The organism is Streptomyces sp. NPDC048295 (assembly GCF_040652135.1).
Classification (GTDB): Bacteria; Actinomycetota; Actinomycetes; order Streptomycetales; family Streptomycetaceae; genus Streptomyces.
Genome location: NZ_JBEZLL010000027.1, coordinates 1 through 56,840 on the forward strand (window position 1 = coordinate 1; position 56,840 = coordinate 56,840).

Below are 56,840 nucleotides of genomic sequence, written 5' to 3' on the forward strand. Positions count from 1 at the left end.
TTGCCGCCCCCCTGCTCGCGCTTGATGAGCGCCATCTTGTCCTCGGGGGTGGCCTCGGCGAGGAAGTCGTCGACGCCGGCCTCCTGGGCGATGGCCTTCGCGGTCAGCGGGTTGTCGCCGGTGATCATGACCGTACGGATCCCCATCCGGCGCAGCTCGTCGAACCGCTCCCGCATGCCCTCCTTGACGACGTCCTTGAGGTGGATGACGCCGAGGACCCGGGCGCCGTGCTCGTCCTCCAGGGCCACCAGCAGCGGCGTGCCGCCCGCCCCGGAGATCGTGTCGGTGAGCGCCTGCGCGTCCTGCGAGACGGTGCCGCCGCGCTCCTTCACCCAGGCGACGACCGAACCGGTGGCCCCCTTGCGGACCCTGCGTCCGTCCACGTCGACGCCGGACATGCGGGTCTGGGCGGTGAACGCGACCCACTCGGCCTGCCGCAGCTCGCCCTGGTGGCGCTCGCGCAGCCCGTACTTCTCCTTGGCGAGCACGACGATCGAGCGGCCCTCCGGCGTCTCGTCGGCCAGCGAGGAGAGCTGTGCCGCGTCCGCCAGTTCGGCCTCGGTCGTGCCCTTCACGGGTACGAACTCGGCGGCCTGCCGGTTGCCGAGCGTGATCGTGCCGGTCTTGTCGAGCAGCAGGGTCGACACATCGCCGGCGGCCTCCACGGCACGCCCGGACATGGCGAGGACATTGCGCTGGACCAGCCGGTCCATGCCGGCGATGCCGATCGCGGAGAGCAGTGCGCCGATGGTCGTCGGGATCAGGCAGACCAGCAGCGCGGTCAGCACGATCATCGACTGCGGCTGCCCGGCGTAGATCGCGAAGGGCTGGAGGGTGACGACGGCGAGCAGGAAGACGACGGTGAGGGACGCGAGGAGGATGTTCAGCGCGATCTCGTTGGGCGTCTTCTGCCGGGCGGCACCCTCGACCAGGGCGATCATCCGGTCGATGAACGTCTCGCCGGGCTTGGTGGTGACCTTGACGACGATGCGGTCGGAGAGCACCTTCGTGCCCCCGGTGACGGCGCTCCGGTCGCCGCCGGACTCCCGGATGACCGGGGCGGACTCGCCCGTGATCGCGGACTCGTCGACGCTCGCGACGCCCTCGACGACATCGCCGTCGCCGGGTATGACGTCACCGGCCTCGCAGACCACCAGATCACCGATGCGCAGCTCGGTGCCGGGCACCTGCTCCTCGCTCCCGCCGGCCAGCCGCCGCGCGACGGTGTCGGTCTTGGCCTTGCGCAGCGTGTCGGCCTGCGCCTTGCCGCGTCCCTCGGCGACCGCCTCCGCCAGGTTGGCGAAGACCGTGGTCAGCCACAGCCAGGCCGCGATCGCCCAGCCGAACCACTCGCCCGGGTCCAGGCACGCCAGCACGGTCGTGAACACCGAGCCGATCAGCACCACGAACATCACCGGGGACTTGACCATCACCCGTGGGTCGAGCTTGCGTACGGCGTCGGGGAAGGAGCGGATCAGCTGCGCGGGGTCGAACAGGCCCCCGCCGACGCGTCCTTCGCTCTGGTGACCCGTGGGCGCGTCCTGGTGCGGTGCCCGGGTGGGGGTGACAGTGGACATCGCGTCCTCTTGCTCCGTACGAGTGGTCATGACGCCAGCCCTTCGGCCAGCGGCCCCAGCGCCAGGGCCGGGAAGAAGGTCAGCCCGGTGATGATCAGGATCGTGCCGACCAGCAGTCCGCTGAAGAGCGGCTTGTGCGTGCCCAGGGTGCCCACGGTCGCCGGTACGGGCTTCTGCTCGGCGAGCGAGCCGGCCAGGGCGAGGATGAACACCATCGGCAGGAAGCGGCCGAGCAGCATCGCGAGACCGATCGTGGTGTTGAACCACTGCGTGTCCGCGTTGAGCCCGGCGAACGCCGAACCGTTGTTGTTGGCGCCCGAGGTGTAGGCGTAGAGGATCTCGGAGAATCCGTGGGCGCCGGTGTTGGTCATCGAGTGGGGCGGGGTGGGCAGTGCCATCGCCGCGGCGGTGAAGCAGAGCACCAGTGCCGGGGTGATCAGGATGTAGCAGGCCGCGAGCTTGATCTCGCGGGTGCCGATCTTCTTGCCGAGGTACTCCGGCGTCCGGCCGACCATCAGCCCGGCGATGAACACCGCGATGATCGCCATGACGAGCATGCCGTAGAGGCCGGAACCCACGCCTCCGGGCGCGATCTCGCCGAGCTGCATGCCCAGCATGGTGATCCCGCCGCCGAAGCCCGTGTACGAGGAGTGGAAGGAGTTCACCGCACCGGTGGAGGTGAGGGTCGTGGCCACGGCGAAGATCGAGGAGCCGGCGATCCCGAACCGGGTCTCCTTGCCCTCCATCGCCCCGCCCGCGATCTCGAACGCGGGCCCGTGGTGGCTGAATTCGGTCCACATCATCAGGGTGGTGAAGCCCAGCCAGATGACGCCCATCGCCGCGAGGATCGCGTATCCCTGCTTGAGCGAGCCGACCATCCGGCCGAACGTCCTGGTCAGCGCGAACGGAATGACCAGGATCAGGAAGATCTCGAGAAGGTTGGACAGCCCGTTGGGGTTCTCGAACGGGTGGGACGAGTTGGCGTTGAAGTAGCCGCCGCCGTTGGTGCCCAGCTCCTTGATGGCCTCCTGGGAGGCCACGGCGCCGCCGTTCCACTGCTGCGAGCCGCCCATGAACTGCCCGACCTCGTGGATGCCGGCGAAGTTCTGGATCGCACCGCAGGCCACCAGCAGCAGCGCGCCGACGGCGGCGATCGGCAGCAGGATCCGTACGGTGCCGCGCACCAGGTCGGACCAGAAGTTGCCGAGCTCACCGGTGCGGGAGCGGGCGAAGCCGCGTACGAGGGCCACCGCGACGGCCATCCCGACGGCGGCCGAGACGAAGTTCTGCACCGCGAGGCCGCCGGTCTGCACGACGTGGCCCATGGCCTGTTCGCCGTAGTACGACTGCCAGTTGGTGTTGGCGACGAAGGACGCCGCCGTGTTGAACGCCTGGTCCGGGTCGATCGAGGCGAAGCCCAGCGAACCGGGCAGCGCGCCCTGGAGCCGCTGCAGCAGATAGAGGAAGAGGACGCTCACCGCGGAGAAGGCGAGCACCCCCCGCAGATACGCGGGCCAGCGCATCTGCGTGTTCGGGTCGGCGCCGACGGCCTTGTACATCCACTTCTCGACGCGCAGGTGCTTGGTCGAGGAGTAGACGCCGGCCATGTAGTCGCCGAGCGGACGGTACACCAGCCCCAGCGCCACGACGAGCGCGAGAACCTGGAGCACACCAGCGAGGACGGGGCTCATATCGCGCTCAGAACCTCTCCGGGTACAGAAGGGCGAGGACGAGGTAGCCCAGCAGGGCGACGGCCACGATCAGGCCGACGATGTTCTCGGCAGTCACAGCTTCGCCACCCCCTTGGCGACGAGAGCCACCAGCGCGAAGACCGCGATCGTGGTGACGACGAAGGCCACATCGGCCATCGTGTGCTCCTAGATGAGGTACGGATTCTCGGACCTCTTGAGCAAACCTCCCGCCACAGGTGTCCTGGCCTGCGTTGATGTCTTCCTTACGGGGAACGGCGGGCCTTTTACGGCGCACATACGTGCCCGATACGCGCCCCATACGCGCCCCCTCTGCGCGCTGTCCGGAACCTGTCTTGCGCACGGCCCGGTGCCTTCTTCCGGACGCGGAACGGCCGGTGGGCCGCACCCCCTCGAAAGGGGATACGGCCCACCGGCCGAAGCTGTGCCGGGCGGTTGCCCGTGCCCGCTCAGCGCACCTCGGTGATCTCGGGTCCGCGCTGGAGCTGGCCCATGCCACCGGAGAACTTCGAACTCTCCTGGCTCTCCTGCTGGACCCCTTCGGGGACCATCTGGGCGTCATCGGGCAGCTTGAGGACGATCGGGTCGCGCGGCGCCATCGGGCCCTCGCCGCGGACGACCACGGTGTCCCGGAAGATCGTCTCCAGCAGCCCGGCGGCCTCCGGCTGCACGGCGCCCTGGCCGGAGATCACTCCGCGGAGGAACCAGCGCGGCCCGTCGACGCCGACGAAGCGCACCAGCTGCACGCCGTTCGTCCCGTCCGGGAGCTGTACGGGGACCTGGGCACGCAGCTCCCAGCCCAGCGGGCCCTCGACCTCGTCGATGATCCCGCCCTGCTGGGTGATGCCGGACGCGATCTCCTCGCGGACCTCGCCCCAGATGCCTTCCTTCTTCGGCGCGGCGAAGGCCTGCAGCTGGATGGCGCTGTCGCGCAGCACCACGGTCGCGGCGACGATCGCGTCACCGGCCACCTCGACGCGCAGCTCCATGCCCTCGACGCCCGGCACGAAGACGCCACCCAGGTCGACGCGTCCCTCGCCGGGCTGGGAGACCTCGGAGACGTCCCACGGGCCGTCCGGCCGGGGTGCCGGCGGGAGGTTCACCCGACGCGGGCCGCTCGCGGCGCCGTCGGTGTCATCGAGCTCGTCGACGACCTGCTCGGCCTCGCGCGCTTCGTCCGCCGCGTCCTCGGCGGAACCACTCTTCTTGCGACGTCCGAACACGTCACTGTCCTTCCCGGTCGGGTACGACCGAAGCGTAGCTGTTCCCGCCCTGGGTAATCCCGCCCCTGACGCCATCAACATCACCGGAAGCATGCCCTCCGGTGGATCCGAAGCCTCCCTCGCCGCGGGCCGAGCCGGGCAGCTCCGCCACCTCGTGGAAGCGCACCTTCTCGACCTGCTGGACGACCAGTTGGGCAATCCGGTCGAACCGCTCGAACCGCACGGGCTCACGCGGGTCGAGGTTGATGACGATCACCTTGATCTCTCCACGGTACCCGGCATCAACCGTCCCCGGGGCATTCACGAGGGCGACTCCGCAGCGTGCGGCGAGGCCGGAGCGCGGGTGCACGAACGCGGCGTATCCGTCGGGCAGCGCGATCGACACCCCGGTGGGCAGCACCGCCCGCTCGCCCGGGGCGAGCACGACGGCCTCGGTGGTCACCAGGTCGGCTCCGGCGTCGCCCGGGTGCCCATAGGCCGGAATCGGCACGTCCGGGTCGATCCGACGGATCAGTACGTCCACGGGCCGGCGCATCAGGGGTTCACCTCGAAGGCCCGGGCGCGCCTGACCTGGTCCGGGTCGGCCATCGCCGCCCGGATCTCGGCCGGGCGGCCGTTCTCGATGAAGTGGTCGACCTTCACCTCGACGAAGAGCGCCTCGGCCCGGACCGCGACGGGCCCGTCCGGGCCGCCGATCCGGCCGGTCGCCCGGGAGTAGATCTTCCGGCCGTGCACCGCGGTGATCTCCGCGTCGAGGTGCAGCACGGTATCCACCGGAACCGGCCGCACGAAGTCGGTCTCCAGCCGTCCGGTCACGGCGATCACCCGCAGGAGCCAGTTCAGCGAACCGAGCGTCTCGTCCAGCGCGGTGGTCAGGATGCCTCCGTGCGCCAGCCCCGGGGCGCCCTGGTGGGCGGCCTTCACGGTGAACTCGGCGGTGACACTGACGCCGTCACCGGCCCGCGCCTGGAGGTGCAGCCCGTGCTGCTGTCCTCCGCCGCAGCCGAAACAGTGTTCGTAGTGCGCGCCGAGGAGTTCGCCGGGGGCCGGGGCTTCGGGGTGCCGGACCGGTTTCACCGCGTCGGCCGGGGGCTTCAGAGCCGCAGATGTTCCACTCACAGGCGCAGACCTTACCCGCGCGGCTACCCGCGGGTCGCACCGTGCCAAGCTTGGGTCCATGCAGCCTTCCACCCCGCCTTTCGACGAACGACTGACCGCGCCCCGTTCGTGGTGGCTCATCGCCCTCCTGGTCGGCATCGCCTGCGCGCTGATGCTGCTGCCGCTCGGCACCCTGCCCCTGCTGGCCGGCCTGGTGGGCGGCACGGCCCTGTCCGCGGTCGCGGTGAGCTCCTACGGCTCGGCCAGGATCCGGGTCGTGGCGGGCGCGCTGGTCGCCGGCGACGCACGGATTCCGGTGACGGCGCTCGGCGAGGCCGAGGTGCTGGACGGGGAGGAGGCGCGCGCGTGGCGCACGTACAAGGCGGACACCCGCGCGTTCATGCTGCTGCGCAGCTACATCCCGACGGCGGTCCGGGTGGAGGTCACCGACCCGCAGGACCCGACTCCGTACCTCTATCTGTCGACGCGCGAGCCGCAGGCCCTGGTGGCGGCCCTCATGGCCGTACGCGCCTAGTTCCCTTTTCCGCTCCCGCGGCGGCCCCGGCGCCTCTGGGCGTCCGGCTCGCCCGGCAGGGCCTTGCGGGGGCCCACCTGCCGCTCCAGCGGAGGCAGCTCGGGGAGCCTGTCCCAGGGGATCTGGTGCTTGCGCAGGTCCTTCCTGACCCGTTCGGCGAGTTTTCTGGTGTCGCGGCGGTTCATCGCCGCGCCGACGGCGGCGCCGACCATGAACGGGACCAGACTCGGCAGATCGCGCGCCATGCGCTTCATGATCTGCTGGCGCAGCTCGCGCTTCATCTGACCGCCCAGCGCGGCGTTGACCGTCGTGGGGTGGGCGACGTCGATTCCGCGCTCCTCCGTCCAGGACGTGAGGTAGGCCGTGGAACGCTGGCCGAGCCCGCCCGGCGGGCGCTGTCCGTAGACCTCGTGCAGCTCCGCGACGAGCTTCATCTCGATCGCGGCCACACCCGTGATCTCCGCCGCCAGCTCGGCGAGCATGGCGGGCGGTACGGGCATCATCGCCGCCGCGCCGATTCCGGCGCCGACGGTGGCGCTGCCCCTGCTCGCGCCCGCGACCAGCTTGTCGGCGAGCTCCTCCGGGCCGAGGCCGGGGAACTGCTTGCGCAGGGTGGCGAGATCGCGCACAGGGATGCGGGGAGCGTTCTCGATGATCAGGTCGGCGATATGACCGATCGCTGCCTTGGCACTCTCCCCGCTCTTGCGTACGCCCCGTTTCACTGAACCCAGACGGCCTGCCCCGGTCACGGGCTCCGTCCTGTCGACCTGTCCGGCCCCATCGGCCGTGTCGACTCCTTCGGCCGCCGCGACAACCGCTTCGAGCGAGGCCGGCCGGCCCCGCTCGTCGTCCCGCTCGCCCGGGGAGGGTGGCAGGGCGGATGGCTCGGCAGGCGCTGCTACGCCTTCTGCCGGGCCCGTGCCGCCCTGATACGCCTCCGACGACCTCTTGCGCCGCAAGCGCCGCTTCCGGAACGGTGTGTCGCCTGCCACGGTCGGCGCGACCTAGTCGCAGTCGCGGCAGATCGGCTGGCCGTTCTTCTCGCGTGCCAGCTGGCTCCTGTGGTGCACGAGGAAGCAGCTCATGCACGTGAACTCGTCGGCCTGCTTGGGCAGGACCCTGACGGCCAGCTCCTCGTTGGACAGGTCTGCGCCGGGCAGCTCCAGTCCTTCGGCCGCGTCGAATTCGTCGACGTCGACGGCGGACGCCGTCTTGTCGCTCCGGCGAGCCTTGAGTTCTTCAAGACTGTCCTGGTCGACGTCGTCATCGGTCTTGCGTGGGGTGTCGTAATCCGTTGCCATGTCGCTCTCCCCCTCTGGGTGTCTGCGGTGTCTCAGCGCACGTAACGCGTGAGAGGCCGGACTTGTGCCCGACCCGAGGCGGAGATTTTGCCTCACATCAAGGTCTGTTACTCAATCGACACCCAATAGGACCGCTCAGGAGCGGCCGGCTTGGGTGGCGATGGGGACCGTACACGGTCCCGGTGTCGCGCTCCACGGGCGCCACCCCGTGTACTTCCCGTGATATCGGGCTCCGAAAACCCCGAGTTTTGCGGGTTTTCGGGGGGAGTCCCTGATCACGGAGCGTTGACGGTCACATATTCGCTCCTGTGATCGATCACACACGGACGATCCGGGCGCAGGTCCCGAAAATTCCGCTCAAAGCGAACAAACCAATTCATGCGCGGATCCCTCCGCCCGGCCCCTCAGACCGGAAGTGAGACACGCATCACAAGACCACCGCCTTCACGGGGCTCCGCGATGATACGGCCACCGTGTGCGCGCGCCACGGAGCGCGCGATCGACAGGCCGAGCCCGACCCCCTTGTCGCTGCCCGTTCGCTCCGTACGGAGCCGTCTGAAGGGCTCGAAGAGGTTGTCGATCTCGTACGCCGGCACCACCGGGCCGGTGTTCGAGACCACCAGCACGGCCTGGCCGCCCTGGAGCTCGGTGGTGACCTCCACCCAGCCCCCCTCGGGGACGTTGTAGCGCACGGCGTTCTGTACGAGGTTCAGCGCGATCCGCTCCAGCAGGACGCCGTTGCCCTGCACGACGGCGGGGGCCCGCTCGCCGCGGATCTCCACACCGCGCTCCTCGGCCTCGCCGCGCGTCTGGTCGAGCGCGCGCGAGGCGACCTCCGCGAGGTCGACCGGTTTGCGCTCGACGATCTGGTTGTCGCTGCGGGCCAGCAGCAGCAGGCCCTCGACCAGCTGCTCGCTGCGCTCGTTGGTGGCCAGCAGGGTCTTGCCGAGCTGCTTCAGCTCCGGCGGGGCCTGGGGGTCGGAGAGATGGACCTCCAGCAGCGTGCGGTTGATCGCCAGCGGTGTGCGCAGCTCGTGCGAGGCGTTGCCGACGAACCGCTGCTGGGCGGTGAAGGCCCGCTCCAGTCGGTCGAGCATCTCGTCGAAGGTGTCGGCGAGCTCCTTCAGCTCGTCGTCCGGGCCGTCCAGCTCGATCCGGCGGGACAGATCCGTTCCGGCCACCCGGCGGGCGGTGCGGGTGATCCTGCCCAGTGGCGAGAGCACCCGCCCGGCCATCGCGTAACCGAAGGCGAAGGCGATGACGCTGAGGCCCACCAGGGCCAGCAGCGACCGGTTCAGGAGCGTGTCGAGCGCCTGCTGCCGCTGGTGGTTGACGCAGGAGTTCATCGCCGCGTTGAAGGTCTCCGGCGAGGCCTTCTCGGGCAGGTTGCAGACATCGCTGGTGACCTGCCCGTTGACGATCTTGAATGGCAGCTCACTGCCCACGTGCAGGGCCTGCGCCGCCAGCATGTAGATGATCGACAGCAGCAGGATGCCGGCGATCAGGAACATGCCGCCGTAGAGCAGCGTGAGCCGTATCCGGATGGTCGGACGCAGCCAGTAGGGGGGCTCCTGCTGTTTGGGCTCCCAGGTGGGCTTCGGGGGCGCCGTCGGCGGCGCGGGGACGGTGGGCATCGGCCGTCAGATCCGGTAGCCGGAACCGGGCACGGTGACGATGACCGGCGGCTCGCCGAGTTTCCGGCGCAGCGTCATGACGGTCACCCGGACGACATTGGTGAACGGGTCGGTGTTCTCGTCCCAGGCCTTCTCCAGCAGCTGCTCGGCCGAGACGACCGCACCCTCGCTGCGCATCAGGACCTCCAGCACGGCGAACTCCTTCGGCGCGAGCTGGACCTCCGTCTCGCCCCGGAAGACCTCGCGCCGGTTGGGGTCGAGCTTGATGCCGGCCCGCTCCAGGACGGGCGGCAGGGCCACCGTCGTACGCCGGCCGAGCGCCCGCACCCGTGCGGTGAGCTCGCTGAAGGCGAACGGCTTGGGCAGATAGTCGTCGGCCCCGAGCTCCAGGCCCTCGACCCGGTCGCTGACGTCCCCGGACGCGGTGAGCATCAGCACCCGGGTGGGCATGCCCAGCTCGACGATCCGCCGGCAGACGTCGTCGCCGTGCACCAGGGGGAGGTCCCGGTCCAGCACCACGACGTCGTAGTCGTTGACCTCGATGCGCTCCAGGGCCGCCGCACCGTCGTACACGACATCGACGGCCATGGCCTCCCGGCGCAATCCTGTGGCCACCGCATCGGCGAGCAGCTGCTCGTCCTCCACGACGAGTACGCGCACGGCGCTGTCCTTCCTTAGAAACTTCAGAACGTGTCGAAGCACCCACGGTCCGTGATCCGGGCATCCGTCGGCACTGGTCTGTGCGGCTCCATCCTGCCCGCAACGCGCATAAACCGGCGGTAAGGCGGCGCTGCCCCACCTGGGGCCCAGCGGAATTCACCGGATTTTCCGCCCAGTTGAGGTTTCTCCCGCCCCGGGCCCGGGGAGGACGAATTCACACCCGCGATCACGCCTTGAATGTGGCGTCCCACAGGCCACTCCGTCCCCGGAGAGCGCGTGATCACCCGCCCTACCGCCTCCGTGCGGAGGGAAACCCCGGGCACACCCCCGTGCCACCGACCCACGATGAGGGGGCGCATTATGGACGCTTTCACCGCAGGTCTGCTGCAGCGGATCAGGACCACCGAGCACGACCTCACGAGAGCCCGGGAGACGGGCGACGACTTCCTCGCGGATGTCGAGCAGAGCGAGCTGGAGGACCTTCACCGCCTCGCCGCCGAGCACGGCGTCGAGATCGGCGCCACCAGCGTCTGAGTACGCACATGTGAAGGGCCCCTGACGCCATGACCGGCGTCAGGGGCCCTTCACATGTGCCCGAAGGCCTCTCGTTCGGATCATGCCGGGCCCACGTGGCCCGGTGCCGCCCCGATCCGCCCCGATCCGCCCTGATCCGAACGGAAGTCCCTAGTCGTGCCAGGCGCCGAACTCCTCCAGGAGGACCTGCAGCGGCTCGAAGACGCCCGGCGTCGCGGCGATCGTCAGATCACCGTCGGCGGGCTGTCCGGGGCGCCCACCGGTGTACGCGCCCGCCTCACGGGCGATGAGGTCGCCGGCCGCCAGGTCCCAGGCATGGAGCCCGCGCTCGTAGTAGCCGTCGAGACGGCCGGAGGCCACGTCGCAGAGGTCCACCGCGGCGGAACCGCTACGCCGGATGTCGCGAAGCCGCGGGATCAGCTGCTGAGCCACGTCCGCCTGGTGCGCACGGACGTCGCTGACGTAGTTGAAACCGGTCGAGACGAGCGCCTGGTCGAGCGGCGGCGCGGGCCGGCAGCGCAGAGCGGTGCCCTCGCCGTACGCGCCACCCGTGGCGTACGCCCCGCCGCCGAGCACCGCACGGTAGGTCTCGCGGCGCATCGGGGCCTCCACGACACCCACGACGCGCACGCCGTCCCGTTCGGCGGCGATGGAGACGGCCCAGGTGGGCAGTCCGTACAGGTAGTTCACGGTGCCGTCGAGCGGGTCGATGACCCAGCGGACGCCGCTGCTGCCCTCGGTGCTGGTCCCTTCCTCGCCGAGGAAGCCGTCCTGCGGGCGGCGTTCGCTCAGGAAGCCGGTGATCAGCTTCTCGGCGGCGAGGTCCATCTCGGTGACGACGTCGATCGGGCTGGACTTGGTCGCGGCCACTCCCAGATCGGCCGGGCGGCCGTCACGGAGCAGCGCGCCCGCGCGGCCGGCGGCCTCCAGGGCGAGGTCGAGCAGTTCGGACAGGTTCGGGTCGGTCACGACTCTCCAGGGGATCTGTGGGCGTACGGCGGGGCGCTCACGCGTAGGGGCTGTCGGCACCCGCGGCGGCGGGCTTGGGGGCCCGGGCCGGGCAGCAGCCGACCGGGCAGAGGTCGTGGCCCGGGCCGAGCGCGCCCAGTGCGCACCGCTCCTTGCCCTGCCCCCGCTCGGTGGCGGCGCGCTCCAGCACCAGTTCGCGCACGGCCGCGGCGAACCGCGGGTCGGCTCCCACGGTCGCCGACCTGCGCACCGGCAGTCCGAGCTCGGCGGCCTTCGCGGTGGCCTCGGTGTCGAGGTCGTACAGGACCTCCATGTGGTCCGAGACGAATCCGATGGGGGCCATCACCACGGCGGGCACCCCCTGCGCGTGCAGCGTCTCCAGGTGGTCGCAGATGTCGGGCTCCAGCCAGGGGATGTGCGGGGCGCCGCTGCGCGACTGGTAGACGAGCTGCCAGGGGTACTCGACGCCGGTCTCCTCGCGCACCGCGTCGATGATCAGCCGGGCGACGTCGAGGTGCTCGGCGACGTAGGCGCCGCCGTCGCCGTGCGCCTCGACGGGGCCGGAGGTGTCGGCGGCCGAGGTGGGGATGGAGTGCGTGGTGAAGGCGAGATGCGCCCCGGCGCGTGCGTCCTCGGGGAGGTCGGCCAGGGAGGCGAGGACGCCGTCCACCATGGGCGTCACGAAGCCGGGATGGTTGAAGTAGTGCCGCAGCTTGTCCACCCGGGGCACCGGCAGCCCCTCCGCCTCCAGGGCGGCCAGTGACCCGGCGAGGTTCTCGCGGTACTGACGGCAGCCGGAGTACGAGGCGTAGGCGCTGGTGGCGAGGACGGCGATGCGGCGGTGCCCGTCGGCGGTCATTTCGCGCAGGGTGTCGGTGAGGTACGGCGCCCAGTTGCGGTTGCCCCAGTACACCGGCAGGTCCAGTCCGTGCTCGGCGAAGTCCTTGCGCAGGGCGTCCAGCAGGGCTCTGTTCTGGGCGTTGATCGGGCTGACGCCGCCGAACAGGAAGTAGTGCTTGCCGACCTCCTTCAGCCGCTCCTCGGGGATGCCTCGGCCACGGGTCACGTTCGCCAGGAACGGGACCACGTCGTCCGGGCCTTCGGGGCCGCCGAAGGAGAGCAGCAGCAGGGCGTCGTAGGGGGCGGGATCGCGCAGATCGGACATGACACCGATCCTGCCACCCGCCTCGGACAGCCCTCCCACCGACATCGGCTCGGGGACCCACCCCACTGTCGGACCGTCCGCCCCGACCGTAAGCTGTATCGGTTACCTTCACGTATTACAGGCGCGTGCGATCACGCTGTTCCGGAGCTCTCCTTGCCCAGTCCCTACCGCGCGATATTCGCCGTCCCCGGCACCAAGGGGTTCTCGGCGGCCGGATTCCTCGGCCGGATGCCGCTGTCCATGATGGGCATCGGTGTGGTGACCATGATTTCCCAGCTCACCGGCCGTTACGGCCTCGCCGGCGCGCTCTCCGCGACGCTCGCGATGTCGGCGGCGGTGCTCGGTCCGCTGATCTCCCGGCTCGTGGACCGGCACGGGCAGCGCCGTGTGCTGCGTCCCGCCACCCTCGTCGCGCTGGCGGCGGTGGCCGGGCTCCTGATCTGCGCGCAGCAGCGGTTGGCCGACTGGACGCTCTTCGTCTTCGCGGCGGGCGCCGGCTGCGTGCCCAGCGTGGGATCGATGATCCGGGCCCGCTGGGCGGAGATCTACCGCGGTTCGCCGCGCGAGCTGCACACCGCGTACTCGTGGGAGTCGATCGTCGACGAGGTGTGCTTCATCTTCGGGCCGATCATCTCGATCGGGCTGTCCACGGCCTGGTTCCCGGAGGCGGGGCCGCTGCTGGCCGCCGGGTTCCTGCTGGTCGGCGTCCTCTGGCTGACCGCGCAGCGGGCCACCGAGCCGGTTCCGCATCCGCGCCGGGAGCACACCGGCGGCTCCGCGCTGCGCTCCCGGGGCCTCCAGGTGCTCGTGGTGACCTTCGTGGCCACCGGTGCGATCTTCGGGTCCGTGGACGTGGTGACGGTGGCCTTCGCCGAGGAGCGTGGCCACAAGGCCGCGGCGAGCCTCGTACTGGCGGTGTACGCGCTGGGGTCCTGCCTGGCCGGCGCGGTCTTCGGCCTGCTGCACCTCAAGGGGAAGGCGTCCACCCGGTGGCTGGTGGGCGTGTGCGCGATGGCCGTGAGTATGATCCCCCTCCAACTGGCCGGGAGCCTGCCGTTCCTGGCCGTGGCGCTCTTTGTCGCGGGTCTCGCCATCGCACCGACGATGGTCAGCACCATGGCCCTCGTCGAACAGCACGTATCGCGCACCGAACTGACCGAGGGCATGACCTGGACCAGCACCGGGCTCGCCGTCGGGGTGGCGCTCGGCTCATCGGCCGCCGGCTGGGTGGTCGACGCGTCGGGGGCCGGGGCGGGGTACGCGGTGTCCGTCGTGTCGGGAGCGCTCGCGGCCGCGGTGGCGTTCCTGGGGTATCGCCGGCTCAGCGGGCCGGTTCCTACGGAAGGGCGCGCGGAAGATGACCGACACCGACGCACGGACGACGACGAACGCGTGGCGTAACTGGGCGGGGAACGTCACCGCCCGGCCGGTACGGGCCGTGTCCCCCGCCTCCGTTCCGGAGCTGGCCGAGGTGCTGCGCCGGGCGTCCGAGGACGGTCTGCGGGTCAAGCCGGCCGGCACCGGGCACTCCTTCACCGCGGCGGCGGCCACCGACGGCGTGCTGATCCGCCCGGACCTGCTCACCGGCATCCGGAACATCGACCGCGAGGCGATGACGGTGACCGTCGAGGCCGGCACCCCGCTGAAGCGGCTGAACACCGCCCTGGCCCGCGAGGGTCTCTCGCTCACCAACATGGGCGACATCATGGAGCAGACGGTCGCGGGCGCCACCTCGACCGGCACCCACGGCACCGGCCGCGACTCGGCCTCCATATCCGCGCAGATCCGCGCCCTCGAACTGGTCACCGCCGACGGCACGGTGCTGACCTGTTCCGAGAAGGAGAACGCCGACGTCTTCGCCGTCGCCCGGATCGGGCTCGGCGCACTGGGTGTCGTCACGGCGATCACCTTCGCCGTGGAGCCCGTCTTCCTGCTGACCGCCCGCGAGGAGCCGATGGCCTTCGACCGGGTCATGACCGACTTCGACGAGCTCGTCGCCGGGAACGAGCACTTCGAGTTCTACTGGTTCCCGCACACCGGGAACTGCAACACCAAGCGCAACAACCGCAGCGCGGGCCCCGCCGCCCCGCCCGGAAAGCTCAGCGGCTGGATCGAGGACGAGCTCCTCTCCAACGGGATCTTCCAGGTGGCCTGTTCGCTCGGCCGGGCGGTCCCCGCCACCATCCCGTCCATCGCCAAGCTCTCCAGCCGCGCCCTGTCGGCCCGTACGTACACCGACATCCCGTACAAGGTCTTCACCAGCCCGCGCCGGGTCCGCTTCGTGGAGATGGAGTACGCGGTGCCGCGTGAGGCGGCCGTGGAGGCGCTGCGCGAGGTGAAGGCGATGGTCGAGCGTTCGCCGCTGCGGATCAGCTTCCCGGTGGAGGTCCGTACCGCCCCCGCGGACGACATCGCGCTCTCCACGGCCTCGGGCCGCGAGAGCGCGTACATCGCCGTCCATCTCTACAGGGGCACGCCCTACCAGGCGTACTTCACGGCGGTCGAGCGCATCATGACCGCCCATGCCGGGCGTCCGCACTGGGGCAAGGTCAACACCCGCGACGCCGAGTACCTCGCCGGGGTGTACCCGCGGTTCGGCGAGTTCACCGCCGTGCGCGACCGGCTGGACCCGGACCGGCTCTTCGGCAACGACTACCTGCGCCGGGTGCTGGGCGAGTAGCGCCCGCCGGCCGTGAGCTCCGCGCGCCCGGGGCGCGCGGAGCCGCTCACTGTCCGGTGTCCGTGCCGGCCGTGGCACCGTTGCCCTGTGCCGGGGCCTCGCCGCCGCCCGCGGGGGCCGTGCCGGGGGAGGCACCGTCGTCGGGTGCCGACGGGGAGGGAGTGGCCGCCGGGGACGGGCTCGTACGGTCACCGGTGCCGCCCGACCGGGTGGGGCCGGGCGTCGGGTCGGCCGAGGAGCTGTCGCCCCCGCCGGAGTCCGGGTTCCGGCTCGCGCCGCCCTGCTGGTCCGTACCGGGCGTCGTGCCGCTCTCCTGGCCCGGCGTCCGCCCCTGACCGGGGTCGGTGGTCGTCGACGGCGCCGGATCGTCCGACCCCGAACCCCGCTCCCCGCCGCGCACGACGGAGCCGACGGTCGTGCCCTGACCACCGCTCAGGTCGTTGCCGGAGATCAGCTCGTACGTGGTGATCCCCGCCATCGTGAGGACGAAGACCACGGCCGCCCCGAGCGCCGACCGCTTCCAGCCGCGGAGCCGGGTGCCGTGCGTGGTGGCTTCGGAGAACTCCTCGTCCGGCTCCGGCCGCCCGGTGGTGAGGAGCTGGGTCGCGTCGAGGGGGCGCAGCATCCGCGTACGGTCCGGATCGCCGGCCGGGTCGCGCGGCGCGGCCGTGGCGTCCGCCCTGCGCAGCACGGTCGTGGCGTCCATGGCCGGCAGCGCCGTGGTGGCGTCCGTGGCTCCGCCGGGAGTGCCGGAGGCGGCGCGGGAGGGCGTTGTGCCCGTCGGCCCTCGCGTTGCCTTCTTCGTCGCACGCGCACCGGTGGTCTCACGCGTATGCACGGTCACCTCGCGGCCCGGGTGCTTCACCTGGACCGTGACCTCGCGGATCTGCTCCCCCGTGCGCCGGAAGAAATGCTGGAAGACCGAACCGCCGCAGGTGGCGACGACGCTCATCACTCCGGCGCCGAGGATCGTTCCGTACACACCCAGCTGGGAGGCCGCCACCGCTGCCGCGACCGCCGCCACAGCGCTGCCCGCCACCTGTGGCAGGCTCAGATCTATACGCCTTTCCTTGGGTTCTATGTCACTTTCCGGCTTCTGCACCATTTCCAGCCCTTGATTGACATCTCTCCCACCATGCAACAGGAAGGGACATTTGAGCGAAGTGATTAGTTCCGCTTCGGGGGATTCTGTGAAGCAGGACACGCGCGGAGGATGCGCCGCCTTCGGCCGGGTAGCCCAACTCCCGCACCTCAGGAGAACTTCGACGGCGCGGCGGTCCACCCCGGTGGCCCGAATGGAGTACTGTGGCGAGCCCTGGGGCCGGACTCCCGTACGGGTGTCCGGGATCTTCGGGAGGGGGCCGAAGGAGGCACTCGATCCGGCGGCGCCACGGCATCGCACGGGGACTGGCTACACGAAGTGACCGAAGGTCACTTTATGTTGCAGAATAGGTCACCGTGTCATACCGGCGATCAAGGGCTCACGCCCGACACGCCGGGCAACACGGCAATGTTGTGGCAGGCTGCACCCGGGCAGGCCACACTCGACTAGCGGAAGCAGCGACGCACGTGACGTCGGCAGGCACCACCCGGGAGGTCCCCATGCCCGAACTGCGTGTCGTGGCCGTCTCCAACGACGGCACACGACTGGTGCTCAAGGCTGCGGACAGCACGGAGTACACGCTTCCCATCGACGAGCGGCTGCGAGCCGCCGTGCGCAACGACCGCGCGCGGCTCGGCCAGATCGAGATCGAGGTGGAGAGCCACCTCCGCCCCCGCGACATCCAGGCACGGATACGAGCCGGTGCCTCCGCCGAGGAGGTCGCCCAGTTCGCCGGGATCCCCGTCGACCGTGTCCGCCGCTTCGAGGGCCCCGTGCTCGCCGAGCGCGCCTTCATGGCCGAGCGGGCCCGGAAGACCCCCGTGCGCCGTCCCGGTGAGAACGCCGGCCCCCAGCTGGGCGAGGCGGTGCAGGAGCGGCTGCTGCTGCGCGGCGCCGACAAGGAGACCGCCCAGTGGGACTCCTGGCGCCGGGACGACGGCACCTGGGAGGTCCTGCTGGTCTACCGGGTCGCCGGCGAGCCGCACTCCGCGAGCTGGACGTACGACCCGCCGCGCCGGCTGGTGCAGGCCGTGGACGACGAGGCGCGCTCGCTGATCGGCGAGACCGACGACGTCGCCGCGCCCGAGCCGAGCTTCCCGTTCGTGCCCCGGATCGCCCGGCTGCCGCGCGACCGGCCGCTGGACCGCGCCCTGGACCGTCAGATGGAGCGGCCCACGGCCCCGCCGCCCCCGCCCGAGCCCGAGGAGCAGATCTCGGCCGGTGAGCGCGATTCGCTTACCAGCCTGCTGGAGGCGGTGCCGAGCTTCCGCGGCGACATGGTGGTGCCGGAGCGTCCGGCGCCGCCGGAGCCGCCCGCGATCGACCCCGCCGCCCAGGAGCCGGACGTGGACGAGCCGCCGGCCGCGGCGGCCTCCGCGGGCGCCGGTTCCGCCTACGCGGATGTGCTGATGCCACGAGCGGTGGCCGGTCACCGTGACCGGCTGACCGGGACGACGGACCGCCAGGCAGAGGCGGACGGCGTCCGGCCGGGCCGCCGGGCCGCCGTACCGACCTGGGACGAGATCGTCTTCGGTACGCGCCGCAAGAAGCAGGACTGAGCGGAGCGACCACAGGATGACGAGGGCCCGTACGCCACTGCGTGCGGGCCCTCGTGCCGTGTGCGTCCGCCGCACCCGGCGCCTGCGGGGCCGGGTGCGGCGGGTCCGGCCGGTCGGGTCGGCGCCCGTCCCGTTACTGCGGCTCGGGCCCCGTGGCGACCGGGCGGGACTCGTCAGCGGACCACTCGGACCAGGAACCCGCGTACAGCGCCGCGGGGATGCCCGCCACGGCCAGGGCCAGTACTTCATGGGCCCCGGAGACCCCGGAGCCGCAGTAGACGCCGATCTCCTGCGCCCGGTCGGCGCCGAGCCCCCTGAAGCGCACCGCCAGCGCCTGAGCGGCCAGGAACCGGCCGTCCTCCCCCGTGTTCTCGGAGGTCGGAGCCGAGACGGCGCCCGGGATGTGGCCGCCCACCCGGTCGATCGGCTCCACGTCGCCCCGGTAGCGCTCGGCGGCCCTGGCGTCCAGCAGCAGACCCGAGCGCGCCAGCGCCGCCGCCCCGTCCGCGTCCAGCAGAGGCAGCGCACCGGGCGCGGGCCGGAAGTCGCCCTCGGCCGGGACCGGGGTCTCCTGCTGGAGTTCACCCGTCCAGGCGGCGAGCCCGCCGTCCAGCACCCGGACGTCCGGGTGCCCCGTCCAGCGCAGCAGCCACCAGGCACGTGCCGCCGCCCAGCCCTGGCCGCCGTCGTACACGACCACCGGGGTGTCCCGGGAGACACCGGCCCGGCGCATCACCGCCCCGAATTCCTCCGGGTCGGGCAGTGGATGACGGCCGCCGCGGCCTGCCGGTCCGGCGAGTTCCGCGTCCAGATCGACAAAGACCGCACCGGGAATGTGCCCGGCCTCGTAGTCGGGCCGCCCGTGCGGGCCACCCAGTTGCCAACGTACGTCGAGGAGCACCGGCGGACGTGGCCCCGCCGACTCGCTCGCGTATTCGGATGCGGTGATGATGGGCTTCATGGGTGCCATCCTCGCGCAGGAGTCACCCCATCCGTGACACCGCTGAAACGGACGCACCGCATCAAATCGGCCTTCCTCCGTCGAGATCCCGGAAAGTGCGGCGCGGCCGGAGCGCTTCGTGCGCCGGGTGGTGCAAGCATCTGCACGGGGCGTACACATCCCGTACCGCGCGACGGCACGCCGGCCCCGATCCCCCTGTACGGCCACCCCGATGGTCCGAGAAGAGAGTGACGATGATCGAGGCTGCCGCTCCGCGTACGCCCGGAACACCCTGCTGGGTGAGTCTGATCGTGCACGGCCTGAGCACGACCCAGGACTTCTACGCCGATCTGTTCGGCTGGGAATTCGTGCCGGGTCCGGACCAGCTGGGTCCGTACGTCCGGGCGACGATCGACGGGAAGGTGGTGGCGGGTGTCGGCCAGCTGCCGCCCGAGCGGCATCTGCCGGTCGCCTGGACGACCTATCTGGCCAGCGACGACGTGGATCTCACGGCGGAGACCATCCGGTCCTGCGGTGGCACGGTCGCCGTGGGGCCGCTCGACGCGGGCGAGGCGGGCAGGCTCGCCATCGCCTCCGACCCCAGCGGCGCGGTCTTCGGGGTCTGGCAGGCCGCCGCGCACATCGGCACAGCGCTCGCCGGGGCTCCCGGCACCCCGGTCTGGAACGAGCTGGTGACCCGCGAGACCGCGACGGTCTGCAAGTTCTACCAGACGGTTTTCGGCTACGAGGCGGAGGCGGTCGTCTCGGCCGACTTCGACTACCAGACCCTGCATCTGAAGGGCCGGCCGGTGGCCTCGCTGCACGGCGTCGGCCACGCACTGCCGCGCGACCGGGGCCCGCACTGGATGACGTACTTCGAGGTCGCCGACACCGATGAGGCGGCCCGGCGCGTGGTCGAGCTCGGCGGCTACATCCTGCAGCCGCCCCGGGAGGGGTCGAGCGGCCGGGTGGCGACCGTGGCGGACCCGGAGGGTGCGGCGTTCACGATCATCCGCTCGGACGCCCGCTGAGCCGTCCGGCAGAGGCGTCAGCGCGCTCGGACCCGCTCGACATGCCGATGAGCGGGTCCGGCCAGCCGTGTGTGCATCTCGTCGAAGAGCTCGGAGGCGTGGGTTCCGCTCCACTCCCCGGGCAGTAGTTCACGCGCGACCCCGGGGTCGAGGTAGACCAGCCGGCGCCAGTCGGTGAGGACCCCGATGTACGTCGTGAACGCCTGGCGGTCCGTCACCGGGGCTCCGCGCGCGATCCGTTCGGCCTCCGGACGGTGCGCGGCGAGGAATTCGACGTACAGCCGCTGCAGCCGGTCGGTGTCCCACCAGGAGCGGACCTTCGCGGCGAGTTCGTCCGCATCGCCGCCGCCGGCCGAAAGGTAGTCGGCCCGGAAGAGGTCGGCGTACGAGCGCAGTCCGTGCCTGGCGAGCATGGACTCCGCCTCGTCGTGCACATGTCCCGGAGCGATCCACACCCCGGCGGACACGGAACCGAAACCGAGCCGGGTGAGCTGGGTGCGCAGGGTGTGCCGCCTGGCGCGTTCGGACTCGGGCACCGAGAAGACGACCAGTACCCAGCCCTCGTCCACGGTGGCCCGCCGGGCCGCGAAGATGCGCGGATCGCCGTCGCGCAGTATCCGCTCGGTCTCGGGCGAGATCCGGTATCCGGCCGCTCCGGACACCGACTGGGCCTCCAGCAGTCCGGCCCGCTTCAGCCGGGAGACGCAGGAGCGCACGGTCGGCGCCTCGACGTCGAGGTCGGCCAGGAGCTGGATCAGTGAGGCCACCGACATCCAGCCGTCGGTGTCGCGCGCGTACAGCCCGTAGACGGTCACGATCAGCTGCCTGGGCTGCACCTTGCCCAGCGGGCCCGGCCCGGCCCCGGACTCTTCTGCGCTCACCGTGTTCACAGGCGTCATCCTAAGCAGCCGCGCACGGCGCCGACCGGGCGGCTCAGACGGAGGTGACGGGCAGCACGTCCGGCGACAGCGCGCCCGCGCGGGCGCTCGCGCTGGTCGTCCTGCGCTGGTGGTGGCGCCGGCACAGCACCTCGTAACCGACCTCGCCCGCCTGCTGGTTGACATCGCCCACGACGACCTGCGCGCCTTCGACGACCATTTCGCCGCCGACCGTCCGGGCGTTGTGCGTGGCCCGCGCGCCGCACCAGCAGAGCGCTTCGACCTGGAGCGTCTCGACCCGGTCGGCGAGCTCGATCAGCCGCTGGGACCCGGGGAACAGCTTGGTCCGGAAGTCGGTGGTGATACCGAACGCGAAGACGTCCATGTCGAGGTCGTCGACGATGCGCGCGAGCTGGTCGATCTGGACGGGCGCCAGGAACTGCGCCTCGTCCACGATCACGTAGTCCGCCCGGCCGCCCCGGCTTATCCGGTCGACGAGATGGGCGTACAGATCCATGCCCTCATCCGCCTCGACGGCCTCGGTGACCAGCCCCAGGCGAGAGGAGAGCTTGCCCTCCCCCGCCCGGTCGTCACGGGTGAAGATCACACCCTGCAGACCGCGTGCCGAACGGTTGTGGCCGATCTGCAGCGCCAGCGTGCTCTTTCCGCAGTCCATCGTTCCGGAGAAGAACACAAGCTCGGGCATGAGGGGCTGAGCACCTTTCGGGCGGGAGGAGAAGCAGTGGTCGGTCGGGAAAACGCGGTTACGAGCGTACTTCGAGGAGCGGGACGAGCTGCTCGACGGGGGTCATCGAGCCGTGCATGCCCACCATCGCGGACTCGTGCGGCTCATTGACCGAGGCGGTGATCACCACGTCGTCGTGGGCCGCCGCGACGACGTCGCCGATCCTGCCGTGCACCCGCTCGTCGATCTTCGGGCCGAACCAGCCGGCCGCGATCGCCTCGTCCCTGCTCGCCACCCAGAACTGCTCGCCGAGCACTTCCCGCCAGACGGTCAGCACATCGTTCTCGGCTCCCGGGACGGCGTACACATGACGGGCCCGGCCCTCGCCGCCGAGCAGGGCGACGCCCGCGCGCAGCTCCCAGTCCTCGTCGAAGTCGATCCGGGACTGCTCGTCGAACGGGATGTCGATCATGCCGTGGTCGGCGGTGATGTACAGCGCCGAGCGGGGCGGGAGCTGTTCGGCCAGGCGCCGGGCGAGTCCGTCCACGTACATCAGCTGTCCGCGCCAGGCGTCGGAGTCGACACCGAAGCGATGCCCCTTGCCGTCGACCTCGCTGTAGTACGTGTAGACGAGCGACCGGTCGCCCGCGGCGAGCCGTTCGGCGGCGGTGTCCATCCGCTCCTCGCCGGACAGCCGGCCCAGGAACGAGCCGCCGCTGAGCGCGACCTTGGTGAGCGGGGTCTGCTCGAAGGCGGGGGCGGAGACCTGGGCGGTGCGCACGCCCGCGGCGTCGGCGAGCTTGAAGACCGTGGGGTACGGCTGCCAGGCCTTCGGCGGGGTCCAGGGGTTCCAGCGGAGCTGGTTCATCAGCTCGCCGGTCTCCGGATTACGGGCGGTGTAGCCGGGCAGACCGTGCTCCCCGGGCGGGAGCCCGGTACCCACCGAGGCCAGCGAGGTGGCCGTGGTGGCCGGGAAGCCCGCCGTTATCGGGCGGCCGGTGCCGCCGCGCGAGGTGGGGAGCAGCGAGTGCAGAAACGGTGCCTCGTCGGGGTGGGCCTTGATCTGCTCCCAGCCCAGGCCGTCGATCAGGAACACGCAGTTCCGGTCGGCGGGGGTGAGTTCGGGGATCGCCGCGGTGAAGCCGGGCACGCCCTGTCCGGCGACGAGCGTGGGCAGCAGGTCGGAGAGCGATCCGCTGCCGTACTCCGGGACCGGGGCGCTCTCGACAGTGAGCGGGTCGTACTCCTGCCAGGCCGGCTGTGCCATCAGCGGCCGGTCGCCGCGGTCGCCGCCGTGGCCTCGGAGAGCGCCTGGGCGAAGGCGAGGGTCTGGCGCACCGTGTCCGGGCCGTCGCCGGCCTCGCTGACCCGCAGGCTCAGGTCGTCGGCGGTGGAGTTGCCGGTGTAGCCGTGGTCGGCCTCGCAGTTGGGGTCGCCGCAGGCGGCCGGCTCCAGGTCGATCCGGGAGACCGCGCCCCAGCCGATGGTGAGGACGACCTCGCGGGGCAGCGTGCCCGGCACGTACTTCTCCGGGTTGGCCACGACCCGGCTGACCACGACCGAGGAGATCCGGTCGAGCTTGACCGACTCCGTGGACGTGGTGGCGTACGGGGACGGGGAGCTGGTGTCGGCGTTCTGCTCGTCGGTGTGGCTGACGATGAAACGGTTGTCCGTCAGGACCAGGACCGTGACATGGCGGCGCACCTCGTTGGAGTCGAACGTGGTCTCCTGGTGCACCAGGTACGAAGCGACCGGCTCACCGCCCACAGCGGCCTCCACCGCCTCGGCCACGAGGGCCGGGTAGTAGCCGCTGCGCTCGATCGCCGCGCGCAGCCCCTGGGTCGTCGTACCGGTCTTTGCCATGAGGACCATCCTACGGGGGCCGGATGACTGCCGGGGACGTTGTGCGGCAGGGCGCAGGGGCCCCTCGGACCTGACGGCGCCCCGGTCAGTAGTTGGGCAGGCGGCGGGGGCCGAGATCGGTGCGGGGCGGGGGCGGCGAGAGGCGGACGCTCGCGCCGAGCACGGTCAGCCCCTGGGGGGCGACCACCACGGGTTCCAGGGCGATGGAGACCACCTCGGGGTGGTCGTCGACCAGCCGGGAGACCCGTAGCAGCAGCTCTTCGAGGGCCGCGGTGTCCACGGGCGCCGCGCCTCGCCAGCCGAACAGCACCGGGGCCGCCCGGATGGACCGGATCAGCTCGGCGGCGTCGCGGTCGGTGGCCGGGACGAGGCGGTGGGCGGTGTCGCCGAGGAGTTCGGAGGGCGCGCCCGCGAGCCCGAAGGACAGGACGGCTCCCGCCGCAGGGTCGATCGTGGCCCGTACGACGGTGTCGACGCCGCGCGGGGCCATGGCCTGGACGACGGGCCTGAGCTCGGCCGGCTTGCCGAGCAGGTCGGTCAGTTCGCCGTACGCCCGGCGCAGCGCGGCCTCGTTGGAGAGGTCGAGCCGGACTCCGCCGAGATCGGCCCGGTGGCGCAGATGCGGCGCGGTGGTCTTGAGCGCCACGGGATAGCCGAGCAGAGCCGCCGCGGCGACTGCGCTGTCCGGGTCGGGCGCCGGGAGCGTCGGCCGTACGGTGATGCCGTAGCGGCCCAGGAGTTCGCGGGCCTCCTCGTGGGCGAGCGGCCGGCCCCGCGGGTCGGGGTCGGGGCCGAGGAGGGTGTCGATGAGCTCGGCGGCGCCCGTCTCGTCGATGGTGTCGTCGAGGAACTCGGGCACCTTGCCGGGCGCGGCGGCCTGGCGTCGCCACTGGGCGTACCGCACCGCTTCGGCCAGGGCGCGCACCGCGCGTTCGGCGGCGGGGTAGGCGGGGATCCGGCCGGCGCGGGTGCCGGGGGCACCGGTGAGCGGGGCGGCCGGTCCCGGGCCGGGGTCGGGCGGGGTGGTGGCTCCGGTACGCGCTTCCGGGGTGATGGCTCCGGTACGCGCTTCCGGGGCGGACGGGGCCGCAGGGCGCGGCTGCGCGACCGTGCTGGTGGCCGCGGCGAGGGCCTCCGCCAGCCCGCCGATCTCGACGTGGACGACGGCGACCGGCTTGGCCGGCCCCGCGGCGGCGGCCGTGTGCAGCGCGTCCGCGAGCACCTCTCCGTCGCCCGCCTCCGCCTCGCCGTCCTCGCCGACCCACGGGATGGCCGTCACGATCACGGAGTCGCAGCCGTCGTCGGCGAGGGCCTCGGCCAGGGCGTTCCGGAAGTCCTGCGGGGTGGCGGCGGTGGTGAGGTCGAGGGGCGGGCGCGGGCGCAGTCCCTCGGCGAGGCAGGCGTCGTACGTGAGGAGGCCGAGCGATTCGGAGTTGCCGAGGATCGCGACCCGGGGGCCGGCCGGCAGCGGCTGGTCGGCGAGGAGGAGGCCCGCGTCGACCATCTCCGTCACGGTGTCGACCCGGATCACACCGGCCTGGCGCATGAGCGCCGAGACCGTCGCGTCCGGGATACGGCTGATCGGCACCGCGTGGCCGGGCGGGGTGGAGCCGCTGTGCCGGGCGCCCTTCACCACGACGACCGGCTTGACCGCCGCGGTGCGCCGCGCGAGGCGGGTGAACTTGCGGGGGTTGCCGAGCGATTCGAGGTACAGCAGGGCAACGTCGGTGTCGGGGTCCTCGTACCAGTACTGGAGGAAGTCGTTGCCGGAGATGTCGGCGCGGTTGCCCGCGGAGATGAAGGTGGACAGGCCCGCGCCGCGCCGGTAGAGCCCGGAGAGCAGCGCGATGCCGATCGCGCCGGACTGCGTGAAGAGGCCGATGCGGCCGGGGGCGGGCGGCTCGGGGGCGAGCGAGGCGTTCAGCCGAACCGTTTCCGCGTTGTTGATCAGGCCGAAGGCGTTCGGGCCGATGATCCGCATTCCGTACGAGCGGGCCTGCCGGACCAGTTCGCGCTGCCGGTCCCGGCCCTCGGCGCCCCATTCGGCGTATCCGGCGGAGAGGACGACCAGGCCCTGGACGCCGTGTTCGCCGCAGTCCTCGACGGCTTCCGGTACCCGGTCGGCGGGGACGGCGACGACCGCGAGGTCGACCGGTTCGCCGATCTCGCCGATCGAGCGGTGGGCGGGCACGCCGTCGACCGTGGCCAGGTCGGCGGCGAAGGCGCGGTTCACGGCGTACGTACGGCCGGTGAAGCCGGCGCCGAGGAGGTTGCGCAGGACCGTGCGGCCGACGCCTCCGGGGGTCCGGCCGGCCCCGATGACAGCGACGGAGCCGGGGGCCAGCAGGCGTTGCACGGACCGCGCTTCCGCCCGCTGCTCACGGCCGCGCTGGACGGCGAGGGACTCGGCGGTCGGTTCGAGGTCCAGGGTGAGGTGGACGGAGCCGTCCTCGAAGCTGCGCTGCTGGGTGTATCCGGCGTCCCGGAACACCTTGATCATCTTGGTGTTGGCGGGCAGCACCTCGGCGGCGAAACGGCGGATCCCGCGCTCGCGGGCGACGGCCGCGATGTGTTCGAGGAGCGCCGAGGCCACGCCGCGGCCCTGGTGCGCGTCCTGGACGAGGAAGGCCACCTCGGCCTCGTCGGCGGGTGCCGAGGCGGGCCTGCCGCGCTCGTCGATCCGGTCGTAGCGGACGGTCGCGATGAACTCGCCGCCGACCGTGACCGCGAGCCCCACCCGGTCGACGTAGTCGTGGTGGGTGAAGCGGTGCACGTCCCGGTCGGACAGCCGGGGGTACGGGGCGAAGAACCGGTAGTACTTCGACTCGTCGGAGACCTGTTCGTAGAAGCTGACCAGCCGTTCGGCGTCGTCCGCGGTGATGGGCCGGATGCGCGCGGTACCTCCGTCGCGGAGCACCACGTCCGCTTCCCAGTGGTCGGGATAAACGTGATGCGGACTCTGCTCCTGCGCGGGCTGCATGGGCAAAGACTACGGCTCGGCCAGCGGTCGCGTACGGATCGGGGCCGGGGCAGTCTGGGAGGGCCGATCGGCGGCACCCCGGGCATCACGGGCGTTCCCGGGGGTCGGCCGGAGCACTGCGCACCGCGTGAGAGACTGGTCTAGACAACTTTTGATTCGTGAAGGGCAGAACCATGGCTGAGCGCCGCGTCAACGTCGGTTGGGCCGAGGGCCTGCACGCCCGTCCCGCTTCCATCTTCGTCCGTGCCGCCACGGCCTCCGGCGTCCCCGTGACGATCTCCAAGGCCGACGGCAACCCGGTGAACGCCGCCTCCATGCTCGCGGTCCTCGGCCTCGGCGCCCAGGGTGGCGAGGAGATCGTGCTCGCCTCCGAGGCCGACGACTCCGAGGCCGCCCTGGACCGTCTGGCGAAGCTGGTCGCCGAGGGGCTCGAGGAGCTCCCGGAGACCGTCTAAAACATTTTTCCCGAGAGCGCCGCGGCACCCTGAACCGGAGCCGCGGCTCTTTCTTTTCCCGGAACAGGACTCCCGGACGGCGTGCGGAATTCCGGCGCGCGAACAAGCCAAATTACCGCATGCCGATGCGAGGCAGGGCGGAATACAACCCCTCGAAATCGCACCTCTTTGTATACGGGGCGATTATTAATTCCGGATTCCCGCGGTGTTTACGGGATGTTGCGAGGCCCTCACCCGGCCCGCGCGGGGAGCGGCGGGCGGCCGGCCCGGCCGGTCGGTGCGACGCAGGCGGTGCGCGGCCGCGGCCCGCTCCGCGTGATGGGCGGCCAGCGCCCTGGCCCGCTCCGCGTCGCCGCGTGCCACCGCGTCCACGATGGCCCCGTGCTCGGCCCAGGAATCCACCGGGCGGGCGGGCCGGTCGACCGCGTACATCCACGCGGTCTTGTGCCGCAGCTGGGTGAGCAGCGCGATCAGGCCGGGGCTGCCGGAGGCCTGCGCCAGCGTCTCGTGGAACCAGTCGCCCAGTGGGCGCAGGTCCTCGCTCTCGCCCCGCCTGGCCCGGTCCTGGCCGAGCCGCACGAGGCCGCGCAGCACCTTGAGGTGGGCCTCGGTGCGGCGTTGCGCGGCGCGAGCGGCGCCCAGCGGCTCCAGCAGCGTCCTGACCTCCAGGAGGTCGGCCGCCTCCAGTTCGGTGGGCTCTGCGACGCAGGCGCCGGCGTGCCGGCGGGTGACCACGAAGCCCTCGGACTCCAGGGTGCGCAGCGCCTCCCGCACCGGGACACGGGAGACCCCGTAACGGCGGGCCAGCAACTCCTCCGTGAGACGGCTGCCGCATTCGAAGACACCGGAGACGATGTCGTCGCGGATTGCCGTGCATACCGAATGCGCTGGAATGCGCATGTCCGAACCTCCGCCTCAATCCCCGCGAATCGCGGCCGGCCGACGCCTGTTCCGTGACTCTATTGCAATGCGGCCGCATTTCCGATGCCGGGCGGAAATTCATGAATATCTTTTGGTCACGGGGCGGTCCGCCGGACGGCCGTCGCCCATGGCCGCCCGGCGGGTACGTCGAAGGCCCCGGCATGCTGCCGGGGCCTTCGACGGGGTGCTGCGACGGTGCGTCGGTCAGACGTTGACGCCGTGGGCGCGCAGATACGCGACCGGGTCCATGTCGGAGCCGTACGACGGTGTCGTCCGGGCCTCGAAGTGGAGGTGCGGCCCGGTGGAGTTGCCGGTCGAGCCGGAGAGGCCGATCCGCTGGCCCGCACCGACGCTCTGGCCGACGGAGACGCCGATCGAGGAGAGGTGGCCGTACTGGGTGTACGTGCCGTCCGTCATCCGGAGCACGATGTTGTTGCCGTACGCGCCGCCCCAGCCGGCCTCGACGACCGTACCGGCGCCGACGGCGACCACGGAGCTGCCGGAGGCGGCGTGGAAGTCGATGCCGGAGTGGCTGCCGGAGGACCAGAGCGAGCCGCTGGACTTGTAACCGGTGGTGACGTACGAACCGGCGACCGGGAGCTGGAAGGCGCCGAGCCGGGCGCGCTCGGCGGACCGGGCGGCGCGCGCCTTCTCGGCACGGGCCTCGGCGGCACGCTCGGCGTCCGCCTTGGCCTTCGCTTCGGCCTTCTTCTCGGCCTCGGCCTTCCGCCGGGCCTCCGCCTTCGCCTTCGCCGCCGCGTCGGCCTGGTGCTGCTGCGCGTCGGCCTGGGCGTCGATCCGGTCGGCGAGGGTCTTGTCGATGGCGATGACCTGGCCGAGGCCGGTGTCGCTCACGGAGTCCGCGGCAAGGGCGGGAGCGGCCAGGCCGCCGACGACGCCGGTGGTGGCCAGAGCCGCGACACCGACCGCCTTCGCGCTCGTGCGCGTCAGTCGGCTCGGGGCACGGTGCTTCCCGGTGGCACGGGTGAACGCCATGAAGTGGCTGATCCTTTCCTTCCTTCTCGCCTACCGGGTTAGCTGACGGGTTCGGAGCAGGAAGGTCTCCTACGGACGCCCCGGCCCCATCCGGGCTCAGGCATCCGATTCACCCCAGGGACTGCGTGGGTCCCCGGCTCCCCGGGCTCGCGCCTGACGGGGACTCGGCGATGACTGCCCGGTACGTCGCGGATGCGGCATACGAGTGACGGACAGCCGAGCCGACGCTAAGCGGGGCCACTTTCATTCACCAAACGGACAGGCCGTTTTGTAGCGCATCCCACAGGGCAGACAGGCAACCTCCGTACCAGAACGGACAAAAGGGAAGGTCTCAGCGAGATCCTGCTCGCTGAGACCTTCCCTTTTGTCCAGATGTGAGGCGATACGCTCGTTACCTCGGTGCGGGGCGGTGTGTCGGATCGCTCCGATCGGGCAATGCCCGTCGGACGGTGCCGGTCGTCAGCCGGTGACCACCGACACCTCTCCGATGCCCAGGGCCCGGACGGGCTCCTCGATCCGTGCCGCGTCGCCGACCAGGATCGTCACCAGCCGGTCACCCGGGAAGGCGTTGACGACGGCCGCGGTCGCCTCGACCGTGCCGGTCTCCGCGAGCCGGGCGTACAGGTGCGCCTGGTAGTCGTCGGGGAGGTGCTGCTCGACCTGGTCGGCGAGGGTGCCCGCGACGGAGGCCGCCGTCTCGAACTTCAGCGGCGCGACCCCCACGAGGTTCTGCACCGCCGTCTCGCGCTCCTCGTCGGTCAGGCCCTCGGCCGCCAGCGTCCGCAGAACCGTCCACAGGTCCTTGAGCGCGGGCTCGGTGGACTCCGTGTCGACCGAGCCGCTGATGGCCATCATCGCGGCGCCGGTCGCGCCCGATGCGGAGTCCGGGGCCGAGGACCGCAGCACCTGGGCGAAGGCCCGTACGCCGTAGGTGTAACCCTTCTCCTCGCGCAGCACCCGGTCGAGGCGGGAGGTGAGCGTGCCGCCCAGGCAGTACGTGCCGAGCACCTGGGCCGGCCACACGCTGTCGTGCCGGTCGGCGCCGATCCGGCCGATGAGCAGCTGCGTCTGCACCGCGCCCGGACGGTCGACGATCACCACCCGGCCGGTGTCGTCGGCGGTGATCGGCGGGGCGGGACGCGGCTCGGCGGCCTCTCCCGACCAGTCGCCGAGGGTGTCGGCGAGCAGGGCGTCCAGGTCGATCCCGGTGAGGTCGCCGACGACCACGGCGGTCGCCGCGGACGGCCGGACGTGGGCGTCGAAGAAGGCGCGCACGGCCGCCGAGTCGATCCGCTCCACCGTCTCCTCGGTGCCCTGACGCGGGCGCGACATCCGCGCCGAGGCCGGGAAGAGTTCCTTGGAGAGCTGCTTGGCGGCGCGGCGGGCCGGGTTGGCCTGCTCGTGCGGGATCTCGTCGAGCCGGTTGCGCACCAGCCGCTCGATCTCGCTGTCGGCGAAGGCCGGCGCCCGCAGCGCCTCGGCGACCAGCGCGAGCGCCTTGGCCAGCCGGGAGGCCGGGACCTCCAGGGAGACCCGGACGCCGGGGTGGTCGGCGTGCGCGTCGAGGGTGGCGCCGCAGCGCTCCAGCTCGGCGGCGAACTCCTCGGCGGTGTGCTTGTCGGTGCCCTCGGACAGCGCCCGCGACATGATCGTGGCCACACCGTCGAGGCCCTCGGGCTCGGCGTCCAGCGGGGCGTCGAGGAAGATCTCGACCGCCACGACCTGCTGGCCGGGGCGGTGGCAGCGCAGCACCGTGAGGCCGTTGGGCAGGGCACCCCGCTCCGGCGCGGGGAAGGCCCAGGGCCGGGCCACGCCGGGGGCCGGCTGCGGGTGGTACTGCATCGAAACTCCAGTCGCGGCAGCGTCGGTCACTTGCCCGCTCCTTCGTGCGCGTCGGTGTCGTCGGCGTCGGTGTCTGCGGGCTCGGCCGATTCGACCGGCTCGTAGACCAGCACCGCCCGGTTGTCGGGGTGCAGCTGGGCCTTGGCGGCCGCCTGGACCTCCTCCGCAGTGACGTCGAGCACCCGCTGCACGGCGGTCAGGGCCAGCTGCGGGTCGCCGAACAGCACGGCGAACCGGCACAGTTCGTCGGCGCGGCCGGCGACCGTACCGAGCCGGTCCAGCCATTCGCGCTCCAACTGGGCCTGCGCGCGCTCCATTTCCTCGGGCGTGGGACCCTCGGCGGCGAACCGGGCGAGCTCCTCGTCGACCGCGGCCTCGATCTGCGGCACCTCGACGCCGCCGGACGTCTTGACGTCCAGCCAGCCCAGCGAGGGCGCACCGGCCAGCCGCAGCAGCCCGAACCCGGCCGCCACGGCCGTACGGTCACGGCGGACCAGGCGGTTGTGCAGCCGCGACGACTCGCCGCCGCCGAGCACGGTCAGCGCGAGGTCCGCCGCGTCGCACTCGCGGGTGCCGTCGTGCGGCAGCCGGTAGGCGGCCATCAGTGCCCGCGCCGGGACCTCCTCGCGCACCTCCTCGCGCAGCTGCTCGCCGATGATCTCCGGGAGCGAGCCGTCGCGCGGCGGCTGCTTGCCGTCGTGGGAGGGGATGGAGCCGAAGTACTTCTCGACCCAGGCGAGGGTCTGCTCGGGGTCGATGTCGCCGACGACCGAGAGCACCGCGTTGTTGGGCGCGTAGTACGTACGGAAGAAGGTGCGGGCGTCCTCGAGGGTCGCGGCGTCCAGGTCGGCCATCGAGCCGATCGGGGTGTGGTGGTAGGGGTGGCCCTCGGGGTAGGCCAGTGCCGTCAGCTTCTCGAACGCCGTGCCGTAGGGGACGTTGTCGTAACGCTGGCGGCGCTCGTTCTTGACGACGTCGCGCTGGTTCTCCATCGACTCCTCGTCGAGCGCGGCGAGCAGCGAGCCCATGCGGTCGGCTTCGAGCCACAGGGCCAGCTCCAGCTGGTGCGTGGGCATGGTCTCGAAGTAGTTGGTGCGCTCGAAGCTGGTGGTCCCGTTGAGCGAACCGCCGGCCCCCTGCACCAGCTCGAAGTGGCCGTTCCCCTTGACCTGGCCGGACCCCTGGAACATCAGGTGCTCGAAGAGGTGGGCCAGACCGGTGCGCCCCTCGACCTCGTGGCGCGAACCGACGTCGTACCAGAGGCAGACCGCGGCGACCGGGGTCAGATGGTCCTCGGAGAGCACCACGCGCAGGCCGTTGGCCAGGCGGTGCTCGGTCGCTGTCAAGCCGCCGGAGCCGGCCTGAGCGGTGGCCGTGTGACCCATGGGCATGTACGTCCCTTCGATCGCGATACTGGATTTCCTGCGAGACCTGCCACCTTAAGCAAGCGCACGGACACCTGGCGAAGTTCCCATACCGCGGAAGTTCGCGTGAAAGGGGGGCGCATCCCCCGCGCGACGGGCCGGAAAAGCGCCCCGTCCGGGGTCGGGAACACCCCTTGGGACGGGTCGAGGTCGGCGATGTCAGTGCGGCGGTCCACAATGGTCCGCGTCAGAACCTGAGGTTGCCCGAACAGAATCCGTGAAGGAGTCGCAGCAGCGATGGCCCGCCGCAGCACGAAGACCCCGCCGCCGGACGACTTCGAGGAGAAGATCCTCGACATCGACGTCGTCGACGAAATGCAGGGCTCCTTCCTCGAGTACGCGTACTCGGTGATCTACTCGCGGGCCCTGCCCGACGCCCGCGACGGCATGAAGCCGGTGCACCGCCGCATCGTGTACCAGATGAACGAGATGGGCCTGCGCCCCGATCGCGGCTTCGTGAAGTGCGCCCGCGTCGTCGGCGAGGTCATGGGTAAGTTGCACCCGCACGGGGACGCATCGATCTACGACGCGCTGGTCCGTCTGGCGCAGCCGTTCTCGATGCGGCTCCCCCTGGTCGACGGCCACGGCAACTTCGGCTCGCTCGGAAACGACGACCCGCCGGCCGCCATGCGGTACACCGAGTGCCGGATGGCCGACGCGACGTCACTGATGACGGAGTCGATCGACGAGGACACCGTCGATTTCCAGTCGAACTACGACGGCCAGGAGACGGAACCGACCGTTCTCCCCGCCGCGTACCCGAACCTCCTGGTCAACGGTTCGTCCGGGATCGCGGTCGGCATGGCGACCAACATGCCGCCGCACAACCTGGGCGAGGTCATCGCCGCCGCCCGCCATCTGATCAAGCATCCGGGCGCGGACCTGGAAACCTTGATGCGGTTCGTGCCGGGTCCCGATCTGCCCACCGGTGGCCGCATCGTGGGCCTGGGCGGCATCAAGGACGCGTATGCCCGCGGCCGCGGCACGTTCAAGATCCGTGCGACCGTCTCGGTGGAGAACGTGACGGCCCGCCGCAAGGGTCTGGTCGTCACCGAACTGCCCTTCGCCGTGGGCCCGGAGAAGGTGATCGCCAAGATCAAGGACCTGGTCTCGGCGAAGAAGCTCCAGGGCATCGCGGACGTGAAGGACCTGACCGACCGCGAGCACGGCCTGCGCCTGGTCATCGAGGTGAAGAACGGCTTCGTACCGGAAGCCGTGCTGGAGCAGCTCTACAAGCTGACGCCGATGGAGGAGTCCTTCGGCATCAACAATGTGGCGCTGGTCGACGGGCAGCCGCTCACGCTGGGGCTCAAGGAGCTCCTGGAGGTCTATCTCGACCACCGCTTCGACGTGGTGCGCCGGCGCAGCGAGTTCCGCCGGAGCAAGCGGCGCGACCGGCTGCATCTGGTCGAGGGTCTGCTCGTCGCGCTGATCGACATCGACGAGGTCATCCGGATCATCCGGTCCAGTGACAATTCGGCGCAGGCGAAGGAGCGGCTCATCGAGCACTTCTCGCTGAGCGAGATCCAGACGCAGTACATCCTGGACACCCCGCTGCGCCGGCTCACCCGGTTCGACCGGATCGAGCTGGAGAGCGAGCGGGACCGGCTCAGCGGCGAGATCGCCGAGCTGACCAGGATCCTCGAATCGGACACCGAGCTGCGCAAGCTGGTCTCCGCCGAGCTGGCGGCGGTCGCCAAGAAGTTCGGCACCGACCGGCGTACGGTGCTGCTGGAGTCGGCCGGTTCGCAGGTGGCCTCGGTTCCGCTGGAGGTCGCGGACGACCCGTGCCGGGTGCTGCTGTCCTCGACCGGTCTGCTGGCCCGTACCGCCAACGACGAGCCGATCGTTCTCGCCGCGGACGCCAAGCGCTCCAAGCACGACGTGATCGTGTCGGCCGTGCCGGCGACGGCCCGCGGCGATGTGGGCGTGGTGACGTCGGGGGGGAGGCTGCTGCGGCTCCCGGTGATCGATCTGCCCCAGCTGCCGGACACCCACGCGGCGCCCAGTCTGTCCGGCGGGGCGATGGTCGCCGAGTTCCTCACGCTGGAGAGCGACGAGTCCGTCGTCTGCCTCACCACGCTCGACGAGGCCTCCCCCGGCCTGGCGATCGGCACCCTGCAAGGGGTCGTCAAGCGCGTGGTGCCGGACTACCCGGCCAACAAGGAAGAGCTGGAGGTCATCACCCTCAAGGACGGTGACCGGATCGTCGGCGCCGCCGAGCTGCGGACCGGCGAGGAGGATCTGGTCTTCATCGCCTCCGACGCCCAGCTGCTGCGCTACCCGGCGGCCCAGGTGCGGCCGCAGGGCCGGGCCGCCGGCGGCATGGCGGGGATCAAGCTCGCGGCGGACGCCGAGGTGATCTCGTTCACCGTGGTGGACCCGGCGGTGGACGCGGTGGTGTTCACGGTCGCGGGCTCGCACGGCACGCTCGACGACTCGGTACTGACGTGCAAGCTCACGCCGTTCGACCAGTACCCGCGCAAGGGCCGGGCGACCGGTGGGGTGCGTTGTCAGCGGTTCCTCAAGGGAGAGGACGTCCTGGTGTTCGGCTGGGCGGGTGCGACGCCCGCCCATGCCGCGCAGCAGAACGGCGCGCCGAGCGAGCTGCCCGAGCCGGACCCGCGGCGCGACGGCTCGGGGACGCCGCTGGCCAAGCCGGTCGCCGTGATCGCCGGCCCGGTGTAGCGGTTCGGCCGGGCGGCGCGTGGCGGAAGGGCTACGCGTCGTCGCCGGGCCGTTGTACGTACCTCAGGACGCCCCACATGCTTCGCTCATGTGCGGCGTCCTGTGCCGTGTCCGGGCCCGGCGCGGTGTTCTCGCGGCAGTCGGCCAGCTCCTTGTGCAGGGTCTGAGGGGCGATGCCCGAGCCGATCAGCACCAGCTGGGTCCGGCGCGGCTCGGCGCGCTTCCAGGGCTGCGGATCGAACCGCAGGAACCTGCCGACCGCGTGCAGGACGTACCTGTTGGTCCGGTCGCCCATGCCGAAGTCGACGAATCCCTTGATCCGGTAGAGGCCCTGCGGCCGGGAGTCGAGGAACTCCATCAGACGGCGGGGGTTCATGGGCACGTCCGAGGCGAAGGACACGCTGTCGTAGGCGGCGTGGAGGTGGTGGGCGTGTCCGGCGCCGCCCTCTTCCTCGCCCCGCTCCGCCAGGAGCAGGTCCTCGAAGGTGAGCTGACGGGTCTTCTCCTCGCCGTCCGGCCGCAGCGCCGGGTCGAAGAGCAGCTCGGGGTCGACGCGTCCGTACGTGGCGCCGATGACGGCCGGCGCCCCGCCGCCGAGCGCCCCCGCCGCGGCGACGGCGTCCCGGACGCGGGCCCGTTCCTCGCTCCCGACCCGGTCGGTCTTGTTCAGTACGACGAGGTCGGCCACGGCGAGATGGCGGTCGATCTCCGGATGGCGCTCCCGGGTGGCGTCGAACTCGGCGGCGTCGACGACCTCGACCAGTCCCCCGTACACGATGTGCGGATTGTCGCTGGCCAGGAGCATACGGACGAGTTCCTGCGGTTCGGCCAGTCCGCTGGCCTCGATGACGATCACGTCGAGACGGGCGGCGGGCCCGGTGAGCGTCTCCAGGAAGGTGTCGAGTTCACTCGCGTCGACCGCGCAGCACAGACAGCCGTTGCCCAGCGAGACGGTGGAGCCGACCTGCCCCGAGACCGTCATGGCGTCGATCTCGATGGCGCCGAAGTCGTTGACGATCACGCCGATCCGGTTTCCGGCGCGGTTGCGCAGGAGGTGGTTGAGCAGTGTCGTCTTGCCCGATCCCAGGAACCCCGCAAGGACGATGACCGGGATCTGCTGCTTGCGGGGCTGGGACGACGGGTTCAACGGAGACCTCTCTCGGGGACCTCAGGGCATGGGGACCGGCTGCGGCGGGGGTGTACCGACGTAACGGGCCGCTGGGCGGATGATCTTCGAGTCCTCCGCCTGCTCCAGGATATTGGCGCTCCAGCCGACCACCCTCGCCGCGCAGAACGTCGGCGTGAACATCTCGCGCGGCAGCCCGCACAGCTCCATGACGACTCCGGCGTAGAACTCCACGTTGGTGTGCAGTTCCCGGCCGGGCTTGAGCTCGGCGAGGATCGCCTCGACCTGGCGCTCGACCTCGACGGCGAAGTCGACGAGCGGGCCGCCGAAGCCCTGGGCGATGTCCCGCAGCATCCGTGAGCGGGGGTCCTCGGTGCGGTATACGGGGTGCCCGAAACCCATGATCCGCTCGCCCGCGAGCACTCGTTCGCGGATCCAGCCGTCGATGCGCTCGGGGGTGCCGATGGCGTCCAGGGTGTCGAGTGCGCGGCTGGGCGCTCCGCCGTGCAGCGGTCCGGAGAGCGCGCCCACGGCCGCCACCAGGCAGGCCGCCACATCGGCGCCGGTGGAGGCCACGACGCGGCCGGTGAAGGTCGAGGCGTTGAAACCGTGGTCGATGGTGGAGATCAGGTACTGTTCCACGGCCCTGACGCGCGCGGCGTCCGGCACGGAGCCGGTGAGCATGTAGAGGTAGTTGGCCGCGTGGGGCAGGTCGTCGCGCGGCTCGACCGGTTCGAGGCCCCGGCCGAGCCTGTGCAGGGCGGTGAGCACGGTGGGGACGGCGGCGCAGGCGGCCAGTGCGTCGGCGCGGCGCCGGCCGGCGTCGATGTCGTACACCGGCCGGAAGCCGGCCGAGGCGCCGAGGAGCGAGAGGGCGGTACGGAGACCGGCCAGGGGTCCGGAGACGGATCCCGCCCGCGCTATGGCGGGCAGCGCCTCGCGCACCTCGGCGGGGAGCCGGCGCAGAGCTGCCGTGCGGGTGGCGAATTCGGCGCGGGCCGCCGCGTCGGGCAGCGTGCCTTCGGACATCAGGTACCAGACGTCCTCGAAGCTGCGGGTCTGCGCCAGTTCGATCGCCGAGTACTGCCGGTAGTGGTAGAAGCCCTCGCGCCCTCGGACGTCACCGAGTGCCGTGTCGGTGACGACGACGCCCGCGAGGCCTCGGGGTACGTCGAGCGGGGTTCCGCTGGTCATGGTCGGCATCTCTTCCTCCGTGAGCGTCCCGATGGGTCTCATCGATATTGATTTCGACCATCTATGATTGACTTCAATCCTGTCAATATTGATTGAATCAACATGGATACGGTGGGCGTCATGAAGGATCGAGCAGCGCCCGACGACAGTCCGGAAGCGACGGCTCCGCAGCGGCTGAGCACCCGGGAGGCGGCCGAGCGTCTCGGGGTGAAGCCCGAGACGCTGTACGCGTACGTCAGCCGCGGCCAGCTGAGCAGCAGACGCGCCCCGGGCGGACGCGGCAGCACGTTCGACGCCGCGGAGATCGACGCGCTGGCCGGGCGTACCGGCCGCAGGCCCCCCTCCCCCGCCACCGGTGATCTGGTCTTCCGTACCGGCATCACACTGATCGAGGGCGACCGCTACTACTTCCGTGGTGTCGACGCGACCGAGCTGGCGCGGCAGTACGCCTACGAGGAGGTCGCCGAGTGGCTCTGGACCGGCGAGCTGCGGCCCGGCATCCGCTTCACGGCCCCGGTCGAGACGCTGGCCGCGGCGCGACGGGCAGTCGACGCGCTGCCCGCGCACAGCGGCTCGACAGACCGGCTGCGTGTGGCGGTGGTCGCCGCGGCGACGGCCGACCCGCTCCGTTTCGACCTCTCGCGCGAGGCGGTGCTCGCCGCCGCGCGGAGTCTCGTTCCGACCCTGGTCGGCGCGCTGCCCCTCGCGGCGGGCGACGGGGCCGAGGACGCGCCGGACACGAGCGGCGCCCGGCTGGCCCGGCAGCTGTGGCCGAAGCTCACCGCCCGCCCGGCCGACGAGCCGTCGGTCGCCGCTCTGGACGCCGCCCTCGCCCTGCTGATCGACCACGACCTCGCGGCCTCGACACTGGCAGCCCGCATCGCCGCGTCCGCCCACGCCCATCCGTACGCGGTGGTCTCCGCCGGCCTCGGCGTCCTGGAGGGCCCGCTGCACGGGGCGGCGAGCGGGCTGGCGCACCGGATGCTGGCCGAGGTCCTGGAACGGGGCTCGGCGGCCCCGGTGGTCGCGGACCATCTCCGCACCGGACGCCCGGTGCCCGGTCTCGGCAACCGTCTCTACACCTCCGAGGATCCGCGGGCGCGGGCGCTGTTCGCCCTGCTCGACCGGATGCCGCAGGCGGCGGGGGCGCTCGCCGCGGCACGCGACGTGGTCACCACGACGGCCCGGCACGCTCCGCTGCACGCCAATGTCGACCTGGCGCTGGCCGTGCTCTCGGTCTCCTGCGGCATGCCCGCGGAGGCCGGCGAGACGCTGTTCGCGGTCTCCCGCACGGCCGGCTGGATCGCCCATGCCCTGGAGGAGTACGGGGAACGGCCGCTGCGGATGCGCCCCAGCGGCCAGTACGGCGGCCCTCGTCCGCCTCAGCCGCTGCCCACCGCCACGGAGTGAACCGCCCCGGCGGACAGCCGGTGCCCGTGCGGGCCCGCCCGGGCGCGCTCAAGCACCGGCCGAGCTAGGGGAATTTCGGAAAGTACCGGAATGCCCCTTACCGTTCATACGATGAGCGCCCCACCGCCCACCGCCAGGAGAGCACGCCGGCTCGGCTGGCCCCAGCGGGTCTTCTCCCAGGTCCTGCTGATGCAGCTGGCGATCGTGACCGGCGTCACCGTGCTCGCCACCGGCCTCTTCCTGGCGCCCCTCAGCGCCCAGCTCGACGACCAGGCGATGCGCCGCGCCCTGGCCATCGCGCAGAGCACGGCCGCCCAGCCACAGCTCACCGAGGAGCTGCTCGCCACCGGCCCGTCCCCCACCGGCCCCGTGCAGTCCACGGCCGAGCGGGTCAGGCGTGCCACCGGCGCCGAGTACGTCGTCGTCATGGACCGGCGCGGGGTGCGCTGGTCGCACACCGACACCGACGAGATCGGCAAGGTCGTCTCCACCGACCCGAGCGACGCACTCGCCGGCCGGAATGTCATGGAGATCGACAGCGGGACGCTCGGCCGCTCGGCCCGCGGGAAGGTGCCGTTGCGCGACGAGGCGCAGCACATCGTGGGCGCCGTCTCCGTGGGAATCGCGTACGACAGCGTCCGCGCCCGGCTCCTCGCGGCGATCCCCGGGCTGTTCGCGTACGCGGGCGGCGCGCTCGCCGTCGGGGCGCTGGCCGCCTATCTGATCTCCCGGCGCCTCCAGCGGCAGACCCACGATCTCGCGTTCTCCGACATCTCCGCGCTGCTGACGGAGCGCGAGGCGATGCTCCACGGCATCAGGGAGGGAGTCGTCGCGCTCGACCGGACGGGAAGGATACGGCTGCTGAACGACGAGGCACAGCGGCTGCTCGGGCTCGGTCCGGACGCCGCGGGGCGCCCGCTGGACACCGTGCTCGGCGCGGGGCGGACCGCCGACGTACTGGCGGGCCGGGTGCTCGGCGACGATCTGCTGACGGTGCAGGGCACCCGCGTCCTGCTCGCCAACCGGATGCCGACCGACGACGGCGGCGCCGTCGCCACCCTCCGCGACCGCACCGAACTCGAACACCTCGGCCGCGAGCTCGACTCGACGCGCGGCCTGATCGACGCGCTGCGGGCCCAGGACCACGAGCACGCCAACCGGATGCACACCCTCCTGGGGCTGCTGGAACTGGACATGCACGAGGACGCCATGGAGTACGTCACCGAGATCGTGGGCGTCCAGCGGGCGACCGCCGAACAGGTCACCGAGAAGGTGCACGATCCGCTGCTGGCCGCGCTCCTGGTCGGCAAGGCGACCGTGGCGGCGGAGCGCGGTGCCGCGCTGCGCATGGCGCCGGGGACGCTGCTCCCGGACCGGCTGGTGGACCCGCGCGGGCTGGTCACGGTCGTGGGCAATCTCGTGGACAACGCGCTGGACGCGGCCGCCGGGACGGACGGCGCCCTCGTCGAGGTGGGCCTGCGCGCCGAGGGCCGTACGGTGGTGCTGCGGGTCCGCGACAACGGTCCCGGGGTCCCGCACGCGCAACGCGAGTCCATCTTCACTGAAGGCTGGTCGACGAAGGAGATCCCGGCGCACGGCAAGCGCGGCCTGGGCCTCGCGCTGGTGCGGCGGCTGGCGGAACGGCAGGGCGGCAGCGTCGCCGTCGACGGGGCCGCGGACGGCGGCGCCGAGTTCACCGTCGTCCTGCCGGAAGCCCTTGCCGACCCGGAACTGACGGAACCGGGCACGGCGGAACCGGAAGTGAACCAACCGGAAGCGGCGGAACCGGAAGTGACCGAACCGAACAGCGGCACCGTGGGAGAAGCTCAGTGATCGAGGTCCTGGTCGTGGACGACGACATCCGGGTCGCGAAGGTCAACGCGGCCTATGTCTCCAGGGTGCCGGGATTCCGGGTGACCGCCCAGGCGCACTCCGCCGCCGAGGCCCTCGCCACGATCGAGAGCCGTCGCGTGGACCTGGTGTTGCTGGACCATTACATGCCCGAACGCAACGGCCTGGCCATGGTGCGGGAGCTGCGCAGACTCGGCCACCACACCGACGTGATCATGGTCACGGCGGCGCGCGACGTCGCCACCGTGCAGGAGGCCATGCGCCACGGCGCACTCCAGTACCTGGTGAAGCCGTTCGCGTACGCGGGGCTGCGCACCAAGCTCGAGGCGTACGCGGCACTGCGTCACACCCTGGAACGCGGCGGCGAGGCCGAACAGGGCGAGGTGGACAGGCTCTTCGGCGCCTTGTGGGCGGCGGGCGAACCCGATCTGCCCAAGGGGCACTCACCGACCACGGCGGAACTGGTCAGGCAGGCGCTCCGGAGCGCGGACGGACCGCTCTCCGCGCAGGAGATCGCGGAGAGCGCCGGCATGAGCAGGCAGACCGCCCAGCGCTATCTGAAGCTGCTGGAAAGGACCGGCAGGGTGCGGCTGACGCTGCGGTACGGCGAGACCGGCCGCCCGGAACACCGCTACACCTGGTCCACCGGCGGGCAGGCCTGACCTGCCCCGTCCGTACGGTGCGGCGGGGCCGGACTACACCGCACCCGCTCCGGTCAGCGCACGGACCTCGGTCTCCGCGTGCTTGGCCTCGTCCGGGGGATCGGTGGAAGTGACCGTTCCGGCCCAGCCGGCCAGGAAGCCCAGAGGGATGGAGACCAGGCCGGGGTTCTCCAGCGGGAAGAGCTGGAAGTCGACGCCCGGGAAGAACGAGTCGGGGCTGCCGGAGACGACCGGGGAGAGCAGCACCAGCAGAACTGCGGGAATCAGCCCGCCGTAGACGGACCAGACCGCTCCCCTGGTGGTGAAGTTCCGCCAGAACAGGGAGTACAGGAGCACTGGCAGGTTGGCCGAGGCGGCGACGGCGAAGGCGAGTCCGACCAGGAACGCCACATTCAGGTCCTGGGCGACCAGACCGAGCCCGATGGCGGCCACCCCGATCGCCGCCGCGGCCGCCCTGGCCACGGCGACCTCGCTGTACTGCTTGGCGCCGGGGCGCCTGAGCGAGGCGTAGAGGTCGTGGGCCACGGAGGCGGACGAGGCGAGCGTGATGCCCGCGACGACGGCGAGGATGGTGGCGAAGGCGACTGCGGCGACCACGGCGAACAGGATCGTCCCCCCAGTGGACCCCTCGCCGCCGCCGAGCACCAGGGCCAGCAGCGGCACCGCCGTGTTCCCCGCGGCGTTCGACGCCCTTACCTCGGCCGAGCCGACCAGGGCGGCTGCTCCGAATCCGAGCGCGATCGTCATCAGGTAGAAGCTGCCGATGAGCCCGATCGACCAGACCACCGAACGGCGGGCCGCACGGGCCGTGGGCACGGTGTAGAACCGCGAAAGGATGTGCGGCAGCCCGGCCGTACCGAGCACCAGGGCCAGCCCCAGGCTGATGAAGTCGATGCGCGCGGTCCATGTACCGCCGTACCGGAGCCCCGGCGCGAGGAACCGGCTTCCGTGGCCGCTCCGTTCGGCGGCGGAGTCGAGCAGGGCGTTGAAGTCGCCGTGGAAGCGGACCAGGACGAGAACGGTGAGCACGACCGCTCCCGCCATCAGCAGAACGGCCTTGACGATCTGGATCCAGGTGGTGGCGCGCATCCCGCCGAGCGACACATAGATCACCATGAGCGCCCCGACACCGATGACGGTCCAGGAGCGGGCGGCACCGCTCGTCCCGCCGAGAAGCAGAGCGACCAGGCTGCCCGCGCCCACCATCTGTGCCACCAGGTAGAGCACCGAGACGGTGACGGACGAAGTGCCCGCCGCGATCCGGACCGGACGCTCGGCCATCCGCGCCGCCACCACATCGGCGAGCGTGAACCGGCCACAGTTGCGCACCAGTTCGGCGACGAGCAGCAGGACGACGAGCCAGGCGACGAGGAAGCCGACCGAATAGAGCATGCCGTCGTAGCCGAAGAGGGCGATCAGACCGGAGATGCCGAGGAACGACGCAGCGGACATGTAGTCGCCCGCGATGGCGAAACCGTTCTCCATGGGGGAGAACAGCCGGCCGCCCGCGTAGAACTCCTCCGCCGAACCACGGCGGTTGCGGCTCACCCAGGTGGTGATGGCGAGCGTGACTGCGATGAAGGCGCTGAACAGCAGAAGCGCCAGCGTCTCATGGTTCCCGTTCAACGCCCGGCCCCCCGCGTCATCTCCTGTGTCCGCCACCGCAGGTCGAGTGCCGCCCGGTCCCTGCGCAGCCGTGCGTGGCGCGCGTACGCCCCGGTGAGAAGGAAGGTCGTGAGGAACTGCCCGAGTCCCGCGACCATCGCGACGTTGACCGCCCCCGCCACCGGACGGGCCATCAGTCCGGGCGCGGTGACCGCGGCGACGACATAGACGAGGTACCAGACGAGGAAGGCGGCGGTGGCAGGGGCGACGAACCGCCGGTACCGGCGTCGCACTTCCTGAAATGCCTCGCTGCGCTGCACCTCCAGATAGATCTCGGCCGCGCTGTGGCCGCGCCGCGGGTCCACGGGCCCGGGTGGTCCGGTGGGAGCGAAGCTCCCCGTACCGTCCAGCTCGCCCCATCCGGAGGCCAGCGCGTCGTACCACGGGTCGTCGAGTCGCATCGCTGCGGCCTCACGCCCTGCTTCCTTCTCCACGGAACAACTCCCCTTGTCCACGGACCACTTCGGCCGTGTACCCAAGAATGGGCAGATCGGGAAGATCCCGGGCACATCATTCGCCGGTCTTCACCTCTTCAGGTGATGGTCGATCCGGGCGGCTGTGCGAGGCCCCGAACGTACGCATAACGAACGGCCTGTGCCCGGTCACGCACTCCGGTCTTGGCGAAGAGGTTGTTGATGTGGCTCTTCACGGTGGCCTGCGAAATGTGCAGTCTGCGGGCGATCTCCGGATTGGAGAGGCCCTCGGCGATCAGCACCAGCACTTCCAGCTCACGCGGTGTCAGGCCGTCGGGCAGCTGCGGCTCGGGCGCCGGTGCGGGCGGCGGCGGTCCCGTGGTCACGCGCTCCAGCAGGCGGCGCTGCACGCTCGGCGAGAGACCCGCCTCGCCGGACAGCACGGCCTGGATGGCCCGCACGATCTCTTCGCCCCCGGCGTCCTTGGTGAGATAGCCGCGGGCCCCGGCCTGCAGCGCGGGGAAGAGCGAGTCGTCGTCCGCGAATGTCGTGAGCACCACCACCTGGGTCCCCGGATGGTCCCTGCGGATCCGCCGTGTCGCCTCCGCCCCGTCGCACCGGGGCATCCGCAGGTCCATCAGAACGACATCGGGGGCCAGTTCGGCCACGAGCGCCACTGCCTCCTCGCCGTCCTTCGCCGATCCGACCACCTCGACTCCGGGCAGCAGCCCCAGCAGCATCACGATCCCTTCACGCACGACCGACTGGTCATCGGCGACCACCACCCGCGCGTTCACGCGGGCACCCGCAGACTCACCACGAAACCCTCCTCACCGGGGCCGGCCTCCAGCGTCCCGCCCATCAGCTCGGCCCGTTCCCTCATGCCCAGCAGACCGTATCCGGAGCCGCTGCCGGTCAGCTCGCTCTCGGGCCGGTGTCCCCCCGAGTCCCTGACCTCCAGGGCGACTTCGTCCGGCAGGTACTCCAGCCGCACCAGAACCCTGGCCCCCGGTGCGTGCTTGCGCACATTGGTCAGGGCCTCCTGCGCCACCCGCCGAACCGCCTGCGACGCCTCGGCGGTCAGCGTCCGCCGCTCCCCCGTCACACTGACCTGCGCCGGCTCCGCGGCCGTCAGCTGCCGCAGGAAGTCCTCCACCGGGGAGACCTCGCCCCGGAGCGCGGAGAGAGCCTGGCGGGTCTCCGCGAGCCCCTCACGCGCCATGGAACGTGCGGCCACGACCCGCTCCAACACCTGGTCCCGGAACTCCCCCGCGGGCTCCCGCTCGATCAGGAGCCGCGCCGCCTCCAGATGCACCAGCTGGGCGGAGAGGCTGTGGGCGAGCACATCGTGTATCTCCCGCGCGATCCTGGCCCGCTCGTCCAGGGCGGCTGTCTCGGCCTCCGCCGCGCGAGCCGCCCGCTCCTGCGCGAGGAGCCGCTGGGCGTTGCCCCTCGCCTCGGCATCCAGCCGGAGCACATAGCCGGCCAGCGAGAGACCCACTGTGGACATGGCCGTGGAGAGCCAGCCGTTGGTGTTGACGACGGCGTACGCACCGAGTGCGACGGCTGTGGCCGGAAGGCCCGCCGTGAGCGGCAACCGCTCCAGTGCGGCTACCGCGCTGCCGCACCACAGGATCAGCGCGGGCAGATCGGCACCGGCCTGTTGCGCCCCGAACGCCGCCAGCATCAGCAGGGCCAGCAGTCCGAGCGACGGCCACAGCCGGTGCTCCAGGCTGGTCCGGAAGAAAGCCCACACGGCGAACGCACAGCCCAGTACGGCCAGCAGTCCGAGCACGATCTCCCAGGGCCCGAACCGGCCTCCGCTGAATGTGCCCCAGAGCATGGCGGTGAGCAGGGCCGCCCTGACGGACCAGGTGATCACCTTCCGCGGACGCGTACGGCTGGTCCCCGAGAGGGCTTCCCGGGACGGCCAGCTGGTCCAGGTCGTACGCGTCACACGCGGTCCTTCCACACCGGCCGCGACACCATCCTGCCGACGGAGCCACCGTACGCCGGGTCCATCCGCGCGGCCCGCCACATGAGCACGCCGCCGCGCGCCGCCAGCGTCACCGCGAGGGCCGACAGCAGGGCAGCGCTGCCCTGGTGCATGCCCATCAGAGCGGCAGCCCCGTAGAGGGCGGCTCGCAGCGCCAGTCCCCCTGCCCAGACGAAGCCGGTGGCCCTGGTGCCCTTGCTCCACAGCGAGCCGTCCGCCTCGCGCCACAGCCGGGTGGTCCAGCCCCAGCCCGCTCCCGTCATGAGCCCCGCAGTCAGCTCCGCGCCCAGCACCGCCATGGACAGCGGCACGTGCCGCGGGTCCACCAGTCCGGGCTCGCGCACGGACAGGACGAGGAGGATGGCTGGCAGTATCCACCAGCGTCTGTCGTCCGAGATCTGCCGTGCCGAGCACTGGCGGACGACGACGGCAGTGATCACTGCACCGATCACCAGGACGTTGACGAGTCCTGACATGGCTGCCTCCGATGTGCGGGAAGGTTGAACGCCTTCGACGCTACGGAAACGGCCGGGCCAGGACATCGGCTCAGGGGTTGATCACGGGTGGAGAAGCCGTCTCCACCCGCGGGTGGAGACGGCTTCGCTCAGACGTCGATACGAGAGCGGTCCAGGGTGGCGGCGGAGCTGGTGATGAACTCCTTGCGCGGCGCCACCTCGTTGCCCATCAGCAGATCGAAGACCTGCTCGGACGCCTCCAGGTCGCCGATGTTGATCCTGCGCAGGGTGCGGTGGCGCGGGTCCATCGTGGTCTCCGCGAGCTGGTCGGCGTCCATCTCGCCCAGGCCCTTGTAGCGCTGGATCGAGTCCTTGTACCGGATGTTCTTCCGCTGGAGCTCCAGCAGCCGCTGACGCAGCTCGTTGTCCGAGTACGTGTAGATGTACTTGTCCTGTCCCTTCTTCGGCTGGACCAGCTCGATCCGGTGGAGCGGGGGCACTGCTGCGAAGACCCGGCCCGCCTCGACCATGGGCCGCATGTACCGCTGGAAGAGCGTCAGCAGCAGGACGCGGATGTGCGCGCCGTCGACGTCGGCGTCCACCAGCAGGACGATCTTCCCGTAGCGGGCGGCGTCGATGTCGAAGGTCCGCCCCGACCCGGCTCCTATGACCTGGATGATCGCGCCGCACTCGGCGTTCTTCAGCATGTCCGAGACGGATGCCTTCTGAACGTTGAGGATCTTGCCCCGGATCGGCAGCAGCGCCTGGAACTCGCTGTTCCGCGCGAGCTTCGCCGTACCGAGCGCGGAGTCGCCCTCGACGATGAAGAGTTCGCTGCGGTCCACGTCGTCGCTGCGGCAGTCGGCGAGCTTCGCCGGCAGCGAGGAGGACTCCAGCGCCGTCTTGCGGCGTTGCGCGTCCTTGTGCTGTCGGGCCGCGATGCGGGTCCGCGCGGCCGCGACAGCCTTGTCCAGAACCGCTCTGGCCTGGGCCTTCGCGTCACGCTTCGTCGAGGTCAGGAACGCCTTGAGCTCCTTGGCCACGACGTTGGCGACGATCCGGTTGGCCGCCGAGGTGCCGAGCACCTCCTTGGTCTGGCCCTCGAACTGCGGCTCGGCCAGTCGCACGGTGACCACGGCGGTGAGGCCCTCCAGCGCGTCGTCCTTGACGATGTCGTCCTCGGCGACGCGGAGCAGCTTGGCGGAACGCAGCGCCTCGTTGACCGTCTTGGTCACGGAGCGCTCGAATCCGGTCACGTGCGTGCCGCCCTTGGGGGTGGCGATGATGTTGACGAAGGACTTGAGGTTGGTGTCGTATCCGGTACCCCAGCGCAGGGCGATGTCGACCGCGAGCTCACGCGTGACCTCGGTCGCCGTCATGTGACCGCGCTCGTCCAGGACCGGCACGGTCTCCTTGAAGGTGCCCTGGCCGGTCAGCCGCAGGATGTCGCAGACCGCCTTGTCCTGAGCGAGGTACTCGCAGAATTCACTGATCCCGCCGTCGAAGCGGAAGGTCTCCTCGGTCTTGCCCTCTCCGTCGAGTCCGCGTTCGTCACGGACGACGATCGTGAGACCGGGGACGAGGAAAGCGGTCTGGCGGGCCCGCTGGTGGAGCGTCTCCAGGTTGAGCTTGGCGTCCTTGAGGAAGATCTGCCGGTCCGCCCAGTAACGCACCCTGGTGCCGGTGCGCGTCTTCGGCACCCGCTTGCCCTTGCGCAGACCGTTGGCCGGGTCGAACGGGCTGTCCGGCCCCTGCTCGGTGAAGATCCCCGGGACTCCGCGCCGGAAGCTGATCGAGTGCGTCACGCCGCGGTCGACCTCGACGTCGAGCCGGGCGGAGAGCGCGTTGACGACGGAGGCGCCGACGCCGTGCAGACCGCCGGACGCGGCGTACGAGCCACCGCCGAACTTTCCGCCGGCGTGCAGTTTGGTCATCACGACCTCGACACCGGACAGACCTGTCTTGGGCTCGACATCGACGGGGATGCCCCGCCCGTTGTCCCGGACCTCCACGGAATTGTCGTCGTGGAGAATGACCTCGATGTGATCGCAGTGACCGCCCAGAGCCTCGTCGACGGAGTTGTCGATGATCTCCCAGAGGCAGTGCATGAGGCCGCGGCTGTCGGTGGACCCGATGTACATCCCGGGGCGCTTGCGAACCGCTTCGAGCCCCTCGAGTACGAGCAGATGCCGCGCGGTGTAGTTGGAGCCGTCTCGGTCTGCTCCGCTCAGCAGCGCAGTGGACGGCACGGACGTATCGGCGGTCACGCGGTTCGCTCCTCGCTGAATTTCTTTTGGGGCCCAGTGGGTAACGGGCTCGGCTTCGGTCGCCGCTGAGAGGGTACCGAGGCCTGGTAGAGCGGTTGTAACGCCACCCTTCAACAACCCTCACACTAGTCCAGCCTCGCATACACGTTCGATCCCTCGTAGGAGTGACGCGAACATCACGTTCCCTTCCAGGCATGAACCATTTAGGCTCCGGGCACGTCCTCATGAACAAACCGGCAAGCCAGCCGGGAGGATCCCACCAAGACAAGCAACGCGAAACCGTAGCGCTACGCAATACGGCACATTCGCCGCCAACCGGCAACAGACAGCCATCTCGAGAAGAAGTTTCGAAGAAAAGCCACGAGCGGGAACGTTTTCGGCCTGGTTGGATGTTGACCCTGGTACGACAGCTCGTCGAGCTAGAGAAGAGGCGACGTGACTACTGTTCTGACCCCCGCGAGCCCGCTGACCGCAGCAGACCGCTGTGACCGTTGCGGCGCCCAGGCATATCTGCGCGTCGTCCTGATCAGCGGCGGTGAACTGCTCTTCTGCGCCCACCACGGTCGCAAGTTCGAGCCGGAACTCAAGAAGATCGCCGCGGAAATACAGGATGAGACGGACCGGCTCACGGCTGTGCAGGCCCAAGCCGCCGAAGAGGAACAACACTGACACCTCGCATCCACGACGAGCACGGGCCAGGTCCCGGACCGGCCGACGGGCGGCTCCCCAGAGGGGGAGCCGCCCGTTCTCGTGCCTGCGCGGTGATGCCGTTCAGCCGGCCGGCATCCATCCGATCGCGGCGGAGATCCGCGTGTACACCCCGGGACTGCCCGCCCTGGCGCAGCCGTTCCCCCAGGAGACCAACCCGATGAGCCGCCCACGGGCCACCAGCGGCCCGCCGCTGTCGCCCTGGCATGCGTCGTACCCGCCCAGCAGTTCGCCCGCGCAGAGCATCGCTGAGGCGTCGTACGTGCCGTTCCTGCCGCCCGGGTAGGCCTGCGCGCACGCGGCGTCCGGCAGAACGCTCACTTTCGCGGACCGCAGCGACGACGCGTAGTCGTTGTTGCCCGTCGTGTCACCCCACCCGTAGACGGCTGCTTCGGTGCCGGGTGCGTACGCCGCGTCGCCGGATTCGGCCATCGGAATCGCGCTCTTCTCGGGAAGCGCTTCGGTGAGCGTGAGCACGGCCAGGTCCCCCGCGTTGGTCAGGGGGTCGAACCCCGGATTGGTCCACGCCCCCCGTACCGCGATCTCCTTGCCCCCGGTCCCGCGCAGCGCATCGCGGCCCGTGATGACGCGCAGATCACGCACGCCGGCGACATCGACGCCGAGCGCTGCCCGGCTCAGGCAGTGCGCAGCGGTCAACACCTTCTTCGGCGCCACCACGACTCCGCCGCAGAACTGGCCGGCGCGGGATTCTCCGAACCGGTCACGGCTGGACAGTGCCACAACCCAAGGGCTGTCCTTGACGTGTGCAGGCTGACCGCCGATGACGACGCCGCCCTCGGCCGCCAGGGCGGGAGACCCGAGCGGTATCAGGGCTGTGGCGGCAACCAGGGCGAGCGCCCCGGTCACGGCGCGGAAGACGGTACGGGACATGCGCGCTCCTGACTCTGTGGTGAACCGTTCGCACCCAGAGTCATCCCGCCGGTCGCCGACCGCACGCGTTGATAGGCCGAGGGCCCGGCTCCCCCATGGGGATCCGGGCCCTCGGTCCGTTTGCTCCTGCGACCTAGTCGAGGTAGTCGCGCAGCACCTGCGAACGCGACGGGTGGCGCAGCTTCGACATGGTCTTCGACTCGATCTGACGGATGCGCTCACGCGTCACGCCGTAGACCTTGCCGATCTCGTCCAGGGTCTTCGGCTGGCCGTCGGTGAGACCGAAGCGCATCGAGACCACGCCCGCCTCACGCTCGGAGAGCGTGTCGAGCACCGAGTGCAGCTGCTCCTGGAGAAGCGTGAAGCTGACCGCGTCGGCCGGGACGACCGCCTCGGAGTCCTCGATCAGGTCACCGAACTCGCTGTCCCCGTCCTCACCCAGCGGGGTGTGGAGGGAGATCGGCTCACGACCGTACTTCTGGACCTCGATGACCTTCTCGGGCGTCATGTCGAGTTCCTTGGCCAGCTCCTCCGGCGTGGGCTCACGGCCCAGGTCCTGGAGCATCTGGCGCTGCACACGCGCGAGCTTGTTGATGACCTCGACCATGTGCACCGGAATACGGATGGTGCGGGCCTGGTCGGCCATGGCGCGGGTGATCGCCTGACGGATCCACCAGGTGGCGTACGTGGAGAACTTGTAGCCCTTGGTGTAGTCGAACTTCTCGACCGCGCGGATCAGACCGAGGTTGCCCTCCTGGATGAGGTCCAGGAAGAGCATGCCGCGGCCGGTGTAACGCTTGGCCAGCGACACCACGAGACGGAGGTTGGCCTCCAGCAGGTGGTTCTTGGCCCGGCGGCCGTCCTCGGCGATGATCTCCAGCTCGCGCTTGAGCTTCGGAGCGAGCTTGTCGGAGTTCGCCAGCTTGTCCTCGGCGAACAGACCGGCCTCGATCCGCTTGGCGAGCTCGACCTCCTGCTCGGCGTTGAGGAGGGGAACCTTGCCGATCTGCTTCAGGTAGTCCTTGACCGGGTCGGCGGTGGCGCCGGCGACGGCGACCTGCTGCGCAGGTGCGTCGTCCTCGTCGTCGTCGGAGAGGACGAAGCCCTTGTTCTCGCCCTCGCCCTCCTCTTCCTCGCCCTTACCGGCCTTGACTTCCTCGACCGCCTCGTCGCCGTCGAGGAGCTCGTCGTCCTGCTTTCCGGACTTCTTCGTTGCTGTCTTCTTGGCCGCCGTCTTCTTCACGGCGGTCTTCTTGGCAGCCGTCTTCTTGGCTGCTGCCTTCTTCGCAGGGCCGGCCGCGGCAGCGTCGTCAGCCACCACGTCCACGGTCTCTGCCGACGGGGCGGCAGTGGCCGCGACCGTCCTGGTCACGGTTGTCTTGGCCGCGACGGTCTTGGTGGCGGTGCGCTTGACCGGGCTCTTCGCTGCGACGCTCTTGCGGGCACGTTTGGACGGCTCCGCGGCACTGACCATCAGCGTCACACCCTCTTCCTCGAGGATCTGGTTGAGGCTGCGCAGAACATTCTTCCACTGGGTTGGCGGAATCTGGTCAGCCTCGAAGGCCCGACGCACGTCATCGCCGGCGATCTGCCCATCAGCCTTTCCCCGCTCGATGAGCGCCATCACAGACTCGGACTCGGCGATCTCCGGCGGGAGCGTACGGGATGTGCTGGCCGACACGAACAACCTCTCGGAACGATGGAAACGGCTTCCGGCCCGGCCCCGGAAAGGGCTTGAGCCGACGACCGCCGGTCTGGGAATGTACCGACGGCGCGGGTGTCGCCTCAGAACTCCACAGCGCACTCAATGGCTGCTGTATTCCTTCCGCGGCGGTCACCTCTTAAGTCATCGCACTGTTTCGAGGAGTGTTACGCCCAATCCGCGTGGCCCGAGTCACACCTCATTTGCGACGAACGTGACCATGGGTGCAGAAACCTCGCAACCGTGCCGCCGGACCGTGACGGTCCGGCGACACACGGTTCGCACACCGTGGCCGTGCTGTGCTCAGTGCTCGCGGGGCGCAGGCACCACACGCTCCACCTCGGGGTGGACGACGAGCAGTTGACGCATGGCCGCCTCGGCGCCTGCCGCGTCGCCGGCCGCGAGGGCTTCGACGATCCGGGCGTGATGACCGAGGGATGCCTCGCTGGGGCGGTCACAGCCCGTGACCGGGCCGCCCGAGACCTGAAGGGCCGCGGAGACGATGCCGGAGAGGTGCTCCAGCATGCGGTTGCCGGCCGCCTGGATGAGCAGGGAGTGGAACTCGGCATCGGCCCGGGAGCAGGTGATCGCGTCCCCCTGCCCGACCGCATGCCCCATGATCTCCACCATGTCGCCGAGGCGCTGCTGAATGTCCTCACGACCGTGGCCTGCGGCGAGACGCGCGGCGAGGGGCTCGATCGTCCACCGGAGCTCCCCGAGCTCGCGTCGCTGGTCCTCGCGCTGAGGTCCGAAGGCGCGCCATTCGATGATGTCGGGATCCAGCAGGTTCCAGTCACTGACGGGGCGGACCCGGGTACCCACGTTGGGACGGGCGCTGACCAGGCCTTTGGCCTCGAGGACACGCAGCGATTCACGTACGACGGTGCGGGAGACCTCGAAACGCTGACCGATCTCCTCCGGCACGAGAGGGCGGTCGGCGCCCAGGTCGCCCGAAACGATCATCTGACCCAGCTGCTGAACGAGTTGGCCGTGGAGGCCGCGGCCCCGACTGGCCGAGCCCCGCCGGCTCACCCGGCCGAGGTCCACGTCGGAGCCTTCCCAGGAGCGAAGAGCGGCACGCTCGCCGGCCGGCGCCTCCGCATACGGGTAGCGATCGAGTTCACCCGGGCCGGCGAGGCCGGAATCGGCGGAGCGGGCGGCGGTCATCATGGTGTGCGCAAGGGTACTCACGCATCCTTTGTCGGCGCAGCTCACTCGGCTCTTGAGGTCTTTGGTGAAAAGCACACGAAAGGGTGATCGGCGCCCGCCCCCCAATTGACGCTTTACTGGTATAAACCGGGCATTTTTAAAGCGGTTACCAGGCCTGTCCCGATCCGGCGGCCCTCTGAGGCCGCCAACGGGGCCTACCGAGAAGGCCGGTGAACAGGTAGGCGAAGACCAGGACCGACAGCGACAACGCCAACGCGGCCCCCACCGGGTGGGCCACGACGCCCACGGCGAGCGCCACCCACCGGTCCGTCTCGTGCGGCCAGCGCGGCCACATCAGCTCGCGCAGCCTGGCCGGAAATCCGGCGATCGGACGGGGCCCCGGCGCCGTCAGCACCAGCTGGACGAGCGGCACGACGAGTACGGGGACGGCGAGCACCGCGGCGACACCGGCCGTCGTCACCCTGAAGACTCCGGCGGCCAGGAGGCCCGCCCAGGCGCAGCCCACGGTCAGCGCCACCCAACTCACGCCCAGGGAAACCGGGTTCGGCGGGACGTGCATCCAGTCGTGGCCGTACACGAGGCGAAGAGTTCCGACTGAGGCCAGTACGACGGCCGGAGCGAGCACCGCGGCGACACCCGCGGACACCACCAGCTTGGCCAGAAGCAGTCTCAGGCGGCGGGGAACGGTACCCCGGCCCGCGGCAAGTGCGGGGTAACGGAATTCGTCACCGAACGACAGGGCACCGAGCAGCCCGGCCCCGACCGCCGCGGGCGGCAGCGGCAGCAGCGACGGCCACGCCGCCAGCACCTTCGGCAAGGACGCATGGCCGGTGCGGGCGAGGAGCACGGAGAGTCCGACGGAGACGACCAGAACGGCGGCCACGATCAGGGTTGTCGTTCTGACGCCGAGCAGGCGGCGCAGTTCGTACCGCAGCGGGTGCAGCGGGCCGGGGGCCGGGTGGCGACGGATGGGCGGCGCCGGTTGCGGGACCGATGCCCGCGCGACCGGTCGCGGATCGCGCGATCCGGTGCGGCCGTCAGGCCCTGCGGGCCCTGAAGGCCGCGGGGAACCTGCCGGATCGCGGGGCTCCGCGGGGTCCGTTTCCTCGCCGGGCGCGGTGGAGCGGGTGCCGCCGACCTCGTCGGCCAGTCGGTGCACCGGAAGACCGTGCCGGAATGCGATGTCACCGATCTCCGCGCACGTGGAGCCGTACACGGCGAGGCGGCCACCGGCCTCGGCGACCACCTCGACCGAGCGCCGCGCCGCCCGGGCCTCGCGGCTGACGATTGCCGCGAGGCGAGCCGCGTGCGGGGTCCGGACCGCGACCCGGGGGCGGAGGCGGGTCCGCGAGAAGTCACCGGCGTCCTGGTCCGCGACAAGGCGACCGCTGTCGATGGTGACCACACGGTCAGCGGCGTGCGCTGCCTCCTTGGGGTCCGCAGTGGTGTACAGAACGGTTCCGCCCCGGGCCGCATGGGCCCGTAGCAGCCCGTGCAGCCAACCGCCCTCGCGCGACGCGAGACCTTCTGCCGGATCGTCGAGGACGAGCGTGTGGGGGTCGCCGAGCAGCGCCGAGGCGAGGGCGAGCCGCCGGTCCATGCCGAGCGAGAGTGCGCCGATGCGCTGGTCCCCGAGTCCGGCGAGACCTACAAGCTCAAGCAGTTCATCGGCCCGCGCCGGGGGTACGCCCGCGGCGGCGCCGAGCATCCGGAGCTGACCGCGAGCGGTACGGGCGGGGTGCCCGGGTACGTCCCCGAGCAGCACCCCGACCTCACGCGCGGGGTGCGGGATCCGGTGCATCGGTCTGCCCCGGAAGTGGGCGACCCCTCGCCCCGGGTCCAGTTCGAGCAGGAGGCGGAGGGCCGCGGTCTTGCCCGAGCCGGAATCACCCAGCAGTGCGGTGACCTGGCCGGGCCGGGCTTCGAAGGTGAGATCGTCCACGGCGGCCGGAAGACCGCGGCGGGGGGCACTGGTGAGTCCGATGGCCTGGAGCATCGCTTCTCTCGCGGAAGGTGAGACCGCTCGGCGGCAGGGCGGGTACCGCAAAAAGATAACGTGACATATCCGACTTTTTGCGCAGCATCGACCCTGTCGGCGTTCCGCGAGGTCAGACTTCCGGCCTCAGCATCGGAGGATTGAGCACGGTGGCCGCGCCGGCCCGGAAGAGCTGGGCCGGGCGTCCGCCCTGGCGGGTGGTCGTGCCGCCGGTGGGCACCAGGAAGCCGGGGGTGCCGGTGACCTTGCGATGGAAGTTCCGCGGGTCGAGAACCACTCCCCACACCGCCTCGTACACCCTCCGGAGCTCACCGACCGTGAAGGCCGGCGGGCAGAAGGCAGTGGCCAGGGAAGAGTATTCGATCTTGGAACGGGCACGTTCGACGCCGTCGGCGAGGATCTGCGCGTGGTCGAAGGCCAGTGGGGCCTGATTCTCACCATCGTGGCCGAAGCTTCCCTCCGCCCCGAGCAGATCGTCGACGGGCGCCCATCGCGCGCTGTTCGCATCGCCGCCCGCACGTGGGGCCGGCAGATCGGGAGCCAGGGCGAGATGGGCGACGCTGACGACCCGCATCCGCGGATCACGACCAGGATCGCCGTAAGTGGCGAGCTGTTCGAGATGGGCGCCGTTCCCGATCGCCGGGGCCGCCGGGTCCTGGGCGCACAGACCGGTCTCCTCGACCAGCTCGCGCGCTGCTGCGGCTCCGAGATCCTCATCGGCTTTGACGAAGCCGCCGGGCAGCGCCCACCGCCCCTGGAACGGTGGCTCACCACGGCGTACCACCAGCGCGCAGAGCGCATGGCGGCGCACCGTGAGCACGACCAGGTCGACGGTGACAGCGAAGGGCGGGAAGGTCGACGGGTCGTAGGGCGGCATGCGGTGATCATAGTCGTCTGCCTGACGATAAACACTCCCTTCGCCATGCTCTTCCAGGAGCTCTTCGCCGCCTCTTCGCCCGTCGTGTCTCCCGCCCGTCTCCGTGGCGACGGGGCCCGCGGGTCATCCCTCGCCACCGGGTGCGCGCCGGCCGGGGGCGGCCTGCCCGGACCGACGCCGGGTGGCCGGCGATTCGGGACGGGCGGGGCCGGACGGGGCCTTCTTCCGGCGGGTGGCGGCCGGCCGCGCCGTGCGGGGTCGCACGCTGCGGTCCGGCCGGTGACCACGCCGCCCCGTTCGTGCGCTGCGTTCCCCCCGCAGGCATCGGCGCAGGGTCTCCGGGTCGAGGCCCTGGTTGCAGGCCTCGTGAAGAAGCTGGGCGAAGGTGTAGTCGGAATCCGCCCGCAGGGCGAGGCCCAGGGCAACCCGTGCGCCCGGTTCGTCGCCCGTCGACCACGAGACCCATCCGGCCAGGGTCAACGGCGCCGCCGCATGCTCCTCGTACGGTGCCACGCAACGACGGGACAGTCCGCGCCAGAGCCGCAACGCCGAATCGGCTTCCGGGCCTTCCATCCATTCCGCGGCCCTGTCGCGGGTCTCCCGGTCCTGGAGGCCGAGGATCACCGCTGCTGCTTCGTCATGGCTGATCAGCCGGTCGTCATTGATGTCCGAGACGGAGGGCGCCCCCGCCGGCGCCTCCCTGAGGCGTTTCATGAGCTGCCGGGCGAGGTCCAGGGTCTCCCGGGCCACCTCCTGCCGTCCCTCTTCGTCGAGGAGCCTGGGCAGCAACTCGGCACCCGCCGAGTCGAGTGCGCGTTGCTGGTCTGCCGCCGCCGAGGTCTTCAGCGGTGCGAGCCTCGCCTCCATCTCCCGCAACGATCCGCGTACTTGGATACCCGCGTACGCGGCGGCGGCCGCCATCACCGAAGTGCCGGGCATGGCCATCTGGTTCCCCTCCGCCGGGCAGCAGCGCCCGTCCGGGCAGCAGTAGGACCAGTACCGCCCGTCGGAGATGCAGAGCGCTTCGAGCACCGGGACGTCCAGCGCGCCGCAGGCCGTACGCAGACGCTGGGCGAACGGCCGCAGCCGCTCCATGATCCGACTGCCGGATTCGCCCTCGACGGGATCCTGGCAGAGGAAGATGACGATCGCGTCAGGGCGCTCCCCACGCCGCTCGCTCCCCTTGATCAGGCATTCGGCGAGCTGCTCGGCGACGGGGGCCCATTCCTGCGGCGCCTGCGGGATGCCGAGCCTGAGACGGCCGCCGAAGCGCCCCCTGCCTCCGTGCAGGGCGACCATGACCACGCTGTCGTTCGGGTGGAAGCCCATCAGATACGGGAGGGCATCGGCGAGTTCGGCAGGGCCTCGCAGGGTGATCTGCTGCTCGTCGGCCGGACCGGTGGATTCGTGGTGCTGGTTCATGGGATGACCGTCCCGCGGGCGGCCGGATTCCGCGACCCCTGTGGATAACTTTGTCCACAGGGGCACAGGGGTGTTGGCGCTCCGCCTTGGTCATCGGGTTGCATGAAGGCGTGACCGCCATCGACATGCACCGGGCCCGGATCAGCGACCGTTCGATCCGCTCACGGGTGCTCGGCGCGAAACGGCCGTCGCGGCACGGGCGCAGGCGCAGGCACAGGCACAGGCACAGGCACATGCACATGCACAGGCACGAACGATCTCAGCCTGCTGCGGCAAGGACCAGGGGAAGAACCTGTTCACTGCCTGCCTGCCGGAGCAGGCGGGCGGCGACGGCGAGGGTCCAGCCGGAGTCGGTGCAGTCGTCCACGAGCAGTACGGGGCCGGGGGTGCCGCCCAGAGCGCCGGCCAGCTCCTCGGGAACGGCGAACGCTCCGGAGAGCGCCCTGAGGCGTTGGGCGGAGTTGCTGCGCCGGGCCGCGTGCGCACCGTTCGGCCCGGTGTACGCCAGGGTCCCGAGGAAGGGAAGGCGGCCGACGGTCGCGATTCCCTGGGCGAGGGAGCCGACCAGTTGCGGGCGGGTCAGGGA

At 71.0% G+C, this 56,840-nt stretch carries 50 protein-coding genes and 1 riboswitch (1 of these 51 running past the window's edge); of the genes, 12 read left to right on the forward strand and 38 right to left on the reverse strand.

Annotated elements, in window-relative coordinates; all coding sequences use genetic code 11:
- The 6 genes from kdpB to AB0D53_RS31740 all read right to left on the reverse strand — a co-directional run.
- The coding region (kdpB, locus tag AB0D53_RS31715) for a potassium-transporting ATPase subunit KdpB (RefSeq protein WP_362452585.1) at window positions 1–1,607 on the reverse strand (1,607 nt) is incomplete at its 3' end.
- Window positions 1,604–3,268 (reverse strand): potassium-transporting ATPase subunit KdpA, encoded by a 1,665-nt coding sequence (kdpA, locus tag AB0D53_RS31720; RefSeq protein WP_362452586.1) that lies wholly within the window; start codon window positions 3,266–3,268, stop codon window positions 1,604–1,606. The genes kdpB and kdpA, both read right to left, overlap by 4 nt.
- 7 nt (window positions 3,269–3,275) lie before the next feature.
- A complete protein-coding gene (gene kdpF, locus AB0D53_RS31725) occupies window positions 3,276–3,365 on the reverse strand; it encodes a K(+)-transporting ATPase subunit F (RefSeq protein ID WP_037701211.1) in 90 nt (29 codons plus the stop codon).
- Between the two features lie 370 nt (window positions 3,366–3,735).
- The gene (locus AB0D53_RS31730) at window positions 3,736–4,509 is read right to left on the reverse strand and encodes a DUF3710 domain-containing protein (RefSeq protein ID WP_362452588.1); all 774 of its coding nucleotides are present in this window, start codon (window positions 4,507–4,509) and stop codon (window positions 3,736–3,738) included.
- Window position 4,510: 1 nt separating this feature from the next.
- Entirely contained in the window at window positions 4,511–5,044 is a 534-nt protein-coding gene (gene dut / locus AB0D53_RS31735; RefSeq protein ID WP_362452589.1) for a dUTP diphosphatase, read from the reverse strand.
- Window positions 5,044–5,628 carry a PaaI family thioesterase gene (locus AB0D53_RS31740; RefSeq protein WP_329819370.1) on the reverse strand — a complete coding sequence of 195 codons (585 nt, stop codon included), beginning with the start codon at window positions 5,626–5,628 and terminating at the stop codon, window positions 5,044–5,046. The genes dut and AB0D53_RS31740 overlap by 1 nt, the downstream gene beginning before the upstream one ends.
- Before the next feature lie 58 nt (window positions 5,629–5,686).
- Here AB0D53_RS31740 and AB0D53_RS31745 point away from each other — a divergent pair, with 58 nt between their 5' ends.
- On the forward strand, window positions 5,687–6,142 hold the full coding sequence (locus AB0D53_RS31745) for a DUF3093 domain-containing protein (RefSeq protein ID WP_362452590.1): 456 nt from the start codon (window positions 5,687–5,689) through the stop codon (window positions 6,140–6,142).
- Here the strand turns inward: AB0D53_RS31745 and AB0D53_RS31750 are convergent.
- From AB0D53_RS31750 to AB0D53_RS31765, 4 genes are all read right to left on the reverse strand, one after another.
- On the reverse strand, window positions 6,139–7,134 hold the full coding sequence (locus AB0D53_RS31750; protein WP_362452591.1) for a hypothetical protein: 996 nt from the start codon (window positions 7,132–7,134) through the stop codon (window positions 6,139–6,141). The two genes, AB0D53_RS31745 and AB0D53_RS31750, sit on opposite strands and share 4 nt — an antisense overlap.
- A gap of 12 nt (window positions 7,135–7,146) precedes the next feature.
- Complete coding sequence (locus AB0D53_RS31755; RefSeq protein WP_003965732.1) at window positions 7,147–7,443, reverse strand: DUF4193 domain-containing protein; 297 nt, start codon at window positions 7,441–7,443, stop codon at window positions 7,147–7,149.
- A 404-nt stretch (window positions 7,444–7,847) separates the two neighbouring features.
- The gene (locus AB0D53_RS31760; RefSeq protein ID WP_362452592.1) at window positions 7,848–9,077 is read right to left on the reverse strand and encodes an ATP-binding protein; all 1,230 of its coding nucleotides are present in this window, start codon (window positions 9,075–9,077) and stop codon (window positions 7,848–7,850) included.
- A 6-nt stretch (window positions 9,078–9,083) separates the two neighbouring features.
- On the reverse strand, window positions 9,084–9,737 hold the full coding sequence (locus tag AB0D53_RS31765) for a response regulator transcription factor (protein ID WP_072485872.1): 654 nt from the start codon (window positions 9,735–9,737) through the stop codon (window positions 9,084–9,086).
- A gap of 360 nt (window positions 9,738–10,097) precedes the next feature.
- On the opposite strand from AB0D53_RS31765, the gene AB0D53_RS31770 reads away from it, so the two are divergent.
- A complete protein-coding gene (locus tag AB0D53_RS31770; protein WP_329819366.1) occupies window positions 10,098–10,271 on the forward strand; it encodes a hypothetical protein in 174 nt (57 codons plus the stop codon).
- Window positions 10,272–10,421: 150 nt separating this feature from the next.
- Here AB0D53_RS31770 and AB0D53_RS31775 read toward each other — a convergent pair whose 3' ends face one another.
- The gene (locus tag AB0D53_RS31775; RefSeq protein WP_362452594.1) at window positions 10,422–11,240 is read right to left on the reverse strand and encodes an inositol monophosphatase family protein; all 819 of its coding nucleotides are present in this window, start codon (window positions 11,238–11,240) and stop codon (window positions 10,422–10,424) included.
- A 37-nt stretch (window positions 11,241–11,277) separates the two neighbouring features.
- Window positions 11,278–12,405, reverse strand: coding sequence for a ferrochelatase (locus AB0D53_RS31780; protein WP_362452595.1), 1,128 nt, complete (start codon window positions 12,403–12,405; stop codon window positions 11,278–11,280).
- Between the two features lie 153 nt (window positions 12,406–12,558).
- On the opposite strand from AB0D53_RS31780, the gene AB0D53_RS31785 reads away from it, so the two are divergent.
- The gene (locus AB0D53_RS31785) at window positions 12,559–13,806 is read left to right on the forward strand and encodes an MFS transporter (protein WP_362452596.1); all 1,248 of its coding nucleotides are present in this window, start codon (window positions 12,559–12,561) and stop codon (window positions 13,804–13,806) included.
- On the forward strand, window positions 13,763–15,085 hold the full coding sequence (locus tag AB0D53_RS31790; protein ID WP_362452598.1) for a D-arabinono-1,4-lactone oxidase: 1,323 nt from the start codon (window positions 13,763–13,765) through the stop codon (window positions 15,083–15,085). The genes AB0D53_RS31785 and AB0D53_RS31790 overlap by 44 nt, the downstream gene beginning before the upstream one ends.
- Window positions 15,086–15,131: 46 nt before the next feature.
- On the opposite strand, the gene AB0D53_RS31795 is transcribed toward AB0D53_RS31790, so the two are convergent.
- Complete coding sequence (locus tag AB0D53_RS31795; RefSeq protein ID WP_362452599.1) at window positions 15,132–16,190, reverse strand: hypothetical protein; 1,059 nt, start codon at window positions 16,188–16,190, stop codon at window positions 15,132–15,134.
- A 497-nt stretch (window positions 16,191–16,687) separates the two neighbouring features.
- Here AB0D53_RS31795 and sepH point away from each other — a divergent pair, with 497 nt between their 5' ends.
- On the forward strand, window positions 16,688–17,746 hold the full coding sequence (sepH, locus tag AB0D53_RS31800) for a septation protein SepH (RefSeq protein WP_362452600.1): 1,059 nt from the start codon (window positions 16,688–16,690) through the stop codon (window positions 17,744–17,746).
- Between the two features lie 133 nt (window positions 17,747–17,879).
- On the opposite strand, the gene AB0D53_RS31805 is transcribed toward sepH, so the two are convergent.
- A complete protein-coding gene (locus tag AB0D53_RS31805) occupies window positions 17,880–18,707 on the reverse strand; it encodes a sulfurtransferase (protein WP_362452601.1) in 828 nt (275 codons plus the stop codon).
- Between the two features lie 233 nt (window positions 18,708–18,940).
- Between AB0D53_RS31805 and AB0D53_RS31810 the strand changes: the two genes are divergently transcribed.
- Window positions 18,941–19,717 (forward strand): VOC family protein, encoded by a 777-nt coding sequence (locus AB0D53_RS31810; protein ID WP_329819358.1) that lies wholly within the window; start codon window positions 18,941–18,943, stop codon window positions 19,715–19,717.
- Window positions 19,718–19,734: 17 nt separating this feature from the next.
- On the opposite strand, the gene AB0D53_RS31815 is transcribed toward AB0D53_RS31810, so the two are convergent.
- From AB0D53_RS31815 to AB0D53_RS31835, 5 genes are all read right to left on the reverse strand, one after another.
- Window positions 19,735–20,616 carry a PaaX family transcriptional regulator C-terminal domain-containing protein gene (locus AB0D53_RS31815; protein ID WP_362452603.1) on the reverse strand — a complete coding sequence of 294 codons (882 nt, stop codon included), beginning with the start codon at window positions 20,614–20,616 and terminating at the stop codon, window positions 19,735–19,737.
- 34 nt (window positions 20,617–20,650) lie between these two features.
- Window positions 20,651–21,301: a thymidine kinase gene (locus AB0D53_RS31820; RefSeq protein ID WP_266427783.1), complete on the reverse strand. Its 651-nt coding sequence runs from the start codon at window positions 21,299–21,301 to the stop codon at window positions 20,651–20,653.
- 58 nt (window positions 21,302–21,359) lie between these two features.
- The gene (locus AB0D53_RS31825) at window positions 21,360–22,547 is read right to left on the reverse strand and encodes a nucleotide pyrophosphatase/phosphodiesterase family protein (RefSeq protein WP_362452604.1); all 1,188 of its coding nucleotides are present in this window, start codon (window positions 22,545–22,547) and stop codon (window positions 21,360–21,362) included.
- On the reverse strand, window positions 22,547–23,143 hold the full coding sequence (locus AB0D53_RS31830; protein WP_329819355.1) for a DUF5998 family protein: 597 nt from the start codon (window positions 23,141–23,143) through the stop codon (window positions 22,547–22,549). Before AB0D53_RS31830 ends, AB0D53_RS31825 begins: the two co-directional genes overlap by 1 nt.
- Before the next feature lie 85 nt (window positions 23,144–23,228).
- Window positions 23,229–26,123 (reverse strand): GNAT family N-acetyltransferase, encoded by a 2,895-nt coding sequence (locus AB0D53_RS31835; RefSeq protein ID WP_362452605.1) that lies wholly within the window; start codon window positions 26,121–26,123, stop codon window positions 23,229–23,231.
- 173 nt (window positions 26,124–26,296) lie between these two features.
- Here AB0D53_RS31835 and AB0D53_RS31840 point away from each other — a divergent pair, with 173 nt between their 5' ends.
- Complete coding sequence (locus tag AB0D53_RS31840; RefSeq protein ID WP_329819353.1) at window positions 26,297–26,578, forward strand: HPr family phosphocarrier protein; 282 nt, start codon at window positions 26,297–26,299, stop codon at window positions 26,576–26,578.
- Window positions 26,579–26,764: 186 nt separating this feature from the next.
- Here AB0D53_RS31840 and AB0D53_RS31845 read toward each other — a convergent pair whose 3' ends face one another.
- From AB0D53_RS31845 to AB0D53_RS31860, 4 genes are all read right to left on the reverse strand, one after another.
- Window positions 26,765–27,478, reverse strand: coding sequence for a GntR family transcriptional regulator (locus AB0D53_RS31845; RefSeq protein ID WP_362452606.1), 714 nt, complete (start codon window positions 27,476–27,478; stop codon window positions 26,765–26,767).
- Between the two features lie 225 nt (window positions 27,479–27,703).
- The gene (locus AB0D53_RS31850) at window positions 27,704–28,495 is read right to left on the reverse strand and encodes a M23 family metallopeptidase (protein WP_362452607.1); all 792 of its coding nucleotides are present in this window, start codon (window positions 28,493–28,495) and stop codon (window positions 27,704–27,706) included.
- A gap of 13 nt (window positions 28,496–28,508) precedes the next feature.
- Window positions 28,509–28,675, reverse strand: a riboswitch (cyclic di-AMP (ydaO/yuaA leader).
- A 279-nt stretch (window positions 28,676–28,954) separates the two neighbouring features.
- Window positions 28,955–30,337, reverse strand: coding sequence for a pitrilysin family protein (locus AB0D53_RS31855; protein ID WP_362452714.1), 1,383 nt, complete (start codon window positions 30,335–30,337; stop codon window positions 28,955–28,957).
- A gap of 26 nt (window positions 30,338–30,363) precedes the next feature.
- Complete coding sequence (locus tag AB0D53_RS31860) at window positions 30,364–31,728, reverse strand: pitrilysin family protein (protein ID WP_362452608.1); 1,365 nt, start codon at window positions 31,726–31,728, stop codon at window positions 30,364–30,366.
- A 270-nt stretch (window positions 31,729–31,998) separates the two neighbouring features.
- Here AB0D53_RS31860 and AB0D53_RS31865 point away from each other — a divergent pair, with 270 nt between their 5' ends.
- Window positions 31,999–34,449: a DNA topoisomerase IV subunit A gene (locus tag AB0D53_RS31865; RefSeq protein WP_362452609.1), complete on the forward strand. Its 2,451-nt coding sequence runs from the start codon at window positions 31,999–32,001 to the stop codon at window positions 34,447–34,449.
- A gap of 31 nt (window positions 34,450–34,480) precedes the next feature.
- Here AB0D53_RS31865 and AB0D53_RS31870 read toward each other — a convergent pair whose 3' ends face one another.
- Both AB0D53_RS31870 and AB0D53_RS31875 read right to left on the reverse strand, forming a co-directional pair.
- On the reverse strand, window positions 34,481–35,596 hold the full coding sequence (locus tag AB0D53_RS31870; protein ID WP_362452610.1) for a GTP-binding protein: 1,116 nt from the start codon (window positions 35,594–35,596) through the stop codon (window positions 34,481–34,483).
- A gap of 21 nt (window positions 35,597–35,617) precedes the next feature.
- Window positions 35,618–36,769, reverse strand: coding sequence for a citrate synthase/methylcitrate synthase (locus tag AB0D53_RS31875; protein ID WP_329819347.1), 1,152 nt, complete (start codon window positions 36,767–36,769; stop codon window positions 35,618–35,620).
- Window positions 36,770–36,889: 120 nt separating this feature from the next.
- Here AB0D53_RS31875 and AB0D53_RS31880 point away from each other — a divergent pair, with 120 nt between their 5' ends.
- The 3 genes from AB0D53_RS31880 (at window position 36,890) to AB0D53_RS31890 (ending at window position 40,692) form a co-directional block, all read left to right on the forward strand.
- Window positions 36,890–38,179, forward strand: a complete 1,290-nt coding sequence (locus AB0D53_RS31880) for a citrate/2-methylcitrate synthase (RefSeq protein ID WP_362452611.1) — start codon at window positions 36,890–36,892, stop codon at window positions 38,177–38,179.
- 111 nt (window positions 38,180–38,290) lie between these two features.
- A complete protein-coding gene (locus tag AB0D53_RS31885) occupies window positions 38,291–40,012 on the forward strand; it encodes a sensor histidine kinase (RefSeq protein ID WP_362452612.1) in 1,722 nt (573 codons plus the stop codon).
- Window positions 40,009–40,692 (forward strand): response regulator, encoded by a 684-nt coding sequence (locus tag AB0D53_RS31890; RefSeq protein WP_362452614.1) that lies wholly within the window; start codon window positions 40,009–40,011, stop codon window positions 40,690–40,692. Before AB0D53_RS31885 ends, AB0D53_RS31890 begins: the two co-directional genes overlap by 4 nt.
- Window positions 40,693–40,725: 33 nt before the next feature.
- Here the strand turns inward: AB0D53_RS31890 and AB0D53_RS31895 are convergent, their stop codons facing one another.
- The 6 genes from AB0D53_RS31895 to AB0D53_RS31920 form a co-directional block, all read right to left on the reverse strand.
- Window positions 40,726–42,318 (reverse strand): cation acetate symporter, encoded by a 1,593-nt coding sequence (locus tag AB0D53_RS31895; protein WP_362452615.1) that lies wholly within the window; start codon window positions 42,316–42,318, stop codon window positions 40,726–40,728.
- Window positions 42,315–42,758 carry a DUF485 domain-containing protein gene (locus AB0D53_RS31900; RefSeq protein ID WP_362452715.1) on the reverse strand — a complete coding sequence of 148 codons (444 nt, stop codon included), beginning with the start codon at window positions 42,756–42,758 and terminating at the stop codon, window positions 42,315–42,317. Before AB0D53_RS31900 ends, AB0D53_RS31895 begins: the two co-directional genes overlap by 4 nt.
- Window positions 42,759–42,889: 131 nt before the next feature.
- Window positions 42,890–43,567, reverse strand: a complete 678-nt coding sequence (locus tag AB0D53_RS31905) for a response regulator transcription factor (protein WP_362452616.1) — start codon at window positions 43,565–43,567, stop codon at window positions 42,890–42,892.
- Entirely contained in the window at window positions 43,564–44,727 is a 1,164-nt protein-coding gene (locus tag AB0D53_RS31910; protein ID WP_362452618.1) for a histidine kinase, read from the reverse strand. Before AB0D53_RS31910 ends, AB0D53_RS31905 begins: the two co-directional genes overlap by 4 nt.
- Window positions 44,724–45,242: a DUF1453 domain-containing protein gene (locus AB0D53_RS31915; RefSeq protein ID WP_362452619.1), complete on the reverse strand. Its 519-nt coding sequence runs from the start codon at window positions 45,240–45,242 to the stop codon at window positions 44,724–44,726. Before AB0D53_RS31915 ends, AB0D53_RS31910 begins: the two co-directional genes overlap by 4 nt.
- Before the next feature lie 128 nt (window positions 45,243–45,370).
- Window positions 45,371–47,488: a DNA topoisomerase IV subunit B gene (locus tag AB0D53_RS31920; RefSeq protein ID WP_362452621.1), complete on the reverse strand. Its 2,118-nt coding sequence runs from the start codon at window positions 47,486–47,488 to the stop codon at window positions 45,371–45,373.
- 435 nt (window positions 47,489–47,923) lie between these two features.
- Between AB0D53_RS31920 and AB0D53_RS31925 the strand changes: the two genes are divergently transcribed.
- On the forward strand, window positions 47,924–48,157 hold the full coding sequence (locus AB0D53_RS31925; RefSeq protein WP_024489001.1) for a hypothetical protein: 234 nt from the start codon (window positions 47,924–47,926) through the stop codon (window positions 48,155–48,157).
- Window positions 48,158–48,259: 102 nt separating this feature from the next.
- Here AB0D53_RS31925 and AB0D53_RS31930 read toward each other — a convergent pair whose 3' ends face one another.
- The 7 genes from AB0D53_RS31930 to AB0D53_RS31960 form a co-directional block, all read right to left on the reverse strand.
- Window positions 48,260–49,087, reverse strand: a complete 828-nt coding sequence (locus AB0D53_RS31930) for a serine protease (protein ID WP_362452622.1) — start codon at window positions 49,085–49,087, stop codon at window positions 48,260–48,262.
- Between the two features lie 133 nt (window positions 49,088–49,220).
- Window positions 49,221–50,768, reverse strand: a complete 1,548-nt coding sequence (locus tag AB0D53_RS31935) for an RNA polymerase sigma factor (RefSeq protein WP_362452623.1) — start codon at window positions 50,766–50,768, stop codon at window positions 49,221–49,223.
- 324 nt (window positions 50,769–51,092) lie between these two features.
- Window positions 51,093–51,980, reverse strand: a complete 888-nt coding sequence (locus AB0D53_RS31940; protein ID WP_362452624.1) for an FCD domain-containing protein — start codon at window positions 51,978–51,980, stop codon at window positions 51,093–51,095.
- 124 nt (window positions 51,981–52,104) lie between these two features.
- The gene (locus AB0D53_RS31945) at window positions 52,105–53,955 is read right to left on the reverse strand and encodes an ATP-binding cassette domain-containing protein (RefSeq protein WP_362452625.1); all 1,851 of its coding nucleotides are present in this window, start codon (window positions 53,953–53,955) and stop codon (window positions 52,105–52,107) included.
- Between the two features lie 112 nt (window positions 53,956–54,067).
- Complete coding sequence (locus AB0D53_RS31950) at window positions 54,068–54,832, reverse strand: NUDIX hydrolase (RefSeq protein ID WP_329819334.1); 765 nt, start codon at window positions 54,830–54,832, stop codon at window positions 54,068–54,070.
- Between the two features lie 123 nt (window positions 54,833–54,955).
- Window positions 54,956–56,254 (reverse strand): DUF4192 domain-containing protein, encoded by a 1,299-nt coding sequence (locus tag AB0D53_RS31955; protein ID WP_362452626.1) that lies wholly within the window; start codon window positions 56,252–56,254, stop codon window positions 54,956–54,958.
- Window positions 56,255–56,513: 259 nt separating this feature from the next.
- On the reverse strand, window positions 56,514–56,840 hold the final stretch of the coding sequence (locus AB0D53_RS31960; protein ID WP_362452627.1) for a RecQ family ATP-dependent DNA helicase. Its footprint extends 1,833 nt past the window's final position; only the last 327 of its 2,160 coding nucleotides appear in the window; its start codon lies off the right edge, out of view; it ends in the stop codon at window positions 56,514–56,516.

What these genes read in the sequence shown, in the direction of transcription:
- sepH (WP_362452600.1), top strand. Translation starts at nt 16,688, where the DNA reads ATGCCCGAACTGCGTGTCGTGGCCGTCTCCAACGACGGCACACGACTG.
- AB0D53_RS31845 (WP_362452606.1), bottom strand. Translation starts at nt 27,478, where the DNA reads ATGCGCATTCCAGCGCATTCGGTATGCACGGCAATCCGCGACGACATC.
- AB0D53_RS31875 (WP_329819347.1), bottom strand. Translation starts at nt 36,769, where the DNA reads ATGACCAGCGGAACCCCGCTCGACGTACCCCGAGGCCTCGCGGGCGTC.
- AB0D53_RS31865 (WP_362452609.1), top strand. Translation starts at nt 31,999, where the DNA reads ATGGCCCGCCGCAGCACGAAGACCCCGCCGCCGGACGACTTCGAGGAG.
- AB0D53_RS31850 (WP_362452607.1), bottom strand. Translation starts at nt 28,495, where the DNA reads ATGGCGTTCACCCGTGCCACCGGGAAGCACCGTGCCCCGAGCCGACTG.
- AB0D53_RS31790 (WP_362452598.1), top strand. Translation starts at nt 13,763, where the DNA reads ATGACCGACACCGACGCACGGACGACGACGAACGCGTGGCGTAACTGG.
- AB0D53_RS31780 (WP_362452595.1), bottom strand. Translation starts at nt 12,405, where the DNA reads ATGTCCGATCTGCGCGATCCCGCCCCCTACGACGCCCTGCTGCTGCTC.
- AB0D53_RS31820 (WP_266427783.1), bottom strand. Translation starts at nt 21,301, where the DNA reads ATGCCCGAGCTTGTGTTCTTCTCCGGAACGATGGACTGCGGAAAGAGC.
- AB0D53_RS31770 (WP_329819366.1), top strand. Translation starts at nt 10,098, where the DNA reads ATGGACGCTTTCACCGCAGGTCTGCTGCAGCGGATCAGGACCACCGAG.
- AB0D53_RS31900 (WP_362452715.1), bottom strand. Translation starts at nt 42,758, where the DNA reads ATGCGACTCGACGACCCGTGGTACGACGCGCTGGCCTCCGGATGGGGC.
- AB0D53_RS31810 (WP_329819358.1), top strand. Translation starts at nt 18,941, where the DNA reads ATGATCGAGGCTGCCGCTCCGCGTACGCCCGGAACACCCTGCTGGGTG.
- AB0D53_RS31880 (WP_362452611.1), top strand. Translation starts at nt 36,890, where the DNA reads ATGAAGGATCGAGCAGCGCCCGACGACAGTCCGGAAGCGACGGCTCCG.
- kdpA (WP_362452586.1), bottom strand. Translation starts at nt 3,268, where the DNA reads ATGAGCCCCGTCCTCGCTGGTGTGCTCCAGGTTCTCGCGCTCGTCGTG.
- AB0D53_RS31930 (WP_362452622.1), bottom strand. Translation starts at nt 49,087, where the DNA reads ATGTCCCGTACCGTCTTCCGCGCCGTGACCGGGGCGCTCGCCCTGGTT.
- AB0D53_RS31835 (WP_362452605.1), bottom strand. Translation starts at nt 26,123, where the DNA reads ATGCAGCCCGCGCAGGAGCAGAGTCCGCATCACGTTTATCCCGACCAC.
- AB0D53_RS31795 (WP_362452599.1), bottom strand. Translation starts at nt 16,190, where the DNA reads ATGGTGCAGAAGCCGGAAAGTGACATAGAACCCAAGGAAAGGCGTATA.
- dut (WP_362452589.1), bottom strand. Translation starts at nt 5,044, where the DNA reads ATGCGCCGGCCCGTGGACGTACTGATCCGTCGGATCGACCCGGACGTG.
- AB0D53_RS31745 (WP_362452590.1), top strand. Translation starts at nt 5,687, where the DNA reads ATGCAGCCTTCCACCCCGCCTTTCGACGAACGACTGACCGCGCCCCGT.
- AB0D53_RS31885 (WP_362452612.1), top strand. Translation starts at nt 38,291, where the DNA reads ATGAGCGCCCCACCGCCCACCGCCAGGAGAGCACGCCGGCTCGGCTGG.
- AB0D53_RS31915 (WP_362452619.1), bottom strand. Translation starts at nt 45,242, where the DNA reads ATGTCAGGACTCGTCAACGTCCTGGTGATCGGTGCAGTGATCACTGCC.
- AB0D53_RS31825 (WP_362452604.1), bottom strand. Translation starts at nt 22,547, where the DNA reads ATGGCACAGCCGGCCTGGCAGGAGTACGACCCGCTCACTGTCGAGAGC.
- AB0D53_RS31840 (WP_329819353.1), top strand. Translation starts at nt 26,297, where the DNA reads ATGGCTGAGCGCCGCGTCAACGTCGGTTGGGCCGAGGGCCTGCACGCC.
- AB0D53_RS31815 (WP_362452603.1), bottom strand. Translation starts at nt 20,616, where the DNA reads ATGACGCCTGTGAACACGGTGAGCGCAGAAGAGTCCGGGGCCGGGCCG.
- AB0D53_RS31950 (WP_329819334.1), bottom strand. Translation starts at nt 54,832, where the DNA reads ATGCCGCCCTACGACCCGTCGACCTTCCCGCCCTTCGCTGTCACCGTC.
- AB0D53_RS31955 (WP_362452626.1), bottom strand. Translation starts at nt 56,254, where the DNA reads ATGAACCAGCACCACGAATCCACCGGTCCGGCCGACGAGCAGCAGATC.
- AB0D53_RS31755 (WP_003965732.1), bottom strand. Translation starts at nt 7,443, where the DNA reads ATGGCAACGGATTACGACACCCCACGCAAGACCGATGACGACGTCGAC.
- AB0D53_RS31805 (WP_362452601.1), bottom strand. Translation starts at nt 18,707, where the DNA reads ATGAAGCCCATCATCACCGCATCCGAATACGCGAGCGAGTCGGCGGGG.
- AB0D53_RS31860 (WP_362452608.1), bottom strand. Translation starts at nt 31,728, where the DNA reads ATGCCCATGGGTCACACGGCCACCGCTCAGGCCGGCTCCGGCGGCTTG.
- AB0D53_RS31945 (WP_362452625.1), bottom strand. Translation starts at nt 53,955, where the DNA reads ATGCTCCAGGCCATCGGACTCACCAGTGCCCCCCGCCGCGGTCTTCCG.
- AB0D53_RS31830 (WP_329819355.1), bottom strand. Translation starts at nt 23,143, where the DNA reads ATGGCAAAGACCGGTACGACGACCCAGGGGCTGCGCGCGGCGATCGAG.
- AB0D53_RS31760 (WP_362452592.1), bottom strand. Translation starts at nt 9,077, where the DNA reads ATGCCCACCGTCCCCGCGCCGCCGACGGCGCCCCCGAAGCCCACCTGG.
- AB0D53_RS31855 (WP_362452714.1), bottom strand. Translation starts at nt 30,337, where the DNA reads ATGCAGTACCACCCGCAGCCGGCCCCCGGCGTGGCCCGGCCCTGGGCC.